The sequence below is a fragment of the Natrinema saccharevitans genome, assembly GCF_001953745.1.
In the GTDB taxonomy this organism is placed as follows: domain Archaea; phylum Halobacteriota; class Halobacteria; order Halobacteriales; family Natrialbaceae; genus Natrinema; species Natrinema saccharevitans.
This window is the reverse complement of record NZ_LWLN01000001.1, coordinates 1502683-1559229: the sequence shown is the minus strand read 5'-3', so window position 1 is coordinate 1559229 and position 56547 is coordinate 1502683. Positions and strand designations below refer to the sequence as shown.

The following is a 56547-nucleotide window of genomic DNA, read 5'->3' as shown; positions in this document are numbered from 1 at the left end:
TCGCCGAGACGGACAACGTCGTCGTCGTCAGCGCCTGCTCGAAGACCTACTCGATGACCGGCTGGCGGCTCGGCTGGGTCGTCGGCTCGAACCGCCGTATCGAGCGGATGCTGCGGGTCCACCAGTACGGACAGGCCTGTGCCTCCGCGCCCGCCCAGTACGCCGCCGAGGCCGCCCTGACCGGCCCCCAAGAGCCGGTCGAGGAGATGGTCGAGACCTTCGAACAGCGCCGCGACCTCGTCCTCGACGGGCTCACCGACGCCGGCCTCGAGGTACCCACCCCGGAGGGGGCCTTCTACGCGATGCCGAAGGTCCCCGAGGGCTGGTGTGAGGAGGTGCTGGATCGGGGCGTCGTCGTCGTTCCCGGCGACGCATTCGGCGCGAACGGCGAGGGCTACGCGCGACTGTCCTACGCGACCGGGACCGAGGAGTTGAAGGAGGCGCTCGAGATCATCGACGACGCGACGCGAGCCGTCCAGTAGCTCGCTCAAGCCGTTTCCGGTTTGTCCGGTCTTCCCTGCAGCTTTCTCTGTCGCCGAGAAAGTCGCCGTCTCCTCTGCCGTCACGTGTATCGTTTTACCGTCCCGATCCGTGTGTCCGAACGAGATGAGAGCTGTACGCCTTCGGGAACACGGCGACGCGGACGTACTGCAGGTCGAGGAGATCGATCGGCCCGAGCCGGCCGCCGACGAGTTGCTCGTCGAGGTCGCCTCTGCGGGGGTCAACCCCGTCGACACCTACTTCCGGGACGGATCGTACGAACCGGTCGACGTGCCCTTTACGCCCGGCGTCGACGTCGCGGGGACCGTCGCGGCGACCGGCGATAGCGTCACGGGCTTCGACGAGGGCGATCGCGTCTACGGCACCGGCATCGGCAACGGCGACTCACAGGGCGCGTACGCGGAGTACGTGACGATCCCGACGAATCGGGTGGTTCACCTCCCCGACGGTGCAGATCTGATCGAGGCCGGCGGAGCCGGCGTCGCCGCCGTCACCGCCTGGCGCGCGCTGATCGACCACGCCGACCTCGAGCCCGCGGAGTACTGTTTGGTCCACGGCGGCTCCGGCGGCGTCGGCCACGCGGCCGTCCAGATCGCGGCCGCCGTCAGCGCGCGAGTGATCACGACCGCGTCCGAGGAGTACCACGACGACCTGACCGAGTACGGAGCCGAGACGGTGCTTGAATACGGCCGCGACGACTTGGCCGACGCCGTCCGCGAGGCGGCCGACGGCGGGGTCGACGCGGTACTCGACCACCGACTCGACGACTACCTGCAGTTCGACGCCGACGTCGCCGCGACGGGCGCTCGCGTCGTCGGTATCGGCGAGAACAGCCCCGATCCGGGCTTCACGAACGACGGCGCGGCCCGGTCGAAAGACGTCTCCTACCAGTTCATGAGCATGTTCAACACGCCGGATCTGCGTGTTCCGCTGCGCGGGGCCGCCCATCTCATGGACGCCGGTGACCTCTCGATCGACGTCGCCCGGACCTACGACCTCGAGGAGGCGGCCGAGGCCCAGCGCGCGGTCATGACGGACAGCTTCCTCGGGAAACTCGTGATCGAGCCCTAACGGACCGCGGCTCACAGCGAAAACAGCACTGTCGGTCGGTCAGACCGGGCTCCGAACCGCGTCCGCCCGCTCGAGGCGGGTGGGTCGCGAGGCCCAAAGGACCCGCCGATCAGGAGAGGTCGGCGACCGCTTCCATCGTCGTCCGCTTGTCGTCCTCGCTCATCCCGTCGACGAACCCGACGCGGACGGCGTCGACGCCCTCGATGGCGGCGTACTCTTCGAGCCACTCGCGGACCTCGTCGGGTGTGCCCGCGAAGGCCAGTTCGTCGAGGACCTCGTCGGGCAGGGCCGCGGCCATCGCGTCGGTGTCGCGGTCGTCCCAGGCGGCGCGGATCTCCTCGACGACGTCGGGGTAGCCCTGTTCGGCGACCGAGTTGCCGTAGTAGGGGCCGTAGGCCCCGAGCATGAACGCGACCGTCCCGCGGGCCTTCTCGCGAGCCGCCTCGCGATCCTCGCTGGCGATCCCGCGGACGATCGGCGCGACCCGCAGGTCCGAAAGATCCTTGCCGCCGAGTTCGGCACCTCGTTCGAGGTCCTCGAGGCGGTCGCGCAGGCCGTCTTTCGTGAACATCTGCGGGGCCCAGCCGTCACCGAAGCGGCCGGCCATCTCCGTGGCCTTGGGGCCGAGGGTGCCGACGTCGATCGGCGGCGGGTTCTCCGAGGGGCCGCGCTCGTAGCCCAGCCCGGCGATGTCGAAGATCTCGCCGTCGTAGGCGGGATTGCCCTCCTCGTAGACGTTGCGCATGACCTCGATCACTTCGCGGGTGCGCCGGAGCGGCCGGTCGAACTCCTGGCCGTGCCAGCGCTCGGTGATCGCGGGCGAACTCGGGCCGATCCCGAACCGGAAGCGGCCGTCGGCGGCCGCCTGCATCGTCAGCGCGGTCTGGGCGAGCATCGACGGCGTCCGGCCGTACGGCGAGATGACGTCGTTGGAGATGCCGAGTTCGTCGGTCCGGTCGGCCGCCAGCGTCAGCGGCGGGACGATGTTCCAGCCGGTCGTCTCGCCGACCGTGATCCGGTCGAAGCCCAGTTCCTCGGCCTGGACGGCGCGCTCGGCGACGCCCTGCGGGCGGTCGTAATCGCCGAGTCGTACCAGCAAGTCGAGTTCGGCGTTCATCGGGCGTCCCTCCGCGTCGGCCGTCGGGTCGTGTCTCGGTCTGTCATCATCGTACACCGCGTCACGGATTCACATAAAACTGTAGCGTTTCCGTTCATTCACGGGGGCCGACCGGCGTCGACTTCGTCGCTGACTCGTTTCTCGCACATCCCGGTCCGGTGGGTGTCGTAGGTGGCGGCGCAGAGAGGACGAGGATCGTGACCGCGAGGACGACGGTGCGTTTCGCCGTCGCGACGCGGGCCTCGTCCTGCTGGAACCAATCGTCCGGTCGGTACCCTTTGTACCAGAGGACGGCGAGGCTGGTGATGTTGATCGTGACCATGTTGACGAGGACGAGGACGCTCGCGGCGACGGCCACCGCCGGGAGCCCCCACGCGATGCCGATGCCGACGACGCCCAGCGCCGGCTAAACCCTTGGCACGGCATTGCGGTAGGTCAGCGGGATTCGTGGGATCGATCGGGATTCGGCCGGGCCGTCGGAGAGACGATATCCCGAAGCATTAGCCGTCTGTGAGTGCTGTATAGCGGTGGAGTTCGTCCACGGCCTCGGCGACGAGGGCGTCCGATAGTTCGCCCTGCTGGGAATCGAGATCGCGGTGTTTGATCGTCGTTACGTACCAGGGAGAGACGTACGCGTCTTTGTCCGAGCCGCCTCGGATCCACGCGTCGTCGGGAACTGGGACTCCCGACGGGTGGTATTGGGTCGTCATTCCGACGGCGATGCACTCCTCGTCGGCGAACGGGTGCGAGCGGCCACTGACGAGTAGCCACGACCGATACGCCGGCGCGGACTTGTGCGGTGCCGGGCCCCACCAGACCTCTCCTTGCGCGCCCCTCATTCCTCGTCCGCACCGTCGGAGTCCACGCCGTGACCCCACTCGTCGGGATCTTCCGGACCGAACCGATCGGTCGCCGCTCGAGCGGTTCGCATCGAGTCGAGGGTCGTCACGACGTCTTCGTCGTCGGCGACGGCCCAGTAGTCCCCTCGATGGCGGACGAGATCGCGCTCCGCCAACCGCGAGAGGACCACGCCGACACTCCCGCGCGCGACGCCGGTCTCGTCGTGGATCTCCTTCGGCGTGTACGCTCGGTCGGGGGACGAGGCGAGAAACGAGAGGATCACTTCCGCGTTCGTTCGCCCGCCCGCCCTGAGATCTTCCGGGGGGCCGTTTTCGAAGCGATCGATGTCGATGGGCACACTCGAAGGTATGTAATCGAATGTAATAGCTGTAATGGAGATCGGTCGTCGAGTCGCGTCCGGTCGGCGATCCGCCCTCGAGCCGTGCTATTTTCGCCCCGGTAACAGTAGATATAAGGCACAACAGGTAAAAGTACCAACTGGAAATCGGTCTCCGAAAGCAGGGGGCTGCGTCGAAACGCCCCGGGTGTAGGCGCACCCGAGACTGGCTTCCAACCACACGGCTCGAAGCCATGATTACGTTACTTCTACCGGGATATAAACGTCCCGCACGACCGCGGAATCGCCCGCCACGAAGAGCCTCGCGGCCCCATCGACGGAGGTGCGGCCGGCATGGGTAGCGAGTCCAGCGACCGCGCCGGCGAGGCCGACTCGTCGCGGCCCGACTGCCCGCGCTGTGACGAGCCGGTCGGCTTCGTCGCCGTCTCCGGGCCGACGACGGCGTCGGTCAGCCCCTGTGGCTGTACGGTGCCGGCAGCGGCCGTCCAGCGCGAGTAGGGGCTCGCCTCGAGCCCCGTCGGATAGTCGGCCGCTCGGCGGGCCGTTCGGAAGTACGTGGGCCTGTGGGCCTGCTGTAGTACAGTCCAAGAAATACGGACGGCGCTGTATCCCCTCCCTGCTCGCTTCGCTCGCTGAGGAAGGGGGCTTAGCGCCTCGATTCAGCTAAACTGCCGAGGCTAACGTGCAAAGCTGAGTCACTTATCTATGAGTATTCAATTCTCTGGACCCGGCAACACAACGATCTCTTGGTTGGTTTCAGGCCAAAACTGGATCTGCGCTTCTGATGCGGACACTCCGCCACCATGTTGGACAGGCCACGGGAATACTAGGTCGTCCCACTGATCGCCCGCATCAACAGTAATAGTTAAACCACCAGGGACGCCGTCAAATGGGATCGTTTCGTCAGCGGAATTCGCTTCGAGTTCGACCTCTTCAGTATGAAAAGATTCGCCGGGTTGGTTCCCGATATGGATGCGAAACGTCCTGAAAGTATCTGAACGATTATATACTGCGATCGAATACTCTCGTTTATCATCCGAACCGAATTCAAGCGACGTACACCCAGCGATTGCACCGCCAAGAGCTATCACGCTCCCGAAAAGAATCTTTCTTCGTGACTCCATATTACACCCTGACTCGTTTCGAATATTTAAACTCGATGAGAGTCCGTTACGAGGTGCAACTGAATACTGGGGCGTAGGTGTGGAACGTGGTTATTCCACGCTTCGCTTTCTATAGTAGCTCTTGAAAGTCAATGCACACCCGATCGCAGGACAGCGTTGTGAGCGGTGTGTAAATCGTTTCAAGAGCTACTATAACTAACGGCTTTGTGAAGGGCTGATCGTGGCAACACCGAAAAGCCACACCTTCCCCAGCCGATTTCTGCTCACGGGCGCTGCGGGACGGCTTCGCCGTCCCGACGGTCGCGGCGCGTAGCGCCGCGCTCTGCCCGTTCGCATGGTTTGCGGAACCGGAGGTTCCGGGCTAACGTTCGGTCACTCCGTTTCCTCCCTCATGTACTGTCAGAGCAAGCTCTGACAAGCCTTCGCTCGTGGAACTTGCGAAGACCTCGCACGGAGTCAGGCCGCGGTTCGTCGATGACTCACCGCGCCCCAGCGCGCGCCACCGCATGAGTGGGTGATCAACGGCGCTCGAGCCCGCGGGTCCGGTCGCCGGATTCAGCCGCCGAACGAGTGGGAAACGTTGATACCTTCGGTGGATAACGTGAGCGTATGACACACGACTGCTCGTTCCTCGAGGACCTCGACCTCGAGGACGACCAGCTGTCGTTTGCGGACGGTCGACGCGAATCGCACGCGACGGACTGGGGGACCGAGGAATCGGACGGAGTCATGCCCGACGCCGTCGTCTGGCCCGAGCGTACCGCGGAGGTCTCGGCGGTGTTGGCGGCGGCGACCGAACGCGGGGTCCCGGTCACGCCCTACGCGGCCGGGACGGGCCTCGAGGGCAACGCCGTCCCGGCCCACGGCGGGATCAGCCTCGATCTGACGCGGATGGACGCGGTGGTCGACTACCGGCCCGACGACGTCCAGATCGACGTGGGGCCGGGGATCATCGGCTCCGACGTCGACGAACACGTCGCGTCCGACGGCCTCTTTTTCCCGCCGCTGCCCTCGTCGGGCGAGATTTCGACGATCGGCGGGATGATCGCGACCGACGCCAGCGGGATGGGGACGGTCCGCTACGGCGAGATCGCCGACTGGGTCCTCGGGCTCGAGGCCGTGCTTGCCGACGGCACCGTCGTCCGGACGGGATCGCGGGCGATCAAGACCTCGAGCGGCTACAACCTGACCGACCTGCTGGTCGGCAGCGAGGGGACGCTGGCGGTGGTCACCGAGGCCACCCTCGAACTGGCCGGCCGGCCCGAGCAGATCCGGGGCGGGCGGGCGATCTTCGAGACGCTGGCCGACGCCGCCGAGGCGGTCTTCGACGCGGTCCGGACGGAGGTCGACGTCGCCAAGATCGAACTCGTCGACGGGCTGAGCGCCCGGATGGCCAACGACCACCTCGACACCGGCCTGCCCGACGCGCCGATGGTCTTTCTGGAGTTCCACGCCAACCACGGGATCGAGGAAGAGATCGACCTCTGTCGCGCCATCTTTGAGGACCACGACGTCGCCCGCTTCGAGATGAGCGAGAACGACGACGAGATGGCCGCGCTCTGGGAGGCCCGGCGGGAACTGGCCTTCGCCGTCAGGAGCTACGATCCCGACCTCGAGTCGCTCCATCCGGGCGACGTGACGGTGCCGATCAGCGCCTACCCCGAGGTCGTCCGCGAGACGAAGCGACTCGCCGAGGAGTACGGCCTGCTGGTCCCCTGCTTCGGCCACGCCGGCGACGGCAACCTCCACTACAGCGTCCTCGCCGACCCGAGCGACCCCGACCAACTCGAGCGCGGCGAGGCCCTCTACCGGGAGATCGTCGAACTCGCGATCGAGTTCGGCGGGACGGCGACCGGCGAACACGGCATCGGCGAGGGGAAACAGAAGTACCTCGAGCCGGAACACGGCGCGGGCGCGGTCGAGGCCATGCGATCGATCAAGCGGGCGCTGGACCCGACGGACACGCTCAATCCGGGGAAGGTCTTCCCGGAGACGGCCGACGGCGAGCGGGTTCGAGAGCCGGACTGCTGACGCGGCGAGACGGCGGCCGTCACCGACGAACTGCTCGTCGGCCGGAAGGACGATATGGCCGCTCGCTCATCGTTCCCTAGACGCAACCCATGCCGACTCGCCGCCGCGTTCTCGCGTGTGCCTGTACCGTCGCCGGAACGGCCGTCGCTTCGGGAATCGGCGCTGCGACCGGCGGCGACGGCGACCTGACCCTCGAGATCGTTCGCCACGCCTCGGCCGAACCCGACGACGACGTGCTGGCAGCGGTCCGTGAGGGCGTCGACCTGTTCGCAGAGACGTGGACCGAGGCGACGCCGGGCACTGCCGAAGTGACCCTCGAGACGGACGCCGTCGCCGACTTCGAGATCGAACCCGCACACGGCGAGACGTTAGACGCCCTGGAGACCGACGACGCCCTGCGCGGGGACCGGACGGCGGAGACGGTGACGCTGGTCGTCGTCGCCGACGGCGCGACGACTGCCGGAGCGATGCGGGGGTACGCGGGCCGCGGCGGCGGTCGCTCCCGCGAACCCGGTGCGTACGGCTACGTCAATACCGAACTCGCCGCGCTCTTCGGCACGGGGATCGGGACCCCCCGCGAGCTGCTGCGGAACTTCGCGGCCCACGAGTGCGGCCACGCGGTCGTCGGCTGGACTGACTTTCCCCACTACCCCGTCGACGCGACCGAATCCGAACCCTCCCCGGAGCGGCGGGCCCACAGCTGCGGCGCGCAGGACCACCCCGACGCGCGGGGCCGGTTCGTCCGCCACGGTATCACCCCGATGGCGACGGGCTACTCGGCGATCGAGAGCCGGAACACGCCGCGCGATCACCCGTTCGCGACCGAACGGGGCCCGATCGACGACTACGCCGAGCCGGTCACCGAGTCCCCGTTCTACCTCACCATGGACTACGTCCCCGCGTTCTCCGACACCGCTCGAGCGGCGATGGCCCACCACTACGAGCGGGTCTTCGCGTAGTCGGGCCCCGGGACGCGATCCGGTTCCGAGACGGTGTCTTTATTATACTCTCTCGAATCACTCGAACTAGTTACCGTTCGGTACCGGACCGCAGTTTCGCGGATCGTTACGAGCCATGACACGCAGGATTCACGTCGACGTCCGCTCGAGTTTCAGTCTCCTCGGTACCGTCCTGAAGTATCTCTCCCCGACGCTACTGGTACCGACCGCGGTCGCGCTACTGTACCGGGAGAGCCCGCTGCCGTTTCTGGTCGCGCTGGTCGTCGCGATCACCGTCGGAACGGGCCTCGAGCGTCTCGAGCCCGAACCGGATCTCGAACATCGCGAAGCGTTCCTGATGGTATCGCTGACGTGGCTGGTTGTCCCGCTAATCGGGACGATCCCGTATCTCGTCGCCGAGACGGGGACGATCGCCGACCCGGTCAATGCCCTCTTCGAGAGCATGAGCGGCTTCACGACGACCGGCGCGACGGTCATGGGCGAAATCTCCGTCGAGAAGCACTCACACTCGATCATGCTGTGGCGACAGCTCACTCAGTGGCTCGGCGGGATGGGGATCATCGTCCTCATGGTCGCGATCCTATCGGAGCTCTCCGTCGGTGGCACCCAGCTCATCCGGGAGGAAGCGCCCGGGATTCAGGTCGAGAAGCTGACGCCGCGGATCAGAGAGACGGCGCGGGCGCTCTGGCTGCTCTACGCCTGGTTCACGCTCGCCGCCGTGGTCGTCTACTACGGGCTCCACCTCGCGGGGATGGCTCCGAACATGACCTTCTACAACGCCGTCTCGCACGCGCTCACGACGCTGCCGACCGGCGGCTTCTCGCCGGAGGGACGCAGCGTCGAGGCCTTCGAGCCGATCGTCCAGTGGGCGGTCATGCCCTTCATGATCGTCGCCGGGACGAACTTCGCGCTCTACTGGCACGTTTGGCGCGGCAAGCCCGATCGGCTGACCGGGAACGCCGAGTTCCGGTCCTATCTCCTGTCGATGGGCGTCGTCGGTGCCCTCCTCTCGGCCCTGCTCTTTCTCGGGGTCGGTCTCGCGACGGTCCCCGACGGCGTCGCCGCGATCCCGGGCAGCCTCGAGCGCTCGCTGCGCCACGGACTCTTTCAGACGCTGGCGATCGTGACGACGACCGGCTACGCCAGCATGGACTTCAACACCTGGAGCGAGTCGACGCAGGTAATCTTGCTGTTTGCGATGTTTCTGGGCGGGTCGGCGGGATCGGCGGCCGGTTCGATCAAGATCATTCGCTGGTACGTCGTCGGGAAGTCCATGGGGCGTGAGTTGTTCACCACCGTCCACCCGCAGGCGATCCGGCCGGTTCGGATGGGCGACACGGGTGACATCATCGACGAGGACGCGATCCACAGCATCTTCGTCTTCATGTTCCTGTTCCTGACGCTGTTTGCCGCCTCGACGGTCCTGCTCTTTCTCGACGCCTACCGCACGCCCGGCCTCGAGCTGACGGCCCTCGAGGCGATCAGCGCGACCATCGCGACGCTCGGCAACGTCGGCCCGGGCGTCGGCGTCGTCGGGCCGATGAACAGCTACGAGCCGTTTTCCGGGGCCGCGAAACTGTACATGACCTTCCTGATGTGGATCGGCCGGCTCGAGATCCTCTCCGTGCTGGTAATCCTGACGCCGGCCTACTGGCGCTCCTGACTACGCGGGGGTCGTCACTCGGTCGCTTCGGTCCCGGCGACCCGATCGTCAGTTACGGTTTCGTGCCGCTCGACGCCGGTGATCTCGAGTCGTGCGCCCCCGTCAGCGCCCTCGGTCGCAGTCACCGTCCATCCGTGTCTCTCGCAGATATCGGCCACGATCGAGAGTCCAAGCCCCGTCCCGCGTTCGCTCGTCGTGTAGCCCGACTCGAAGACCGCCTCCGGTTCGCCCTCGAACCCCGTCCCCGAGTCGGCAACGAAGAACCCGTCCTCGAGCGCGCCGACGGTGACGGTGAGTTCGCGGTCGTCGGTCCCGGACCTCGAGCGCCCTCCGTGATCGACCGCGTTTCGAAACAGGTTCTCGAGTAACTGCCGGAGCTGGGTTCGGTCCGCGTCGATCGTCGGCTCGTCGTCGACCGACAGCGTCGCTCCCGCGGTATCGACCGTCGACCACGCCTCGCTCGCGACGTCCTCGAGCGCGACCGGCTCGGGATCCAGTCCGCGTTGGCCCTGTCGAGCGAGCATCAGGACGTCGTCGATCAGTTGTTCCATCCGTTCGTGGGACTCGATAGCAATCCGAACGTACTCGGGGTCGTACTCCTCTTCGAGCAGTTCGAGATAGCCTTTCGAGACCGTCAACGGATTCCGCAAGTCGTGGCTGACCACGCTCGCGAACTCGTCGAGCTTTCGGTTCTTGCGTTCGAGTTCGCATTCGCGACGGACCCGCTCGGTCACGTCGTGGACGACGATGGTCCAGCCGGCCGGGTTCCCGCGCCCGTCGTCGATCGGCGCGATCGAAAAGTCGTAGTAGGATTGCCCGTCGTCGAGCGAGAACTGCGTCGGCTCGGCGTCGCCCGCCGTTGACGCACCGTCCCCGCGGTCTCGGTCGTGGGAGCCGGCGATCACCGAGTCGATATCGATCGGTATCACGTCGTCGATCGACGCCCCGACGAGGTTGTCTCGATTGTGAGTGAAAACCTCTCGTGCGACCGGATTGCTGTCGACGATCCGGCGATCGGCGTCGGCGACCAGTACGCCGTCCTCGAGGTTCGTCACGACCTCGCTGCGGGCGATGGGAGCGATCTCGAGGAGTCGATACCGATAGAGGCCGAAGGTGATCGCGAGACCGGTGACGGTAAAGCCGATCGGCGTCGTGCCGATAATCTCGAGCGACGACGCCGAGAGGATGGCCGTCCCCCAGGGGACCGTGATCGCGACGAACACGGCGGCTCCCTGCCACCGGTAGAGTCGCTCGGTCCGCGCGATCAACCGGAAGACGATGACCGACGTGATCGCGAGACAGAACGTCGCGTACCCCAGGTGAACGAACAGCCCGATCCTCGGTTCCGCGGTCGCGACCGTCACGGACGACGCCCACCAACTGCCGAGCGAGATCGGCTCCTCGACCGGCGGCCCCCACAGCACGAACGTGCGGTCGTTGACTGCCAACGCGCCGATCATGGCGAGGGGCTCGATCGACAACAGCCCCAGTCGGGGCCGGGTGAGCCAGCGGTCCGCACCCGTATACCGGAGCGCGAAGACGAGAAACAGCGTCGGAATCACGGCGGCGCACACCCACTGGAGATCGGCCCACAACAGTTTCGCGGCCAACGTCGTCGATTCGATCTCGAGGACGTGCGCACCGAGCCAGACGGCGACGGTCGTCATGAGCGCGGCGAGGGCGCTCGAGCCGGCGGCCGGTCGCGTCCGCCACGCCGCGGCTGCGGTCCCGACGGCGACGACGAGCGAGAGCAACAACACGGCGCTGTACGGAGAGACAGCCCAAACCACGGATAATACTCCGTCACGAGACGCAAGTGTCTACCGGCCGACCCCCGGGAGACGGCGGTCCTGCCTCGACGCGTTCGCGGACCGCCGTCTCAGTCCTGTACCAACACGTCCAGCACGTCCGGCCCCTCGCGGTCGAGCGCCGCCTCGAGTGCGCCCTCGATTCCATCGGGCGTCTCGACGAGTTCGGCGCGCGCGCCGTGGCTCTCGGCGTTCTTCACGAGGTCGACGTTGGGCTCGAAGTCCATGCCGACGAAGTCGTAGTCGTCTTCTTCACCGCCCATGATCGCGAGCGTGTTGTCCTTGAGGATGCGGTAGTTGCGGTTGTCCGAGATCACGACGGTCAGATCGAGGTCGTAGCGGGCGGCGCTGTAGATCGAGTGGGGGTAGTACTGGTAGGAGCCGTCGCCGATGAACCCGACCACGTCGCGGGGCTCGTCGCGCTGTTTCTCGGCGACCGCGGCACCGACCGCGGCGGGCAGCCCGTAGCCGAGCCCGCCGCCCTTGTTCGAGATGTACTGCTCGGGGCCGAGATCCCACCGGGTCAGCATGGCGTACTTCGAGGTGACGCCCTCGTCGACGATCGCAGCGTCGCCGGCGGCCCGCTCCATCGCGTCGACCAGTTGGGCCTTCGAGGCCCGCGGGTCGTCGCCCTCGGCCTCGCCGTAGCCGGCCATCTGGGACTCGACCATCTCCTTGACCTCGGCGACAGTCTCGAGGCGATCGGCGACGACGTCGTCCGAGAGTTTGTCCCGGACGCGCTCGATGAGGCCCTGCATGACCAGCCCCGGATCGCCGATCACGGCCGCGTCGGCGGGCTGGTTCTTCCCGACCTGCCAGGCGTCGTCACTCAGGTGAATGCAGGTCGTGTCGGGATCGACCAGCGCCTCCTCGTGGCGGGTCAGCGTCGTGTTGGTCGAACAGCCCGCGAAGACGATCGTATCGGTGTCCATCAGCATCGCGGCCAGGTCCTCGTTGGTCGGCAGGTACGAGACCCACTGCTCGTGGTCGGTCGGGAAGTCCACCTCGCAGGCCAGTATTTCGCCGTGGACGCGGGCACCCGTCGCCTCCGCGAGGTCGACCGCGGCGGCGACGGCGTCGGCACCCGACCGGGCGACGTGGTCGCCGACGACGATCACCGGATCGTCGGCCTCGGCCAGCAGTTCCGCCGCGCGCTCGAGTTGCCCGGGATCGCCGCCGCCGGCGTTGGGAATCGGACCCAGCCGTTCCGGCTCGGCGTCGGTTTCGGCCAACATCACGTCGAGCGGCAGTCCGAGAAAGACCGGCCCCGTCGGCGGGGTCATCGCGACGCGGAACGCCCGCCGGAGCATCGTCGGCAGCGCCGCGACGTCCAGCACTTCGTCGGACCACTTGCAGAACTGCCGGGCCATGTCCGCGAGCCGGCCCGAGAGGATCGGCTCCTCGTGTCGGAAGTCGGTGCTGTGATTGCCCGCGGTCACGACCAGCGGCGCGCCGGTGATCTTGGCCGCGTAGAGGTTCCCCAGCCCGTGGGCCAGCCCCGGCGCGATGTGGAGGTTCGCGACGCCGACCGGCGTGATCGAGTCGTCGTGGTGGGCGTGATACCGCCGGCGCTGTGCGTAGCCCCCGGCCATCCCCACCGCGATGTCCTCGTGGAGGCCGAGCCGGTACTCGAGGTCGCTGTCGCCGATCGCGTCCATGATCGGGAGTTCGGTCGTCCCCGGGTTGCCGAAGACGTAGTCGACGCCGTAGGACTCGAGAGCGTCAGTGAAGAGATCCGCGCCGGTATACTCGTCCGTCATACTCGCTCGTGGTACGGGACACCACATCAAATTGTGTGTTTCGGAACCGCGGTGGCCGCCCGAGGTATTATCCGTCAGTTCGTTGTCGTCCGGGTATGACTCTCGCGAGAGACGGGACGGGTCCGGGCGCGGTCGCTCGAGCGTACTGGTCACAGGTCCATCCCGTCTTCATGACGCCGCCGATCGCCGCGTCGCTGTTCGGCGCGATCCTCGCGGGAAGCGTCGACCCGGTCCTCGCGGCGCTTCACGTCGTCGCGATGTTCGCGGCGGTCTACACGGCTCACGTGAAAGACGGCTACGTCGACTTCCACGTCCGCGGGGAAGACGACGATCACCCGCTGACGGTACGGGGCTGTCGGCTCGGGCTCGCGGCCTCGACGGTGGTGTTCGCGGGCTGTTGTCTCCTGCTCGCGGCGCTGGTCGACGCCCTCGTACTGGCGATCGTGGTCCCGACGTGGCTGATCGCCTATCATCACGCACCCCAACTCGACACCAACCCCGTGACGGCGACGACCGGCTACCCGCTGGGCATCGCCCTCTCGATTCTCGGCGGGTTCTACGTTCAGGCCCGGACGATCACCGGCGTCTCGTTCGGCTTCGCCGTCGTCTTCCTGATCCTGCTGTCGGGCGTCAAGGTGATCGACGACGCACAGGACTACGCGTACGACCGCTCGATCCGGAAGCGAACGGTCGCGGTCGCCGTCGGCCCCGACCGCGCCTACGCCGTCGCCTACGGCCTGATGACCGCGGCGCTGGTCGCCGTCGCCGCGTTCGCCGTCCTCCGGATCTTCCCGCTGACCGCGCTGCTGGCGGCGCTGGCCTTCGCCGCGGTCGCCGGCGTCGCGCGCCGGGCCGACCCCGAACTCGCGACCATGCTGCTCGTTCGGGGCTCGTACGTCTTTCTGGCGGTCCTCGTGGCCGCCGTCCGGTTCGATCCGCTCGGCCGACTCCTCTGAGGGCTCGATCGGCGGGACCGTCCGCGACTCGAGTGCCCTACAGCGACTCCCGGAAGCCACAGCGAGGACAGTACATGCAGCCGTCCCTGACCAGCGTGTAGCTCTCGTCACAGCGGCTGCACTGACAGCCCAGCGCGCTTCCGGCCTCGCGGGCCAGCCCGCTGACCGTGGTCCGAAGCAAGCGCTGCTGGCGTTCGGCCGCCTCGAGTCGCTCCTCGAGAGCAGCTAACTGTGCCGCCATCGCTCGGTCGCGTCGGGACTCGGAAACGCCCGTGTGCCGTGGGGTCATGTGGGGCGTAGGTCGCCGTCGGAGAAAAGCACGACCCTACCCGACAGCGGCCGCGATAGTCCGCGTCGTCGTCGATATCGCTCGACCGGAGAAACGGGTCCGGCGAGGTCGCTACTCCGCGTCGGCCGCTTCGGTACCCTCCGTGGTCTTCGGCGGCTTCCAGTCGAGTTTGACGGTGACCGTCTCGCGCTGGCCTCGCAGGATCGAGGACCGCTCGCGGACGCCGACCTCGTAGGCGATCGACTCCGGCGGGGAGAGATCGACCGTTTTGTTCCCCGTTCGGACCGATGCCGCTTCGGTCCCATCGATCTCGTCGGCGAGCGCTCGCAGCCGTTCGGCGGCCTCTTCGCGGGTGACCTCGTCGGCGGAAAGGGTCTTGTCCACCATATCGGACCCATCCACGTTTCGCGGTATAAATAGCACACCCAATGACGTATCGTCCATACATGTGTAAGGATATATAATAAAAATGCTTTCACACCTACGCGATTAATTCACTACTGACTATCAGTTCCCGTCGGACTGACTCCGAACCGACCCGACGATACCCGGCCCGACCCGACTCGATCCGGTTCGCTACAGCGGTAGCGAGGCGAAAGCCGACGGCGTTCGCCGCGGAAGAGCAATACCGTTCTATTGGTGGCTGACGGACAGTGCCAGCTCTCACCGGTACTACCGACACGTATCAGACGACAACTGTTTCTCGGTCCGCGAGAAGCAACACGTCATGGAGTATCGCGACGTACTGCGCCATCTGCTGCTTTTTTCCGCGATCTGTCTCGGAACCTCCGTACTCGAGGTGGTGGTCTCCTCCGTCCGGATGGAACCGCCGGTATCGAATCTCCGCGAGCTGTGGACCGACCCGGTCTGGTGGTTCGGACTTCTGTTCACGTATTATGTCGTCACTCGAACGGCTACAAAGAGAGCCGAGCTATCGCACAGTACAACTGAGTGAACGCAGCTTCGCGACCGCGTTTTGACGGACGTGAACGGCATCTGTCCCGGCTACCGTGTCTAACTACGCCGGTTTCGTATCTCCGTCAGTTGGTACTCACGATCTTGATTACCATATCTGAGTACACACAGTGTACACAACGTATAAACTCGATCTTGATTTGCTTTGACCTTCGCGGTCACTACAGGTGCTTACTGATCGATCCGAATTGTGCCACTATCTACAGTTATCTTGTATCCAATATATTCGAATTGAATTTTGCTTGATTTAGAAAGTCGATCTAGCGCATCAAGGTCAACGCTATCATATAGAGGCGGCAAGTCCAACGGATCTTGTTCCTCCATTTCAGCCACTCTATCTACAATTTCAAGGGATGGACTGGACTGTGTACTTATTGTGTGGCTCTCCATGGGACTCAGTTTGACTACCCAGCCTATAACTGATTCGTGAATTAAAGTTGGCCATTATCGACCATGATGGTTGGTTGCTCTCGGCAAATGAACCACCTGTACTTACCGCTCAGTCACAGTCTACTCTCTCACCTCCTAAGCAGACTCGACAACACTCGTTATCAAGATCCCACCTCCACCTACTCTGAAGTACCACTGTTGTACCGTCTGGTACCGGCAGTTCGTCTTTCTCTCGGCGCGGCGCGCGCTCTGCGCGCCGCGCAATTGCCCCGCCTCATTAGGGGCACAGATAGAGGGACCCGTCGGACTCCGGAAGACTGTCTCTCGAGCCACGAACACCTCTCGACCACTTCCCTCCAACCACAACACCGAAGCACCCGCCGGCCCTCGAGCCACGCGTGCAATCGATCGGCGGCTACACGGTCCGCGGCGTCGACGTCGGTCCGGAAACGCGGTGTGCCCACTACGACACCGACCGCGACGTGGTCGCGTTCAAATTCGCCTGCTGCGAGGACTTCTTTCCCTGTTTCCGTTGCCACGAGGAAACGACCGACCACGAGGCCGTGCCGTGGCCGCGCGACCGGTTCGACGAGCAGTCGGTTCTCTGTGGGGGCTGCGGGACCGCGCTCACCGTCCCCGACTACCTCGAGGCCGACTACCGCTGTCCGGCCTGTGACGCGGCCTTCAACCCCGGCTGTGCGACCCACGCCGAACTGTACTTCGAGACGGCGTCGACGGACTTCTGAAGCGTTGCCCGACCCGGTCGGCGAACCGCCCTCGAGCCGGCGGCGGGACGGCCGATCCAGCAAGGTATTTCAGCGTCGGGCGGCCGATTCCGGGTATGGATCCGGCGCTTGGCCCGCCCGAGGCGATGGCCGAGAAACGCGACGAGCTGACGCCGATGATGCGGCAGTATCACGATCTCTGTGCGCGCTACGACGACGCGATCGTGCTCTTTCAGGTGGGGGACTTCTACGAGACCTTCTGTGGCGCGGCCGAACGCAGTGCGCGACTGCTCGAGGTCGCGCTGACCAGCCGCGAGGACTCCACCGGGGAGTACCCGATGGCCGGCATCCCGATCGACAACGCCGAGTCGTACATCGAGGAGTTGCTCGAGGCCGGCTACCGGGTGGCGGTGGCCGATCAGGTCGAGGAACCCGGCGAGTCGTCGGGCGTCGTCGAGCGGGCGGTCACCCGGGTGATCACGCCCGGGACGCTCACCGAGGACGAACTGCTTGCCGGCGACGACAACAACTTCGTGGCCGCCGTCGCCCGCGGCGAGGGCGATAGCGACGAAATCGCGCTGGCCTTACTCGACGTCTCGACGGGCGACTTTCTCGCGACCAGCTCGAGTTCGCGGGCGGCGATCGCCGACGAGGTGAGCCGGTTCGACCCCGCCGAGGCCGTCGTCGGGCCGGACGCGCCCGCCGACCTCCTCCCCGAGGACTGCATGGTCACGCCCCGCGACGAGGGTGTCTTCGCCCGCGAGCGCGCCGGCGAGAAACTCTCGACGTACTTCCGAAATCCCGACGCCTTACTCGCGAGCGACGCGGAGGTTCGCGCCTGCGGCGCGCTCCTCTCCTACGCGGAGTACGTCCGCGGCGGCACACACGAGGGCGAACGCGGCGAGACGGACGGCGAGACGGGGACCGAGGGCGACGCCGCACCCGACGACGAGGACGTCCGCCTCGAGTATCTCACCCAGCTCACGCGGTACGATCCCCGCGAGTACCTGCTGCTCGACGCCGTGGCCCTGCGGAGCCTCGAGCTGTTCGAACCCCGCGCGGTCCACGGCCGCGACGACGCGACGCTGGTCGGCGTCTTAGACGAGACTGCGAGCGCGCTGGGCGGCCGGAAACTCCGGGACTGGCTCCGGCGACCGCTGCTCGAGCCCGAGCGGATCGAGGCCCGCCTCGACGCCGTCGAGGAACTGACTGGGGCGGTCCGGACCCGGGAGCGCCTGCACGACCTGCTGCGGGACGTCTACGATCTCGAGCGGCTGATCGGGCGGATCTCCCGCGAGCGGGCGAACGCGCGAGACCTGCGGTCGCTGCGGGACACGCTGGCCGTCGTCCCCGAGGTGCGCGACGAACTCGCCGACACCGACTGCGACCGACTTCGGCGGCTTCATGACGACCTCGATCCGCTGGCCGACGTCCGCGAGCTGATCGACGATGCGATCGTGTCGGATCCGCCAATCGAGATCACCGAGGGCGGGGTCATCGCCGAGGGCTACGACGCGGATCTGGACGAGCTCCGAGGGACCGCCCGCGACGGAAAACGGTGGATCGACGACCTGGAGGTGCGTGAACGCGAGCGGACCGGGATCGACTCGCTGAAGGTCGGCTACAACTCGGTCCACGGCTACTACATCGAGGTGACGAACCCGAACCTCGATTCGGTACCGGAGAACTACCAGCGCCGCCAGACGCTCAAGAACTCCGAGCGGTTCGTCACGCCCGAACTCAAAGAGCGAGAGGACGAGATCGTCGGCGCGGAGGAGCGGGCCGACGAACGCGAGTACGAACTCTTCTGCGAGGTACGCCGCGAGGTCGCCGCCGAGGTCGAGCGCGTCCAGGGGCTGGCCGAGGCCCTCGCAACGCTGGACGCGCTCGTCTCGCTGGCGACGGCCGCGGCGCAGTACGACTACTGTCGGCCCGAGATCGTAGAGCGCGGGGACGATGCGGACGGCGACGGCCGGATCCTCGAGATCGAGGGCGGCCGTCACCCCGTCGTCGAGCGGACCCAGGAGTCGTTCGTCCCGAACGACGCCCGCTTTGCGGACGATCGCCGGCTGGCGGTGATCACGGGACCCAACATGTCGGGGAAGTCGACGTACATGCGACAGGTCGCCCAGATCGTCCTGCTGGCACAGGTCGGTAGCTTCGTGCCCGCAAGCGCTGCCCGACTCACGCCGGTCGACCGGATCTTTACCCGGGTCGGGGCCAGCGACGACATCGCGGGCGGGCGCTCGACCTTCATGGTCGAGATGGACGAACTCGCGACGATCCTGCGGGAGGCCGACGAGAACGCGCTGGTCCTGCTGGACGAGGTCGGTCGAGGCACCTCGACGGCCGACGGGATGGCCATCGCGCAGGCGATCACCGAACACCTCCACGATCGGGTCGGCGCGACGACCCTGTTCGCGACCCACCACCACCCGCTGACCGAACTCGCCGAGGACCTCCCGGCCGCCTTCACGCTGCACTTCGAGGTCGAACAGGTCGACGGCGAGGTCGTCTTCCACCACGAGATCGCCCCCGGCGCGGCGACGGGCTCCTACGGCGTCGAGGTCGCGACTGCCGCCGGCGTCCCCGATTCGGTCGTCGACCGCGCGCGGGACCTGGTCACGGCGGCCGACGAGAGCGGCGAGGTGCCGGCCGCCGACACCGACGCGAACGGTGATCCGACGCCCGAACGAGACGCGGCCGATCCGTCGGCGGCCACTGCGGACGGCGGCGACGTGCCGACGGACGTGGCCGCCGAACTCCGCGCGCTCGATCTGGCTCACCTCACCCCCGTCGAGGCGCTGACGGAACTCGACCGGCTGAAGCGACTGCTCGAGGAGTGATCCCCGGGGGACCGCGAGCGGCCGATCGATCGACGGGGTGGAGAGCGAAAGAAACGTCTTGCAGCCTCCGGCACAACGCCCAACCCGCTCCCCCACCGATGGACGGCATGACATATCGAACGACCGTCGGCTGGTCGCTCATCACCTCGGGGATCGTGACGCTATTGCTCGCCTTTCTGCCGGGCGACTCGCTGTGGTGGGGGGTCGGCCTCCTCGTCGTCGGCGTCGCCATCTTCGTGGGCCGTCGGTAGCCGTCGCGCTCTCGGGTATGCGAGTCGGTCTGCAGCGGCGACCGCTGCCGTGATCGTCGGCCGGCCTGCAAGCTTCTTCCGTCCGGACGGTGACTCTCGAACCGGACTACAGAGGTGACAGCCATGTCAGGTCTGACGCTCGAGAGCCCCGCGTTCGACGACGGCGAGCGCATCCCCGAGGAGTACGGCTACACGGACAGGAACGTCAACCCGCCCCTCGAGATCGACGGCGTCCCGGACGAGGCCGACTCGCTGGCCCTGATCGTGGACGATCCCGACGCGAAGGAGCCGGCCGGGAAGGTGTGGGACCACTGGGTCGTCTGGAACGTCCCACCGGAGACCGAGACGGTCCCGGAGGGCTGGGATCCCGACGAGGCGGTCGAGGGAATCAACGACTACGGCGAGCGCGGCTACGGCGGGCCGAACCCGCCGGACCGGGAACACACTTACCGGTTCGAACTCCTCGCGCTCGAGGCGGCCCCCGAGGTCGGGACCGACGCCGGCGCGGACGCCCTCGAGTCGGCGATCGCGGGCACCGTCATCGAACGGACGACGCTGACGGGGACGTATCCGGCCTGACGGTCGCGGAAGACGCGATCCCGAGGAGGAGGCCGGGTCACTCGGCCGGCGGCTCGAGCGAGACGAACTCGAGGCCGTGTTCGGTCAGCAGCCGGCCGGCGCGGTCAGTCACCGAGGGGGCGACCAGGATGCCCCGGACCGCCGCGTCGGCGTGGAGGTCGCGCTCGAGGGCGTCGACGTACCGGCGGAGCTGGCTCACCGCGTCCGGCCCGACCCGCCGGCGCTTCAGTTCGACGACGACCGCACGGCCCGCCGCGTCCTCGCCGTAGATGTCGACGGCTCCCGCCGGCGTGTCGCGTTCGGTCGCCAGCGGCGTGAAGCCGTTCTCGAGCAGGGTGGGCTCCTCGAGGATGCGCTGGCGGAGGTCCTCCTCGGTCCCGGTCAGCGCGAGGTCGTTCTCGTCGGTCCCGGAGAAGGCCGAGACCTGCAGGACCTCGCTGAACCGGACGGCGAGCCGTTCGTCGGGTGTCGACCGCAGGCTCTCGACGACGAGTTCGCCGTCCGCACAGCCGACGGCGTGGTCACAGCCCGGCGGCTGCCAGTTGACCGGCTGTTGGCCCTCGTCGGTGTGGACCAGCGCCGCCCCGTCGGGTTTGAGCATGAGGTGGCGGTCCCCCGCCTCGAGGTAACTCGTCGCGCGCCCGTCGTAGTCGACGGTACAGCGGCCGTAGACGGTCACGATCGCCCCGCGGTCGATCCCGCGGGCAACGGCGTCGCGGGCGACCGGCGGCGTTGGCTCCTGGAGGGTTTCCGTTCGCTGGCCGTACTCTGAATCCGTCACTGGCCGACCTTGGGCGAGGACGAACAAAAGGGGCCCGCTATCGGGTGGATACCGATGACCGCGCTGCGCTCGAGGCGAGCCCAACGCAGAAAGTATATCTCCGTTCGTCCCTGGGCATCAGAGACGATGACCGATCTCTCGACTCGCCGTAGCTTCCTCGCACTGGCCGGTACCGGCGCGGCCGCGTCGCTCGCCGGCTGCTCGCAACTCGACTCGATGACGCAGTCGGACAATTCGGAGGGCGATGCGGTCACGGTGACCGTCGCTCCGAATCAAGAGGACATCGCGAGCCTCAACGAGGAGTACCAGAGCGGGAACCTCACCCGACAGGAAGCGGTGGCGAAACAGCGCGAGTTGATCGAACAGGCAGGGAGCGAGTTCGAGGACTCGGCGTCCGACCGCGATTTCACGATCGAGGACTCCGAGACCCAGTACGGCCTCTTCCGCGTCACCGGGTCCGACGGAGCGATCATGGAGTCGCTTCGAGACGGTCCCGTCGACGGCATCTATCCCGGCGATCAGTACGAGGTATTCATCCAGCAACGGCGACAACAGCAGGCGATGCGCGAACAACAGCAGGAGGCGGGCAACGAGACTACCAGCTCCGATGGCGGAAACGAGACGGACTCCGGGAACGAAACGGAGGGGTAACTCACACTCGGCGTGCCCGGCGGCTCACCGCTTTCGTTGGCGAGAGCGCGGAAGCTCAGCGCCCGAGGGCGAACGGGCTCTCCCGCTCGGTCCAGTTCCAGCCGGGCAACCGCTCCTGAAAGCCGGCGGCCAGCGCCGCCTCGCAGTCGTCGACGCCCGCGTTCTCGCTCGCGTCGCCGTGAACCTGCAGGTCGGCGTAGTGGAACGTCGCCTCACCCAGCGTGCGAAGCGGCTGGCGTCCGGCGATCGTCGCGGCCAGTTCCCGGCCGAGCAGCTCGTCGACGACGAACCCGGGGTAGTCGCCCGCGACGTCTAACTCGCGCAGGATCGCGACCATCGCGGCGACGTTGACGGCCAGATCGCCGTCGGCGAAGACGGTATCGACTTCCTCGCGGTACGCCCCGACCGTGACCGCGTCGACCTCGGTGTCGAAAATCTCGCCGAGGTCGTCGCGGACGGCGTTGATGACCGGGACGACCGTCTCGGCCCGGTCACGGACCCAGTCTCGCTCCTCGACGACCCGTGTCGGTGTGATGTGCATGGATCGTCAACTACCGTCCCCATCTCCCTGGGTTTTGCGAAGGCTTTTATACTACGCAAAGAATAGCCTCGAGTAAGCGGGTTCTCCCTGGAATTTCCCGCACGAACCAGGATAACCGATCCGGGAGCGTGTTCGTCAGGCGTGGTGTCGAAACGATGATTCGGGAGACGAAACAGCACGCGAATCGTCGTCCGCCGCGGGCGCTCGGTTCCGACACCCCGATCCCGATCACCCCCACCCATCTGACGTCACACTCGGTTCTGGACGGCGAGTTCACGCAATCCACATTCGGCGACCTATGAGTACTGTAGAGCAGCAACTCGACGATCTCAAAGCACAGATCACGAGCGAGTTACCGAGCGATATCTCGGTCTCCTCGGTGAAATACGAAGGCCCCGAACTGGTGGTCTACACGCGAGACCCGAAGAAGTTCGCCCAGCAGGGCGATCTCATTCGACAGCTCGCGAGCAAGCTTCGCAAGCGAATCACCGTTCGCCCCGACCCGAGCGTCCTCTCGCGGCCCGAACAGGCCCGCGAGGAGATCATGAACGTGATTCCCGACGACGCCGGGGTCACGGACCTCGACTTCCACGCCGACACCGGCGAGGTCGTCATCGAGGCCGAAAAGCCCGGCATGGTCATCGGCCGTCACGGGTCGACGCTCCGGGAAATCACGAAAAACGTCGGCTGGACCCCCGAAGTCGTCCGCACGCCGCCGATCGAGTCTTCGACCGTCTCGAACGTTCGGAGCTTCCTCAAGCAGGAACGTGACGAGCGCCGGGACATCTTGGAGAAGGTCGGCCGCCAGATCCACCGCGAGGAGATGTCCGACGACGAGTACGTCCGCATCTCCACGCTCGGCTGCTGTCGCGAGGTCGGACGCGCGTCGTTCATCCTCTCGACCCCCGAAACCCGGATCCTCATCGACTGTGGGGACAAGCCCGGTGCGGAAGGCGAGGTCCCCTACCTCCACGCCCCGGAGGCGCTCGGCGCGGGCCCACAGACCATCGACGCGGTCGTCCTGACCCACGCCCACCTCGACCACTCCGCGCTGATCCCGCTCCTGTTCAAGTACGGCTACGACGGCCCGATCTACTGCACCGAACCCACGCGGGACCTGATGGGGCTGCTGACGCTCGACTACCTCGACGTCGCGGCCAAGGAAGGCCGCAGCCCGCCCTACGAGAGCGAACAGGTCCGCGAGGCGATCAAACACACCATCCCGCTCGAGTACGGCGACGTCACCGACATCGCGCCCGACGTCAAACTCACGTTCCACAACGCGGGTCACATTCTCGGCTCGGCCGTCTCGCACTTCCACATCGGGGACGGTCTCTACAACGTCGCGTTCTCCGGCGACATCCACTACGAGGATACCCGCCTGTTCAACGGCGCGGTCAACGACTTCCCGCGCGTCGAGACGCTCGTCCTCGAGTCGACCTACGGCGGTCGCAACGACTACCAGACCGACCAGGAAGACTCCGAGCGAAACCTCAAGGAAGTCATCAACGAGACCTACGAGAAAGGCGGCAAGGTCGTCATCCCCGCCTTCGCCGTGGGTCGGTCACAGGAGATCATGCTCGTCCTCGAGGAGGCGATGCGCAGCGGCGACATCCCGGAGATGCCGGTCCACTTGGACGGGATGATCTGGGAGGCGACCGCGATCCACACGACCTATCCCGAGTACCTCCGGGACGACCTTCGCGACCGGATCTTCCACGAAGACGAGAACCCGTTCCTCGCCGAGGAGTTCAACCACATCGACGGCGGCGAGGAGGAGCGACAGGACGTCGCCGACGGCGAGCCCTGTATCATCCTCTCGACCTCCGGGATGGTCACCGGCGGCCCGATCATGTCCTGGCTCTCTCATATCGGCCCCGATCCGGACTCGGCGCTGGTCTTCGTCGGCTACCAGGCTCAGGGGACGCTGGGTCGGCGCATCCAGAACGGCTGGGACGAGATTCCCACCAGCGAGGTCGGTGCCATGGGCAACGGCGGCGGCCGCGGCACCCTCTCGCTGAACATGGACGTCGAGACCGTCGACGGCTTCTCCGGCCACGCCGACCGTGCCGGCCTCGAGAACTTCGTCAAGACGATGAACCCCCGTCCCGAGAAGGTGCTGTGTGTCCACGGCGACGAACGCTCCACGCAGGACCTCTCCTCGGCGCTGTACCACGACTACGACATGCGAACCTTCGCGCCGAAGAATTTGGAGACGTTCCGCTTCCTCTGATCGGCTCCGAAAACCGCGTCGCGATTTTCGAGGCCCCGCGCGTCGCTCCGTGACTGTGGCCGGCTTCTCGCGGGCGTTGCCGGCTCGAGCGTCCGTGACGCGACCGTCGCCGATCACTCCCGGAGCGCCGCTGGCCGCTCCTGTCGAGCCCCGACTTTCGGAAGTTCGACGACGAACGCCGCGCCACCTTCCTCGGCGGTTTCGACCCACACGTCGCCACCGTAGCCCTCGACGAGGGTATCGACCAGGTAGAGCCCGATACCGGTGCCCTCGCTCTCGAGGCCTTTCTGCCCGCGTCCGAAGATTTCGTCCCGCTGCTCCTCGGGCACACCGGGGCCGTTGTCGGCGACGCGGATCGAGACGGTCTCGTCTCGTTCCGCGATCGAAAGCACCACGCGCGGGACGTCCGCGTCGTTGTGTAGCACAGCGTTGTTGAGGAGGTTCGTGAACACGGACGACAACATCTCGTTGGCCCGGATCGTCACGTCGGTCGGCGGCTCACCGTCGACGCGGAACGCCGCATCGGGGTAGCTGGTCCGCGCTTTCTCGAGTTGATTCCGGACGACGGGCAGCAGGTGAACGGGTTTGAGGTCCAGGTCGCCGTCGGTCGTCAGCGTCTCCACGAGGTCGCCGATGACCTGGGTGAGGTCGACGACGTGATCGCTGCTCTCGAGCATCAGTTCGAGGTGTTCCTCGCCGTCGGGGTCGACGTGGTCCGCGAGGAGTTCGCCGCGACCGATGACGACGTTCATCTCGTTTCGAATGTCGTGGCGAACGATCCGATTGAGGACGGTCAGTTCCCGTTCCCGGTTTTTCAGTTCCGTAATGTCCCGGAGGACCATCAACTGGCCGGTCTGTCTCCCGCGGGAGTCCGTGAGCGGCGACAGCTGGATGGCGAAGTGTCGGGTCTCGTCGCCGGTTTCGAACGTCCATTCCGTTCGGGCGTCGGTGGTATCGTCGAGTTCGGGAAGCGGGGACGAGGGAAACGCGGCTTCGAGGGGGTCTCCGATCGAAATGTCGTTGCCGGCGAGTCGTTTGGCCGAGGGGTTCGCGTCGACGATCCGGTTCGCCGCGTTGACGACGAAGACGGCGTCTCGCATGTTGTCGATCACTTTCGTCCGCGCGACGGGGACGATATCGAGGAGTTGCAGTCGGTCCACTGCGACGTAGAAGCCGACGACCTTCACCGTACTCGTCAGGGCGAGCGTATCGACGGGGACGACCCCGAGCCACCAGACGATGAGTCCGACCGTGACGAACAGGATCGTCGCAATGAGGACGCCCGCTTGCTTTTCGAACCCGGGAAGCGAGCGGAGCAACCGGATCAGGAGGTAGACTGCGAGCCCGAGATACGCCAACATCGTCACGGCGTAGATCCAGTACAGCGGTTCGAACGTGGGGACGAGGAGTCCCGTCGCCGGATCGATCGACGCGGTGTACACCCACTCGTGACGGTCGTTCGTCCACGCCGCAAACTGGATCAGGACCGGAACGACGGCGAGTGCAGCCCCGTTTCGATACGTTATGTACTCCTCGTTGTTGGTGTACTCGACCGCCATGAGCAGATAGCCGATCCCCATGAACGAGCCCGCGACGAACCGCCAGTTCCACCAGAAGAGCGTCGTCGATTCCGCCGTCGCGAACAACTGAAGCGACACCGTCACCGAGAGGATAATCACGCCGGCGATGTCCAGCAGGAATCCCTTCGCACCCCGCCGGTCGCGGCGTTGCCAGATCGTACTCAACAGCACGGTACAGACGACTGCCGCGGCGATGTACGGGAGCGCTATCGGCGTGAACTCGTACGTCATATTCGGATCGAGTCCCTGTGGCGATCAGTTCAGCCCCCTCGAGGAGCCGCCTGCTGTCGCGCGGTGCCGCTGACCGGTCGGCAGTGCCGCTCGTCCACACACGGACGCGTTCGCAGTGAACCGGCCCAAATAGGTGACATAGAACACGGCGTGTTTTGTTTGACACCGAGTATCACCCTTCGACTCTCATTAACGTTGTGGCAGTGATGGAGCGATGCCGGGCGCTCGTGACGGATCGGTTCCGACCGTCGTCCACACCGGCGGCGTCCAGTCGGGCTCTCTCGACAGTCACCCACTGCTAGACGGCGACTACCGCGGCTGCGATTCGGATCGGGAACGCGGCTCGTGGCTGCGATCGCCGTCAGTGCCACGCTCGCGAGCGGCGTCGGTTGTCCGTTCCAGATTCCACCCACCTTCGTGGACGAGCGTCTCCACGTCGAGTCGTTCGCGCCACCCTTCCCGCTGAAGCACGGGTTCGTCGGGGAATCCGTCCTCCGGATAGCCCAGACAGAGATACGCGACCGGCTTGACGTGTGCGGGAATATCGAGTACGTCCCGGACCTCGTGGGGGTAGAGGACGCTCACCCAGCCGACGCCGATCCCCTCCGCACGGGCGGCCAGCCAGAGGTTCTGCACGGCGAGACAGGTCGAGTACACGTCGGTCCGCCGCATCGAACTCCGCCCCAACACGTGGGGCGCGCCCCGCGTCGGATCGCAAGTCACGCAGACGTTGACCGGCGACTCGCGGATCCCCTCGAGTTTCAGGTCGGCGAACTCGCTTCGCCGTGGTTCCTCGTAGCCCTCGCGGGCGGCCGCGATAGCGCGGTCGGCGATCTCGGCGATCTCGGCTTTCGTCCCCGTCTCGCGGACGACGACGAGATCCCACGGCTGGGAAAAGCCGACGCTCGGGGCATGATGGGCGGCCTCGAAGAGGCGCTCGAGGGCGCCGTCGGGGATCGGCTCCTCGCGGAACCGCCGGATGTCCCGCCGCGCGAAGATCGCCCTGTACACTGCGTCCCGTTCCGCATCGCTGAATACAACCACTGATTCACGAATACAACCTCACTTGTATAAATGCCCTGGCTGCCCGTCGCACCACCGTCCCGAGAGGACGCTCGGGACGTCCCCCATCACTCCGCTTCGGGGGCCTCGGCCGGGTCGACGACCTCGCCCGTTTCGGGGAAGACGCCGACCTGATCGCAGCGGTCCGCCACGGGACAGGCATCGGGGCCCTCGAGGCAGGCCGGCTTGCGCGCCCGGCAGTACTCGCGGCCGAACTGGATCGTCGCCGTGTGTCCGAAGCCGCACTTGGCTGTGGGCACGTCGCGTTCGAGGACCTCGCGGACGGCCTCGTGGTCGGCGTCGGGGGCTGCGATCCCCATGCGCCGGTAGATCCGGTGGACGTGGGTGTCGACGGGGAAGACGCCGCCGCGACCGCCGGCGAACAGCAGGACACAATCGGCGGTCTTCGGGCCGACGCCGCGGACCTCGAGCAGCGTCTCGCGGACCGCGTCGGGCGCTTCGTTCGTGACGAATGTGTCGAAGGCCGCGGCGGAGCCAAAGGCCTCGAGGACCCACTCGGCGGTGTCGATGATGACCTCGGACTTCTGGTTGTACAGGCCCGCGCCGCTGATGGTCTCCGCGAGCGTCGACTGCTCGGCGGCCGCGAGCGACTCGGCGAGGTCGGTGTCGTCGGAGCCGTATCGCTCGATCAACGCGTCGTGGGCCGGCTGGCTGGCCGTGTCGCTCGTGTTCTGACTCAGGATCGTCCGGACGAGACAGGTGAAGGCGTCCCGCCCGCCGTATTCTTTCTGCCAGAACAGTTCGCCCAGTCGGTCGACGACTTCTTCGGCGCGGGTATCGGCCGTCGCCGGATCGAACTCGGCGGCCCGTCCGCCGCCGGCCGTCCCGCCGCTGATGTTGACCGCCGGCTCCGAATCGTCGCTCATACCGTCCCGTTGGGACTTCGACCCCAAAACCGCGACGGACGGTCGCCGAGAGGGCGACCGGGCCCGGACCGCCGGCTACTCGACGGTGATCGTCACCGTCGCCTCGGCACCGTCGGCAAGCGCCGCCACGAGGTCGCGGTCGAACCCCTCGGCCGCGAACGCGGCGTCGGTGACGATCGTTCGGTCGTCGACGTAGTCGCTCGTGCGCCCGACCGCGCTGCGCTCGTTCGTGAACTCGAGGTCGGGATCGCCCCGCCCGGTCACGGATTCCGCGTGGCCGTCGGCTTCGATCGCGACGGTAATGGTCGCGTCGGCGTCTCGACAGGCCGCGACGAAGTCAGGATCGAAGTCGGCCGGCGCGCGGTCGGCCTCGATCGCGAGGATGCAATCGCCTGCGGGAGTGAGGTAGTCGTCGGTCGTCACTTCGAACGTGCTGGCGTGGTCGGCGCTGACGTTCTCGTGGCCGCGAGCGTGGATGACCTCCTTCATGCACGGCGGTTCGTGGCCGGCGGGAAAACGGGATCGAATCGCGGCCGTGAACGGGGGTCTCACTCGCCGGCCGCCGACCGATAACCGTCGCGGAACGCGCGGATGTCCGCCCCGATGGAGGTCCCGAGGACGACGACGAACAGGATCCCGACGAGCCCGATGTCCCACGCGGCGTTCGGGGACCCCGTCGCGACGCCAGCGATCAAAACGAACGCCGCACCAGCGGCCGTGAGACTGGCCAGGCCGAGTCGCAGCGCCGAACCGCGACGACGGGATAGCAGATACTGGGGGAGCGCGACGCCGACGGTCAAGTAGATCGCGATCCCGATCGGCGTACCACCGAGTAGGGCCGGACTCCCGGTGACGACAGTGACGATCCCGGCGAGCAAGAACGCACAGAGAACGCTCCCGCCGACGAGGCGAGCGTCGTTCATACCAATTCGGTGAATACGGGCGAGCATATGCCTTCCCCCCGATCCGATCGAGGGCGGCGAATCGCCAGTTAAACGAGGCTCACGCCGTCGAACTCGCCGCGGCTGTAGTCCAGTTCGAGCAAGTCGAGGATCGTCGGCGTGATGTCGAAGAGGTCGGCGTCCTCGATCGTCGCGTCCGGCGAGTCGATGTACAGCGACGTATCGTCGAAGCTGTGCATCCCGTTGCGCGGGCCGGTGTCGAAGACCTCGCCCTCGCCTTTGAAGCCGGACTTGAGGTCGAAGCCCTTGTTCGGGATCGCGACCAGGTCCGGCGCGATGTCGGCGTGATCGCCGCGGAATGCCTCCTCTTTCTCGACGACGCGTTCGACGACCGGGTTCCCGTCTGGGCCCTCGAGCGCCTCGAGGTCGGCCTTGAGCTGATCGCGGACCTCGTCGTACTCGTCTTCGGGGACGGCACCGCGGGGCTCGCGACCCTCGAGGTTGATGTAGAACCGGCCCGGGATGAACGAGTAGGCCCTGGTGTCGTCGGCGATGTCGCCGAGTTCCTCGGGCTCGTCCGTCTCGAAGGAGAGCCAGCCTTCCTCCCGGAGCCACTCGTTGAAGTGGACCTCGTAGTCGAGGCTGGTGAAGCCGTGGTCGGAGGCGACGATCAGCGTGACATCCTCGGGCAGCGACTCCCGCAGGCGGCCGACGTAGTCGTCGACCTTCTGATAGAACTCGATGAACTCGTCTTTGTACTCCCCGTCGCGCTCGTAGTCCTTGAACAGGAAGTGGTTGACCCGGTCGGTCGTCATGAAGACGCCAAAGAAGAGATCCCAGTCGTCCTCCTCGATGTAGTGTTGGAAGGCCTCGTACTGGGCGTCGACGGTCGCGTGGGCGTCCTCGACGAACTCGGATTTATCGTCCTGATGGCCGAGTTTCGGATTGACGTCGATCCGGTAATCGAGCGTCTCGAGGTAGTCGCGGACGTCGTCGGGGTAGGCGGCCTTGTCGAGGCCGGGCGAGAGAAAGCCCGAGACCATCCGCTGGACGTCCCGCTGGGGCGGGAAGGTAACTGGGACGTTCATCACGGTCGCTTTGCGGCCGTTTTCCTGCACGCGGTCCCAGACGCGGTCGGCCTGCACGTCACGACCCATCGGGACGTAGGTGTCGTAGGTACCGATCTCGCGGTCCTGGAAGCCGTAGACACCTGTTTCTCCGGGATTCATCCCGGTCGTCAGCGACGGCCAGCAGGCGCTGGACTCCGGCGGGACGATGCTGGAGATCTCGCCGGCAGTTCCGTCCTCGGCGATCGCAGCGAAGTTGGGAAACAGTTCCTCGTTCTCCGAGAGGAGACTATACGGCACGCCGTCGACCCCGATAAACGCGACCCGGGGATCACCGTCGCCCCGTAATCGGTCGAACAGACCCATGGACGGACGTAGTTCGACCGCATACAAGAAGGTTCGTTTCGAGACACTGTTTTCCGAACGGCTGGGGCGCGAGCCGACGGTACCCGTCGGGCGAGGACACAGTGGGGTGATACACGCGGTGTCTCCGGGGTGCTAGACGCGGTGTACCGACCGGTCGCGGACCGCAATCCTACTCGTCGGTCACGCTCGAGTCGTCGGGATCGAAGTTGGCCGGAACGACCGTGAGATGGGCCATCCCGGCGGCGGACTCGGCCGCGTCGTCGGCCGGCGATGACGTTCTCGGGGTGGAGTCGGATGCTGCCATACGGGAACGACTACGGCGGGAACGGGGATAAAATTACCCATGCTCATAACGAATCCCCCGGTCGGCCGCGGATAACTCTCGGGTATCCGTTCGCGGCGGCGATAGAAAACGAGTGGTGCCGCAAGTGCGGCCTGTCCCGCCTAGAAGTTCTCGTCGTAGAGGTCCTGGGCGTGTTCGATCGCGTCGTAGGCGGCCTGCTTGTCCTCCCAGCCCTGCGTCTCGACTTCCTTGCCCTCCTCGAGGTTCTTGTAGGTCGCGAAGAACTCGTCGATCTCGTCGAGTTGCTGCTGTGGGATGTCGTCGAGATCCTCGATATGATCGTAGCGCGGGTCCTCGGAGGGGACGGCGATGACCTTGTCGTCCTGTTCGCCGTCGTCGTCCATCTTCATCAGGGCGACCGGACGGGCTTCGATGACACAGCCGGGGAACGTCTGGTCCTCGACGAGGACGAGAACGTCGAAGGGGTCCTCGTCGTCGTAGTACGACTGCGGGATGAAGCCGTAGTCGCTCGGGTAGTGGACGTTGCTGTGGAGGACGCGGTCCAGCACGACGCCGGGAACGTCCTTGTCGTACTCGTACTTGTTTCGCTCGCCCTTGAGACACTCGACGACGGCGTAGATCTCTTCCGGCGGATTCGGTCCAGTCTCGAGGTCTTCCCAGAGGTTGACCATGTATCGGAGGATCGACGGTCGATCAAAAAGTACTTTCGTAATCGAGTGTCACTAGTCGCTTGACGGTTGCCAGCTATGGAACAGACGACGAACGGGCCCGTTCCACCGGCGTCCGGCCGCGTTGCGGCCGGTACGGCCCATCTAACCCGCTGACACGACAGAAAGGTTGACAAGTCTTAAATAGTCTGGTGACATTTACACAGCCATGTCAGAGGCACAATCAATCACCGACGAGCAGAGTGTTGCACGCGAACTCACAGCCTTCCAGAACAACATCCTCGTGATCCTCGCCAAGGAGCCGATGTACGGTCTGGCGATCAAACGCGAACTCGAGGACTACTACGGGACGGAGGTCAACCACGGCCGACTCTACCCCAACCTCGACGAACTGGTCGATCTGGGGCTGGTCGAGAAGAGCGAACTCGACAAGCGAACCAACCAGTACTCGCTGACCGACGACGGCTACGACGCCGTCCTCGACGGCATCCAGTGGACGCTCTCGAAGGTCGTTACGGGCGACGACCGCGCCGACGAGATCCGAGAGATCGTCGACGAGAGCTACTGAGAGTCGACGGTCGGGGCCGATTCACCGGCGGCCTCGAAGACGAGTTCGATCGACTCCGCGATCGCTTCCCGTTGTTTTTCGGACGGCCAGGCGTTCCTGACGAGGTACTCCTCCCGGAACTCCGCGAGTTCGTCGGCGGTCAGCGACGCGATCGGCTTCGCGTAGTGGTTGCCCGCGAAGTCCGCCAGTAGCGCCGCGTTGTCCCCGTGAACGTCGCCGTGAGCCTCCCTGACTGCGGCGACGAGGTCCCGGTTTCGATCGTCGACGGCCGCCCAGTCGTCGGGGTCTTCGGTCCCCTCGAGCGGAATCTCGACCGCCCGCGAGAGGTCGTCGATCCGATCGGTTCTGATGACGCCCGCGTCCTCGTCGTGCCACTCCTCGGGGTGTAACACGAGGACGTCGTCTCCCTCGTCGTCCCGGATTCGCGACGTGAACGCGTGGTCGGCGAGCAGGTCCTCGCGGCGCTCCCTGTGGGCCTGCGCTTCGTTTTCGTCGGGCGTCTCACGCGCGGTGCGCGTGAGCCGTTCGGCCTCCTCGACGACCTCGGCGGGGAGTTCGTCGGTGTCGATGTCGGCAGTGAGTCGATCTGGATCGCTCATCGATATACCCTCGTCTCGAACGTCTCCGGATCGGTGTTCATCACCGCATCGAATCAGTCTATCGACCGACGACGACGGATCGACCGGTCCACATCTCCGGGAAAACACTGATTCGACAGCGATCGGCTCCAACACGACAGTCAGGTCGCTACGCGACAGGCAGATGGGGACGGCCCCCTGAGTTCGAGAGGAAACGCTCGAATCACCGTAACCGAGACACCACCACCGACGAGACGATGATACCACGTATCCCAGTTGCTCGTGAATTCGAATCCCCTCTCTTCTCCCCGACACCTCCTACAAGAATGCTTCTAATTTAGTCCACATGGTTAGTTTTATTCTTATCTGGTATATTGATTTGAGATGCATGTCGGGATCAAAACAAGAAAATCCCACCGTGGTTGAACAGGCGAACAAAGCGATCCCCACGGATCGAGAAGAAAGCGGCGTCTCCAATACTCCACAGGCATGCAAGAAGGTTTGCGCATATGTCGCCTATGCTGCCGCAGGATACGCCGCGACGACCCTGGCTAACGACGGAAACGAAGGCGGCCGGGTCAAGGACGAAGTCGATTCGATGCCGGACGTGGAACTCTCCAGTGAGACTCCCTCAATCGAGGAACTAAAAGAAACCCGAACGTCGGTTTCCGAAAGCGGTGAGGAAGCGGACGTCGCGTCTGATGCCGAACGAGACGCCCAAGAAGCAGTTCCCGCCGAGGCCGAATACGAACTCGCCCAAGAGCCCACGCTGTGTCCGCCCGGATGCAAAGCCGCCTTCGCGCTGGCACTCGCCGTCGCAGAATACACGACGGGGTCGGACAAACCGAGCGAAGCGCTCTCCACGGTCGACGAGGAGGACTTCGATTCGCTCTCGTCGAATCCCTCCCTCGAGGAACTGATGGAAGTGAAGAACTGAGCGGGGAGTAGTGTAACATCGGACTGATACGGAAATCAGTCTCGATTCACTGAGAAACGGCACATTTTTCGCGTACCAATATCCCAACTGATTCGTCTCTTTCTATCGACGCGTGCTTGACTCGCGACCGCGGGCGCTTTCGATTCACCGTAACGGTTGGTACGGGCGATTTCTAGTTTGATCCGGATCGCTTTGTGCGATTTTCGCCACTCGTTATTTCCACCACCGGAGAAGTTAAGACAACCAGATAAAAACAATGTATACCGGCGTTTATGACAGGTTTAAACCTCTGGGAAAGCGACGAGTTAACGGACGAACAGCTCCGCGATATCGTAACGAAATTAGAACAGGATTTTCCGGAAATCGCGGACGGACTCCGGCATGTACTGAGACACGGCGGAAAACCAGCAGCATTGGCGGCCACAATTCCAGCGTTATTCTCCGAGGACGCGTACGATTTTTGGCGGAATATGGGTGTACACATAGAAGAAACTGGCGACTATTACTCGCCAATTCCGCAGATTGATACGCTCGACACTGATCTCTGGGATGGTCCGTCGGAAATTTTTGCTGATATGGAGATCGACGCGTCGTCACAATTAACGCGGTTTTCCGAGTTCGAATCCCAGTACAAAGAAGAGTACGATCAGTTCCCGATCGTTCCTCCGAGCGAGGAATACGATGGATACTACAGTAGGAATCTGTTTTTCGAGACGATTGACGCAGAGATCGCATACTCGATTGTACGCGATCGATCACCGAATCGAATCATCGAAATCGGAGGCGGATATTCGACCAAAGTAATCGAAGCGGCTCGAGAACAAAACGAAACTGACAGTGAACACATCGTCATAGATCCGTTCCCTAGTCGACGTTTAGAGGGAATCTCGTCTGTTTCGATCCTGGAAATGAAAGTCCAGGACATTCCGCTCGACTTTTTCAAATCACTGAGGGAGGATGATATTCTTTTTATTGACAGCACTCACGTTGTCAAGATCGGAAGCGACGTCGTCTACGAATACCTTGAAGTGCTTCCTCGTCTCGAAGACGGAGTACTCGTTCACCTTCACGACGTGTTTCTCCCGTACGAGTATCCCGAAACGTGGATAAAAGACTGGAGATTGTTCTTCAACGAACAATACTTACTCTACGGATTGATGCTCGGAAATTCTCGCTACGAGGTGCTCTGGACGAGCTATTTCATGCACAGGGACTATTCCGACCGCCTCGCGAAAGCTATCGAGAACTACGGCGAACTTCGACACGCGTACGACCTGAATCCGCATGGATTGCCGTCGAGTTTCTGGCTTCAGGTACGGCGACGAAGCGCCGAATGACCGCCCCGGGATCGTACCCGTGGGTTGCTCCGTTCGGGCAACTGCGTTGCGCTTGCTCGTTGTATACGCAGTCGAATTGGCCCTCGATCCGAAACCTACAGTATGTGGTTTTCTACGGGTCCGATACGTTTCGATCTTCGACGAGTCCGATACGCTTACCGGACCAGTCCGGCGTGATCTCAACCGCTTCGAACTCGAGACCTTCGGGAGTTGGGTCGTCTCTCGCCGGAACGCTTCGAGGATGCGATCGAACACGGGAGTACGCTCCATATACGACCGACAGGACCGCCGTCGAACGGAATATACTACAGTTCCAAACCGAAATAATAAAATAAGGGATGGGCAGACATATAATATGGCCAATTCCGCTGTGAAAATCCATAAACGTGGAGAAAAGACTGATCAGGCGGAAGATTCATTTGTCACAGTACGGAACTTGTTGAAACAGTATGGTGACGAGGGCGTCGAAGCGATCAAAGGAATAAACTTTGATCTCGAAAGGGGGACAGCCGTCGGAATTCTCGGACCGAACGGAGCGGGTAAGACGACGACTATCAAGTGTATCCTCGGACTCATCGTCCCGACCGAGGGTACGGTCCGTATCGGTGACATCGACGTTCTAGAAGATCCGAAAACGGCGTATCAACATATCGGGGGAACATTCGAGGGTGCGAGAAACATGTACTGGCGGTTAACTGTCGAGGAGAACCTCGACTTCTTCGCTGCGCTCGCCGGAAACAATCCTCGAGAACGCCAGGCGCGTCACGAAGAGTTGCTCGAACAGTTCGATATTAGCGACAAAGCCGACACCGTCGTTCGAGAATTATCACGCGGACAGAAACAAAAGGTCACTCTCGCATGTGCTCTCGCTCGAAACGCAGACTTTCTATTTCTCGACGAACCGACTCTCGGACTCGACATCGAAAGTAAACTCGAACTTCAAGACGTACTCAAGAAACTCGTTGAGCGGGAGAATACGACGGTCCTCGTGTCCAGTCACGATATGGACGTTATCGAGGAGGTCTGCGATCGGGCCATTATTATGAACGACGGTGAGATCATCGCCGACGACACAGTCGACAATCTCGTTCACCTTTTCGAAAAGACGCGGTACGAGATTACCGTCGATGGCGAGTGTTCTGACATACGTACCGATCTCGAGGGAAAGTTCGATGCCGACGGGTTCAAACCTCACGGGTCGAAAGGAATGCAGTTCCGGGTGACAGTCGCCAGCAACGAGTTCTACGATCTGATCGACTTGCTCCGGAACGCGGACCTTTCGATCGAAACTATCGAAACCGTCGACACGAATCTGGAAGAGGTTTTTCTATCATTGACTGAGAATAGCGACGATCGACGATCGGCGACCGAAACGGATCAATCGATCGCTTCCTCCGGGAGGAGGTCCCACGAATGAGTTCACCGAATCGATCCAGTAATCGAGACGGCGGACCTCTGAATAGAGCGAGCAGTAACGACGAGGTGTCGGTTGCGGGGTCGTACTTATTGTTCAGGGAGATAGTTCGAAAGGAACTACTGTTGATGCTCCGATATCCGATCGATTTCGCGTTTCAGATCGTGGCAATGTACCTGTTTTTCGTCGGCGTCTTTTTTGGCGGACAGGCGATCGTAGATCAGGTCGCCAACGGTGTTGAAGGGTTCGGAGAGACCTTTGAAGGGATTATCGTCGGCTGGTTCTTGTGGACGATGGCCCAGACGGCGTACATGGGCCTCCAACAGGACGTCACCGCGGAGTCGCGGTGGGGAACGCTCGAACAGTTGTTCATGTCCCCGTACGGATTCAATACCGTTATGAGCCTCAAGACAATCGTGAACGTCTTGTTTGCGTTCCTGTGGGGATTCGTCGTGCTACTGTTGATGATGGTAACGACTCAGCGATGGCTCGTTGTAGATTTCTGGACGGTAATCCCGATCACAATCCTGACGCTCATGCCGGCGATCGGAATCGGTTTCGGCATCGGCGGGCTCGCGCTCGTCTACAAAAAAATCAGCAGCATCAATAGCATCATGCAGTTCGTTCTCATCGGGTTGATCGCTGCACCGGTCACCGACGCACCGCTCGTCGGAGTTCTTCCGCTCGCACAGGGTTCGACGATGCTCCAAACCGCCATGCGTGATGGAACGGCGCTTTGGGAGTTCAGCCTCGTCGATCTATCGATACTTCTTGGAACGGGGCTGGCGTACTTTTTGGTCGGATTCGTCGTGTTCTACTACGCCAGTCGGGTCGCTCGTAAACGTGGTGTGATGAGCCACTACTAGCGGCCCGATACAGTATATTTCCAAGCGCAGTTCTGACGTTTGAGGAGTTCAACTGGCCAGTATGACGACTGATTCTACGTCTATTGTGAGTTCTTCCGCACCTCTCGGAACGATGGTGATATCCTCGAATCCCGCTCGTTTACACATGTGACCGAATTCCGAGGGCGAATAGAGGTGATGTTTCATAACCATTCGATCCCGATACTCGAATCCGTCCTCCCGTTTCCAGAACACATCATTCGTAACGGTTTCGATACCTGATTCGACATCGAAATCGACGCGGATTACGTAGATGCTATCGTCGTATTCGCTAACGTAATTCCGTTTAAAATCGTGAATGAGGTTGGACTTGTTGGTCATTTCGACCGCGAACACGCCGTCGTCGGAGAGGAGGTCGAAGATGTCCGACAGAATTACCTGGTCCGTCTCTCGACCGTAATAATTGAACGTCTCGAAAAAGTTCACGATGAGGTCGTAGGAGTCGTCCCACTCCTCGAGATTGCGCATGTCGTGTTGGTGGATCGAGACGCGATCGTCGAGGTCGCGGTCACTGGCGCGCTGGCGGGCCTCTCGGACGTATTCCCGCGAGAAATCGAATCCGTCAACCTCGTACCCCCGTTTACCGAACGCCAGCACGTGCCGTCCCAGTCCGCAGCCGACGTCCAGGACCGACTCCGGCTCTACCCCGTATTCCTCTTTCATTCGGTCGAGAATGATCTCCACTTCGTCGCCAGCTAGGTCGTCATACCGTTCGAGAACTTCGGCGAACAGATCCGATTTTTCCAGGTATACGTCCTCTACCCAGTTTCCCATACGATTGTATTATCGTTTTTTAATATAAAAGTTATCTTCATCGACGGTTTCGATACGGTCACGGGGACGCTGGATGTGGTTTTGATCGGAATTTGATCCTGCACGGCTGCTATGTGGATATCCCGACACTGTTTGGTTCGTCGATCGATAGGAATCCAGGCGCAGCGACTCACTGCCGAGAGGTCGGTAGTGGACGCACTCGTGACGGCGTACCGGGAAGCGGGCCTTGGAGCTCTTGCCGGTTCGTCGTGCCCGTTCTGCGTCGGAAGATTCTCTCCGGGTCCGATCAGCGAGTAGCAGCGACGCGGACGAGAATTCGATGCGGAGCCACACTGGCGAATTTCAACGTGTCATAGACGATGGTACTGGGGAGACGTCACATCCACGGTTCCCGACGTGGAACGGAACGGGGTCGTTCACCGAGAAAGAACCGTTTCGATACCGGACGCTGCCTTGTTCTTCGTCTGTGTCGCGAGCTGGCGTGCACGACGTAGTCCGTATTCCAGTTCGGTCCGTATCGGATACGTCAACCGTACCGGGATCGATCGAACGTGACCCTCGTTCCAGAATACGTAGTAACTGATCGATTGGTAGGGGAGGATGGATTCTACGTTCTCCGCTCGATTCCGGACGTACTCATTGATGTAGTCTGCTATGGCGGGATAGTCGTCAGCGGGACCGTGAAGGATCTTGACTTCTCCAGTCAACGTTTGCTCGTGAGAGATGCGGTGGTTGTATTCGGGGGGGAGCACGGTGTGAATGACGTCGTTGTAGTACAGCGCTTCACAAAAGGCTGCCTGATCGTTGATGCCTTCGATCCGTGTACTTTGTACGTGATATATCCATCTCCACTTATGGAATAAATCTAAGACCGAATCTGACTTCCGATAGGCAACCACACCGGTGTTAAGCCACGGGAACGCGTCCGGAGATGTCTCGAGCGTGTCCGGAACTGTCCCATACTCGTGTTCGAGTTTTCGGACCGTGTCGTGTGCCGCAGCTAGTTCGTACTCGTCGAGAAGAGCAAACAGGTCGTCGATCGCATCGCCGTCGACAACGTAGGTGTCAGTATCGAGGTAGAGCGTTCGTTCGAACGGCGATTCTCCGAAGAACTCGGGTTTTATACCGCCGCCGTACCGGTGCTTTCTCCAGACAGATTCCGGCTGTACTATCTTGATGTGTTTAAAGAGCTCGTCTCGGATGTGTGTCTTCGAATTTGTAATGAGACAAATAGGCCAATCACCCAGTTCGGATATCCGTTCAGCGGACTGGACGGCCAGTTGTCTATAAACGTCTCCAAACGCGATATATGTTATTCCGCGATCCATGAACCTGACTCTCCGATAATATTCCATACTTGCTCTATTTATTAAATACCTTCTATTCCCAGTCAAAAGGGACTAACTGGACGAGATAACGATACACGCGGCGGGGATAACTCACGAGCTAAGGGCTCCGACGTGTTCGAACGATTCGATCTGTTCGCACGTCTTGGTCCCCCGAAGAGGCCTCGAGCATCGCACCATCAGCTAGCGAACAGCATTATTTCTACACCACTCCCAGAATTTACCCGGCCGATTAACCTAAGTGCAAACACATTATCGTAAGAATTTACTGTTGTAATGACTATAAACGGAGTGATGATCGAAGAGGTACTAACCGGACTAATCGGCTGTACCGCCACATTATTCGTTATAGTCACGATCTGGAAATGTGCGTGGGAATCGCGCGAGGAGACGATGAAAGTGGAACGACTCAATCCGGCGCGGTACTTCGCACCGATCTATCGATTAGTACCGGACTGGAATCTCTTCTCTCCGCATCCCGTACAACACGATTACAAACTGCTCTATCGATTGCAGCGAGAAGACGGTGGCGTAGAAGACTGGAACTTTCTTTCTGAGATAACTGAGGTCCGAAATGACGGTCACCGACCAATCTGGAATCCGGACATGTACACAGCAAAATTACTCTACGACACGACGGATAAATTAACGGAAGGTATCTCGGAGCAATACGACTGGGACGAGGAAGAATGGGGAGAACTCGAAGAAATCGAGGAGGATCGCTACTTATTGACGACACCCTACATCTCACTGTTGAACTACGTCACGCATAGCGTGAGGGAAAGTCGCGACATACAGTTGAACGATACAGTCCAGTTCCTCGTTATGCGAGTGCGTGAAAATACTGACGAATATAAGCCGCTTTTCATTTCGCAGTATCATTCAGTATTTCCGAGAGTTGAACGGCACTCGAGTTCGTTCGTAGAGACATCCGAATCGACCCGTCACGTTTCGCCATAAATCGAGTCGACAAACCGATCTGAAGCCCTCTATCCCGGTCAGAACGCCCCGGGTGCCTATTCCTCGACGGTTTTGTCTATAACCTGTTTTTATAAAATCCATACATAATTCGATATATTTATATATTCACACAGTACGAAACAATTATGGTGGTGTGAACGACAACAATAACTGAGCAAATATGGAGAATGAGCAACAAATGCGCTCACCTCAGCGGGATTCAGATCACGCGATAACTGCTTACGGGGTCACAAAGCGCTACGACGACGAAGTTGCCGTCGAAGACCTCTCACTATCTATCCCGGCCGGCAGTGTGTACGGTTTCCTCGGACCGAATGGTGCGGGGAAAACTACGACGATGGAAATATTGACGACTCTCACCCAACCGACCGCAGGTAGCGCAACCGTTGCTGGTGTCTCGATCACGGATCGAGCAAAACTCTCTAAGCGTATCGGATATCTCCCCACCACACCGCCGATTTTCGACGAGTTAAACGCATGGGAGCAACTCCGCCACTTCGCCAGACTTCACGAAATCCCCGACGATCGCGCCGACGACCGGATCGAGGAACTGCTGACCGAATTTAACTTGCGAAGCGACGCACACCGTCGAATCGGCGAGTATTCGACCGGAATGAAAAAGAAGGTAGGTGTTATCAGCACGATCATTCACGATCCCGACGTCGTCTTCCTCGACGAACCGACGAGTGGTCTCGATCCGATCGCCGCTAGAACGGTGCGTGAGACTATCGACGAGTTAGCGTCCGACGATACGACGGTGTTCCTGTCGTCACATATTCTCCCAATCGTCGACAAGGTCGCCGACGAAATCGGCGTCATCCGCGACGGACGGCTCATCGCAGAAGGACCTGTCGACGAGTTGAAAGCGCAAGCTGAGCGTGGTACGGCTACTGATCTCGAGACTGTATTTCTGGAAATAACCTCCGACGAAGACGCGATTTAAACTAGCACCGAGCAACTCCGATCACCTTCGATAAACTATGGTAGGAGAAAATACGCCCGTCCAAGAATGTACCGAAGCGACTAACGATCCACGTGAGCGGATCAACCAGTCGATTCCCTCCGTGAGGGCGAGTTTAGAGCTCTCACAGGTCGATATCCGTCGTGGATACCGATGGATGCTCAGACAGGACTACTGGTTGCTCTTTTCCGTGCTCCTCTCTATCTTTTACGTTCTGCTGATCAGGGTCGCGTACACGTCTTCGGAAACAATCGGGACGGATTACCTACTGACTGGTTCTATTACGTCCATGTTCTGGGCAGGGTTCGGCGGATTATTCCTCTTCATACTGATTTTGAACGTATGGAGCGGTGTAAACGAGGAGAGTAACGTCACGAACAACAGCCATTACCTGACGATTAGAACGGTCCCGGACCTCGTTCTCGCTCACGTGATCTCATCTAGCGTGAAGTTTCTCGCAGTGGTGACACCGATCACCGTTGCAGCCGGTATCGGGTTCTCCGTCGGCTCCGAGTCGTACCAAAACGTGATAGGTTTCGTTGTACTGACTCCAGTACTGGTAGTGAGTGCAGTCGCCGCGGGATATCCGCTCGGGTTGATCATCAAAGGGATCGTCCGTCGCTCCCAGACCTTGCTTCGATACAAATCGTTGATCGGTCTTCTGCTCACCGGTCTCTATTTCGGCACGGCGGTGACCGGTTACTGGGACGCGATAATCGAAACCGGCGAACCGGCGTTGACTGCTCCCCCGCTTACGTGGTTCGGTGATTTAGCGCTGGTGACGGTCGCGGGTGAGGGAGCTACGCCGATTACGGCGCCCCTTCTGACCGGTTTTTTCGGGCTCTTGACAGCCATTGCGATCGGTTGTGCGATCCCTGCTGCCCGGTTCGCGTGGAGCGGCGACCTAGTGATCACCGCTGACGATTCTGAATCCGACGACGATAGCCTGCCCCCGGATCACCAGTTCGAAACAGCCCTCGCGAGAATATGTACTTCGCAGGGAACGTTTGCAATCGCGAGTACTACGCTCATTCGGCTGGTTCGTTCACCGAAACAAATCGTTTTCGTCGCCTTACCGCTTCTCGGCGTGATCCCAGCCGCTGAACAGTTCCTTACGACCGGCAGTCTTCCCTGGTATGCACCCTGGGCCGTCGTCTGGTACGGTGCGTGGACTGCTGGAACTGCAATCTCGTTGAATCCGTTGGGTAATCAGGGTGCAACACTACCCGCCGTGTTGTCTTCGCCGATCTCCGGGAGACAGATTGTCCACGGATATATCGTCGCTGTGTTGACTGCCGCACCGATAACGGTACTCTTCGCGATCGGGACCGGAATCGTAGCAGACCGACCACAGTCCGAACTAGCCGTCCTTGCCGTTGCTTCGGTCGTCGCTATCGCAATTGGAGCAGTTGTGTCGATCGGAATCGGAACGCTCTTTCCCCGGTTCCAAGAGTCCGAAATCGGCCAGTCGACGGTCGCAGTCCCACCAAGCAAGACCGCTTACCTCTTCTACTCACTCTTCTCCATGGCGATCGTGATCGCAGTCGCAACCATCAATTCCGAGATGGTCCTCGAGATCACTACTTCGCTGATCACGAGACTACTGCCGTTAGCTATCACCGTTTCAAACGATATTGTCGAGATAACAAGTTGGGCAATGATTGTTGCAATCGTGCTTTCAGTTCCGATCTGGTACCGAATCGCCGTCGATCGGCTTCACACCTACGAATTAGAGTAGGCCAAATCACGTCTTCGGTCGCGTACAGCGGCCGAATTCGTGACGAAGGCGATTCGATATCAACGCGGCTATACGACTATCAGGGACCGGACAGAAAGACACCATCCGGATCGCTCACCCGATAGTACGTTCTCGGGACGACTCGTGGGACGAGTGCCCGAACACGTCCCGTGGGAGTTTCCGGACCGATTCGACGGGCCGGCCGTTCGATGACGGTTTCTCGATGCTAGAACCACCACGAAAAGCGATAACTGGTCTCCGGTGACTACCGCAATTCTTTACGAGTGATATCACCGGGCCAGAGTACCGGTGAGACCGGACTTGAGATAGGTCTGTACTTCGGTAGTACGGATGCTGACAACTATATTACTGGGACAGGGCGCCCTCTGAGTCGTTTGCCGAGTAACACGTCCGGACCAGTTTTCGTCATCGGACGTCGAACTACACTAAGCAAGTCGTATTACAGAATAGAAACCAATATGTGAGTGCTAGTATCGATATCACACTATGAGCCTGCCGTCGGTGAACGTTATAATACCCACATATAAAAGAAATAATTCATTGGATCGGACTATCGATAGTGTGGTGAGTCAAAAAAGTGTTAGTATCGACATCCACATCGTAGATATGACACGAAATGAGAACGCTCGCCCCGTCGCAGATGAGTACGGCGTGAATTATACGTGCATCAATTCATACGAAACTGATAATAAAATCGAACAGGTTGCGATTGCCCGCGACAGAGGTATTCAGAAAACGAACGGTAGGTACGTGCTGTTTCTCGATGATGACGACGAGATACAGGCAAACGGTATTCGAATGCTCCTGGAAGCTATCGAATCGGGAGATTGTTCCGTCGCCTTTGCTCGCAAGCGGGATCTTCTCGATCCAGAAGCGATTCGCGAGTTCTACACGGGCGAGAATCCGATCGATCCCGACACAGTCCTCGAGTTCTGTCTTTCAGCACTGGCGGCTCCGTACGGTATCAGTGGAATGCTTGCGGAACGGTCCGCGATCGAATCGTTACTCCCGATGGCTGATTTTCCTCACGACGATATCGTCCCGGTTATAGAGCTCGTTCGATCGAACAAAGTGTGTACGATCGATAGAGAACTTATTACTAGTCGATCTGGCTACGGATTAAGCAGATCCGTAGATTGCAAAGCGGCGAGAATGGCCATTGTCGAGTATTACGATGAGCTCTACGACGCGTACCCCGACACGGTCAGGAAACGGGGTCTCGCACTCAAACACGCAATTGGTGCCCTCAAGTGCCTACAACAGAGCCGATGGTCGGCACACGCAGTTCGACACTTTTGGAAAGCTGTGCGCACGAATCCCGACGGATCGCCGTACGGACTCGTTTTCGCTTCCCTTTTCGGGAGATACGGTTTACGGAGCTACAAGAGCCGGTTTCCGAGCCCCTCCGGCTTCAACTGGCCAGTATAACGATCGATTCCACGTCCAGTGTGAGTTCTTCCGCACCTCTCGGAACGATAGTGACGTCCTCGAATCCCGCTCGTTTACACATGTACCTGAGTTCCGAAGGTGAATAAAGGTAATACTTAAGGGTCATACGATTTCGGTATCCGAATTCCTCCTCTTCTCTCGAGAATACGTCGATATTACTGTGCAGAACACCGTTTCCGATATCGTATCTAAGGTGCTGAACATTGAGAGCATCACGGTAATCTATAACGTATGTTCGTTCGAAGTCGTGGATCTGATTCGCCTTATTGATCATTTCGACCGCGAACACGCCGTCGTCGGAGAGGAGGTCGAAGACGTTCGAGAGAATCTCCTGATCCGTCTCTCGACCGTAATGACCGAACGTTACTCCTAAGTTCACGATGAGGTCATAGGAGTCGTCCCACTCCTCGAGATTGCGCATGTCGTGTTGGTGGATCGAGACGCGATCGTCGAGGTCGCGATCACTGGCGCGCTGGCGGGCCTCTCGAACGTATTCCCGCGAGAAATCGAGTCCGTCGACCTCGTACCCCCGTTCACCGAACGCCAGCACGTGCCGTCCCAGTCCGCAGCCGATGTCCAGGACCGACTCCGGCTCTACCCCGTATTCCTCTTTCACCCGGTTGAGAATGATATCCATCTCGTCCTCGGCTACCCCTTCTAATCGTTCGAGTCCTTCAGCAAAGAGGCTCGATTTGTCTTTGTAAAGCCTTTCCGTCCAATTTTTCATATTTGAAAATTGTATTCCAACATACAAAATTTTACTGGTTTGGGGCTCTGATTCTCCAAAGTAGTGTTCTGGATAGCGGTCGCAGGCAGACCGCGACGAGGGCAACGAACTGGCTAATAGCTGCGCAGATGTGATTACTTCAGTAAAGAGGGTTAGTTTTCATCTAGCTCCATCTCGGAATCATCCTCTTCAGGAAACTCGGTTATCGACTCACGGTGGTTGGCATCGAAGTCCGTCATATCTACGTTCTCCGATTCGAGTAATCGGTTGAGTTTGTCTTCGAACTCTTCTTCGGAGAGTTCGCCCTCAGCATACCGGCGTTTGAGCGTTTCGAGTGGGTCGTCTTGTGAGGTGTCAGTATCTAGTTGTTGGGCCTTCTCTCCACCCCACCATTCCTCGACCGTGTCTCGATCACCAAATAGGAGTGCTACTATCGGAGTCAAAAATAGCATCCCGACAAGGCCCAGAACGAACAACCACGGCTCCACGACGATTCCCAATACCATTAGAAACGCGAAGAGAAATCCGACGACTTCCGTTATACTCTCGCGAAGACGACCGAGGGAACCACTCTGGCTCATAACTCAGTGTACGATCCACGTAAAAAATTCGTTGTGGTTGAGCTACATAACTGTTGTTGTTGTGACCGGGTACTACGGGTTGGAGACGATGTCCGTGACGGTTTCCGAACGGACCGGATAGTCTCGATCAACAGTCAGTGTACCCGTCGGTATCCGATGCTGGTAACGCGGTTACCGCGTACGGACCTGACTCGGTTTTCCTTCCGATCTCCCACGAACTCCAGTGCGAGTCGGAAGCGTGACAAAATCCCTTCGACACCGGCGTTATAGTCCCTTTACGTCCTGCCGGTGAGGACGACACTGCCGATCGGTCGACGAGCCGGGAAGAGGGCCGATCCGCAGCCGTGTACGATTCGGAGCGAAATCGCTCACTCTCCAATCGAGACTTATATGGGACAAGTAACCTCAACTAGCAAGCAGCAGATACGAAGTTACATCGAGGGTGAGTTCCTCTCCATCGAGAGGAACGATATGAAACGATTCGAAACCGGCTAATTCGCACATATGCTTGAATTCTGCAGTCCAGTATAGCTGATGTTTCATAACTATCCGATCCTTGTACTGATACTCGTCTTCGATCTTCGCAAATAGATCAGTGATATTGTGCAACACCCCTTTCTCGATGTCGTACTCGAGGCGTTGAACGCTGAGTTCGTCGTCGAATTCAGTTACGTGACTTCGCTGGAAATTGTTCACGATGCCCGCGGCGTTAATCATTTCGACCGCGAACACGCCGTCGTCGGAGAGGAGGTCGAAGACGTTCGAGAGAATCTCCTGATCCGTTTCTCGACCGTAATATCCGAACGTCAACCCCAGGTTCACGGTGAGGTCGTAGGAGTCGTCCCACTCCTCGAGATTGCGCATGTCGTGTTGGTGGATCGAGACGCGATCGTCGAGGTCGCGATCACTGGCGCGCTGGCGGGCCTCTCGAACGTATTCCCGCGAGAAATCGAGTCCGTCGACCTCGTACCCCCGTTCACCGAACGCCAGCACGTGCCGTCCCAGTCCGCAGCCGACGTCCAGGACCGACTCCGGCTCTACCCCGTATTCCTCTCGAACCGTGGAAAGTATTCTATCGACCTCATCTTCCGTGTGAGGGTCGTGCCGTTCTAACACTCCCGCGAAGAGGCTCGATTTGTCTTTGAAGACGTCTTCCGTCCAATCGGCCATATTGCGTTAAAATAATTGAAGGGTTATAAAAATTAATATTTTAACAGAGGGGTTTGACGAGCATTTCGTCTCGCCTGCGCTACGAATCCACCCGCGGAAGCGTCCGGTTCGAGAACGAACAACGGTCGTCGTTCTCTACACGACCGGTCGGAAAAGACCGTAGCCAGTCGAATACGCAGTAGTCTTTTGCAGACGTCGTCCGGATCGGCAGATAGACCGCGTGAGCCGGTTGTGAGTATTTCAACGTCGTTCTTTCGGTTTAGAAATATCGAAATGTTAATAAAACTCCAATAATATAATAAGAGCAGGGATGTATCGGCAATCATCACTTCCGCATCGTCTATCGAGAGCGGCTGACGAAAGCAGAGCAAGCGGGCCCCGGTATCAGTGAGCACCATGATCGCTCGATCAACTCGACTGATTAGCAACGAGTATAGAAAATGAATAGAGTCTGTATTACCGGCGGTGCGGGCTTTATCGGTTCCCACCTCTGTCAAAGATTTCTCGATGAGGGACACGAACTGCTCGTCTTCGATAATTTTGTCACGGGCCGTCAGGAAAATATATCCAGATTTCGATCCCACGACCGGTTCTCGTTCCACAAGGAGGACATAACGGAGTCGATCACCGTGGCCGGTGATTTGGACTGGGTCATCCACCTCGCGAGTCTCGCGTCTCCGGCGTTCTACCAGGAGAATCCGATCGAGACGCTTCAGGTGGGAGCGATCGGAACCCAAAAGACACTGGAACTGGCGCTGGAGAAAGACGCGACCTACCTGTTTGCATCTACAAGCGAAGTCTATGGTGATCCCGATGTCAATCCGCAGCCCGAAGACTATCGAGGACGCGTTGATCCGTTCGGACCACGAGCGTGTTACGACGAATCCAAACGCTACGGTGAATCGTTAGTATGGAGCTTCAAAGAGCAGTACGGCCTCGATGTTCGCATTGCGAGAATATTTAACACATACGGGCCACGGATGCGTATCGATGACGGTCGCGTGCTCCCAACGTTCGTCCGGCAGGCGCTCACGGGCGAAGATTTGACGGTCTATGGCGACGGGAAACAGACGAGAAGCTTTTGCTTCATTTCAGATCTCGTCGAAGGCTTGCGTCGACTCCTCGCTAGTGACCTCCAGACCCCGGTCAACGTCGGGAACCCGGACGAGCGAACGATTCTCGAATTGGCAGAAATGTTACTCGAAATGACGGATAGCGAGAGTAGCCTCGTTTACGAACCCCTACCACCCCACGACCCACGGAAGCGCTGTCCCGATATTTCGAAAGTGCGATCGGAACTGAACTGGGAGCCGACGGTCGAACTCGAAGACGGGCTCGAACGAATGATCGACCACTTCAAATCGGTCATCAATTCACCGGTCTCCGATCCACCCACCGATGGACCGTCCCAGTAGCCAATCCGAGATCTAAACTGTCGGATACTGAACTACTCCCTCGTCAGAAATGTTTGGATCTAGTAACGTCTCTGTCGGCTTTTAGGATCGTCCGCTGCGTTCCGATACCCGAACCGTTGTGGGCTCGGTTCGACTCTGATCGATCTCGCTGGATCAGCGGAAGCCGGTCGATTGCTACCTCACCGCTTCGCCGATACGCGTTCAGGTCGCTATCGACTCGAGTTCATCGAGCCACGAGTCATATGCCTCGATAGCGAGTTCGATTGTCTCGGAACGGTGCATGTCGATGTCTACAGCGTCAAGTACGTCGAGCGGGTAACCGCGTCCACCCCGACGAAGCATCGACCGATAATCTGTCGCGGCTTCGGTCCCGTTCTCGAGAATGTCCTCGACGATGGCGAGAGCGGCCGAGATTCCTGTTGCGTACTGATAGACGGAGAAGGAGTTGAAAAAGTGGGAGATACGCATCCACTGTCGGGTGGCGTGGTCGTCGACCACGGCAGGTGAGAAGTACCGCGTCTTCAGATCCCGATAGAGTTCGTCGATTCGATCCGCAGTGAGCGGTTCCCCGGCTTCTCGAAGTTCGTGCACGCGGTGTTCGAACTCGGCGTGCATCGTTTGGCTATAGAGCATCGACCGGACGCGTTCTAGATATGCATCGAGGATCGAGGCGCAGAGCGTGACGTCGTCGACGGTCTCCAACAGATAGTGGACGAGCAGCGCCTCGTTGACGTTACTCGCTACTTCGGCAATGAATGTACTGTAGTGAGTGTAGATGTACGGTTGTGATTCTTGACTATACACGGAATGCATCGCATGGCCGAGTTCGTGTGCAAACGTATACATCGACTTGACGTCGCCCTTATAGTTCAGACGGACGAACGGTTTCGTGTCGTAGCTACCGATGTGGGCTGCACCCCACTGTTTGCCGGCAGTCTCGTAGACGTCGATCCACCCGTCGTTCAGCCCGTCCGCGAGACGATCACGATAGGTTTCCCCGAGCGGTTCAACTGCATTAACGATGTGTTCGCACGCCTGTTCGTAGGGTATCTCTGGTACGTCTTCCTCCATCAACGGAGCGTGGAGGTCCCACATGTGGAGTTTGTCGACCTTGAGCGCGCCTCGTTTGAGGCGAAGGTGGCGGTGAAATGGCTCGAGGGAGTCTGTAATAGTCTGAACGAGCGTATCGTAAACCTCGGTTGGGACGTTGGGACCGTCGAGGGCCGCTTTTCGAGCAGTGTCGTAGTTTCGTGCGTGTGCGTTTTTGACGTTAGTTGTGACTTGTTTCGAGTAGGCGGAAGCGATCGTATGGCGAAGTTCGTCCCACTCTCCACAGTACGTCTCGTAGACCCGACGACGGAATCCTCGGTCCGACCGCTTCAGTAGCGTCGAAAAGTTGTTCTGAGTTATCCCGATCGACTCGTTCTGTTCGTCTTCTACCGTCGGAAACGTGATATCTGCGCTCGTGAGCGTAGAGTAAATGGCACTCGGTGCAGACATCACGTCGGAGAGGTCGGCTAAGAGGGATTCGACCTCCGTTGACCGAGTGTGTGGTTTCATTCGTAGTATATCGTCGATCAGGACTTCGTACCGCTCAAGAGACGGTTCTTCCGCTGCGAACTCCGCAAATTCCTGTTCCGTCAGTTCTTGGATTTCCCGCCTGAGAAACGAGACCTTCGACCGGGCGGTGGTGGCGAACGCCTGCGCACGGGCGGACATCGCCTGCGCTGTTTGGTCTCGAGTGTCCTCGGAGTGGCGCATTTCTGCGTACACGGTGACGGTCTCGACGTCTCGAAATATCGTCTCGTACAGTTCGAATGCCTCGAGCAACGTCGACGCGTCTGTAGTAACGCTGCCCTCGTAGTTCGACAGTTCTTCGACACGTTCGGACAATTCGTCGACGGTTCGTCGCCACTCCTCGTCGCTCTCGTATACGCTATCGCGATCCCACGTGAATTCCGCCGTAATTTCCGAACGGTCTGGTATTATTTCCATACTAGCCATTTTTAAATTCACCATCGAAAAAGGTAGGGTATTCTCTGCTTCGACCGTCATCGAAAAAATCGCTCACACAGTTGTTATACACCGATACCGATGAGGGAATTCGCGTAATATAGAGCGGGATACGTGGCCGGGAAAATGAACACGAAGCTGTTTATCCCCATGAATAACGCGTTACTGAAGTGGAACAGTACGCCGAGTGCGAAGAAAACGAATATCGCCGGTTCAGGGACGACCAGACTGAGAGCGAACAATATTTCGAAGATAATAACGGCCCACCCGCAGACGAACGTTATCTTCGGGTATTCGGCAAGCGCGTTCCCATACTTTGTGGCCCACGTTTCCGTCGAAAGAACCCCGACTAGCGCGGAGCCGTCCCACCACGTTTTCTCCGTTAATTTTTGGACGCCCGGGATTAGATACCCGAGGATTCCTTGCGCTGCGATCCACAGTAGGCCGATCGCCTCAAGAGTACTCGAGGACGGTGCAGCCAGGGAAACGAACAGGCCGCTGGTGACGACTAACGCCATGTGGAATCCGCCGCTCAGCCCCGCATTGTGACGGAACAATATCGCCAACTCGGCGAAGAAGAGATATCCTACGAAGGGGGTGAGCAGCCACAATTCGCCCAGTGCCGCCAGAATCGTGACGCCGATACCGACGAGTATCCGGCCGAACAGTATCAACCGGAACCTGGCGAGGATCGGGTCCGAAATCCAGGAAAATCGCCTATCAGATTTGGTCATCTCGCGGATCGACCAGTCCATCATTCCACCGTCCGCATACCGCTCGGGTCTACTCAATAACTCGAGGGTCGTATACACGACGTGACATCCTGTGAGTACCGCCATGACGCGGAGAAGCGTGTCTACTTCAGGCATGGGACTTCACTTTGTGGTATTTGGAAATGAATAACGGTTTGAACTTCTCTTCGCGGTTGGATCCTCGCATAATTATCAGCTGTACCTGATCTTCCGGACCGACGTCTCGTTTGTCACGGACCCATTTCACTGTATAATTGAGGACCATCAGATACGGCGTCGTCAACTGGACCCGTTCGTCCTCAATTTGTGTCGGATTTCCGTACTCTTCTTCGTCAAAATCCAACTCCTCAGCGATGGACGCTGTCAACTTCGTCGCGATATCGAACAGCGCTTTCGTCGTGTACGTATTCGGGTTCCAAACGGATCGAAACCGGCCGGGAAGGTCCGTAACTTCTTGAATTTCCGTCCAATTTTCTACTTCCTGATTTCCGCGGCGTAAGCGGTAGAGAAGTTTATAATCGTACTGGACCGGTCTCGGTCCGAACATGTTCCAGTTCGGTGTTATCCTGTAAAGAATAGTTGGTTCTCGTATCAGGTTGAACAGTTCCGAATCCACGTTCTGTCGATGTGCGTCCCACGCGGATTTCCAGATGGTCGTAATTACTAACAGGGTTGTAATTCCTGCTGCCAGTACTGTTGGGGTACTTAATATCATCAGTATATTGGTTTCAGCAACAGATAAATATCTTTTCGATTTTCCTCAAAACTTAAGTCAATAAATACGTCCCGGCTTGCGTTTGCGTTATCGACGAAACGCCACATCGTCGACTCGGTGCGAGTTCGTGAATCGAGGGTTCCGTTTCAGGTCAGACTGGTCGTCGCGTGACTCCGGTTGGGCGACTCGACCGCGTGGTCTTCGGGCTCTTCGTATCCACGCGTTCGGCAGGAGGGCGACCGAGGAAATTCGCGTCCCAACCCATTATTCCGCCCAAAACGGGTTCGTTCGCGGCTTCTAGCGCTGCGGCTGCACGCGGATGTACTAAGGAACTCCTACTCAGTTCTCCTCCAGCGCTTCGTTTGCAAGCCCGTCCGCGCGATCGTTGACCTCCCGCGGGACGTACTCGAGGGTCCACTCGTCGAACTCGCGAAGCAGTTCGTGGACGGTCACGCGTTTCTCGCGGAGGTCGGGGTCGTTGGTGTCGTACTCGCCGCGGACCTGTTTGACGATGAGTTCGGAGTCGCCCCGGACGTGGACCTCGTCGTAGCCGTAGTCCCGGGCGGCTTCCAGTCCCGCGATCAGCGCTTCGTACTCGGCCTGGTTGTTCGTGGTCGTGCCGATAGTTTCGCCGTCCTCGGCGACGATGCCGTCGCCGGTGACGATCACCCAGCCGATCGCGGCCGGGCCGGGATTGCCCCGCGAGCCGCCGTCGAAGTAGACGTGGGCACGACCCCCGCCCTCGCGGAGCAGCGCCTCGATTTCGCGGGGTTCCGACCCCTGAATCACGACTTTGTCGTCGTAGGCAACGGCGGTCGCGGACCCGCGGCTCGCCCGCCAGCGCTCGTGGTCGGTGTTGCCCGACTCGACGGTCACGCCCGCGTCCTCGAGCCGTTCGCGAGCCGTCTCGACATCGCACTCGATGACCGGCATTCGTCTCCGAGGTGGGGCAGAGCCGGATAAAGAGTTTCCGGTTCCGAATCGTAAACTTCGACTCTCGACGCCCGTATCGCCTGTTATCGTGGGTTTCGGATGGAGGTCCGAAACGCGCTACCAAATATTTATATACCGTCGTGATACTACTATAAAAGTGCGATGACACGGTCCACCCGCCAGCGGGAGCGAACGCGCGAGACGGACGAGACCGAGGATCAAGAGGAGGTACGTGCCTGCCCCGAGTGTGAATCGGATAATCTCGTCAAGGACTCCGACCGGGGTGAGCTCATCTGTGAAGACTGTGGGCTCGTCGTGGAGGAAGAACAGATCGATCCTGGCCCGGAGTGGCGGGCGTTCAACCACCAGGAACGACAGGAGAAGTCCCGCGTCGGTGCGCCGACGACTCAGACGATGCACGACAAGGGGCTGACGACGACGATCGACTGGAAGGACAAGGACGCCTACGGCCGCTCTATTTCCTCGAAGAAACGCAGTCAGATGCACCGCCTGCGAAAGTGGCAGGAACGCATCCGCACCAAAGACGCCGGCGAGCGTAATCTGCAGTTCGCGCTCAGCGAGATCGACCGGATGGCCTCGGCGCTCGGTGTCCCGCGATCGGTTCGGGAAGTCGCGTCGGTGATCTATCGACGCGCGCTCAAGGAAGACCTCATTCGCGGACGCTCGATCGAGGGCGTCGCGACCTCGGCGCTGTATGCCGCCTGTCGAAAGGAAGGCATCCCACGTTCCCTCGAGGAAATTTCGGAAGTCTCCCGGGTCGAACGCAAAGAGATCGGTCGGACGTATCGATACATCTCCCAGGAACTCGGCCTCGAGATGCGTCCCGTCGACCCGAAGAAGTACGTCCCGCGTTTCTGTTCCGAACTCGAACTCTCCGAGGAAGTCCAGACCAAGGCCAACGAGATCATCGAGAAGACGGCCGAGGAAGGACTGCTCTCGGGCAAGTCGCCCACGGGGTACGCCGCGGCCGCGATCTACGCCGCCTCGCTGCTCTGTAACGAGAAGAAGACCCAGCGGGAGGTCGCCGACGTCGCTCAGGTGACCGAGGTGACGATCCGCAACCGGTATCAGGAACAGATCGAAGCGATGGGCATTCACGGCTAGGGGTCGCCGTCTCCGACTCGCCTTTTTTGCGTCACCGGATCGACAGCGACCGGTCAGCCGACCCGCCGTCCCGACGCTCGAGAGCGGGCGGACACGGACCCGCGGACCGAGTCGTCGCTCGAGTCCGTTCGGGCGGTGAAAACGAATGCGTCGGTGAGTGCGGCGGCCGTCGGTGTCAGGCGCTCTCTTAGAGCGAGCCGTCTCAGTCGTCCTTGCCGACGCTGATGACCTGCAACAGCGAGTAGACGGGGACGCCCTCGAGTTCTTCGAGGCCCTGTTTGTCCGCGAGGACGATACAGGCCAGCGGTGTGCCGCCCTCGGCGCGGATCGCCTCGATGGTCTCGCGCATGGTGGTCCCGCTGGTGATGGTGTCGTCGACGACGTAACACTCGCGGTCGCGGATCCCGGCGAAGTTCCGGGAGAAGGTCCCGCCGAGGTCGTCGATGTCGCCTTCCTCCCACTGGTGTTTCGCGGGGGTGTAGGTCCCGAGGTCGGTCTCGAGTTCCCGGGCGACCAGCGTCGCGATGGGGCCGCCGGCCTTCTCGATGCCGATCGTGAGATCGACGTCCTCGCCGTGCTTGGCGAGCATGTCGGCCATCGCTTCCGCGATGGCGCTCATTCGTTTGCTGTCCCGGCCGATCGCCGACCAGTCGACGTGGATGTCCTGTGGCCCGCCCGTCCCGTTGTCGGGCTGGGCCGTCGGCTGGTCGGCCGGCTGGGGCGTCGTCCCGCTGCGCTCGACGAGCCAGCTCGCGGTCTCCCGCGAGACGTTCAGCTCGTCGGCGATCTCGCCCTTCGAGAGGCCGCGGGCCGCGAGTTCGGCCGCGCTCTCGATCAGGTCGTCGACGTTTTTCATATGCTCGTGAATTCGACCGCCGTTTTTATAGTCGTATCGTCATCCGGACCCGCGCCCGGACCGCCGTCGGTCGCCGCGACGAGGGTCGTTGCCGACGGGAACGCTCGCTCGATCTCCTCGAGCCCGTAGATCCCGGTCACGATCGACTCGAGGAGCCAGTCGGGCAGCGCCGCGAGGGTGTCGACGGCGGCCTCGAAGTGGCCGCGGTTGGAGTTGACGCTGCCGACGAGGGCCTTGTTCGAGAGGACGAGATCGCGGTGGAGTCGGCCGCCGTCGACCTCGAACGACCAGTCGGTGGGGACGCCGAGCAGGGCGGCGACGCCGTTGGGTGCCAGCGCGTCGATCGACTCGAAGGCGTGTTTGGCGTGACCGGTCGCCTCGTAGACGACGTCCATCGGCTCGTGGGAGGCGGCGACCTCGTCGACCGGCGTCTCGCGGGAGTCGACGTAGGTCGCACCGAGCCGTTCGACGATCTCGATCGTCGGGTGCGGGCGGTCCTTGCGGCCGAGACAGTACACCCGCTCGTAACCGAGCGTCTCGGTGAACATCGCGGCGGTCAACAGCCCCAGCGAGCCGGTGCCAAGTACGAGTGCCGACTCTGGCCGCCAGTCGAACGCCGAGCGGGAGGCTCGAGCGTGTTCGTTCGCTTTCTCGGTAATGCTGATCGGCTCGACGAGGAATCCCCACGGCGCGAGGTCGTCGGGGATCGGGACGAGATCGTCCGCCGGGCTCGTGACGTACTCGGCCATGAACCCGTGGGCCCCGACGATGCCGCGTTCGACGTACTCGCCCTCGGGAGCCATGTCCGGATCGCCGCGCTCGAAGTAGTCGTTGGTCTCGACGCCCGCGGGCGGCCGGCGGACGGTCGGGACCACGTACTGACCCGCCTCGAGGCCGGTGCCGTTCGGGTCCTCGACGACGCCGACGGCCTCGTGACCGAGAACGAGCCGATCGTCGCCGGCCGGAACGCCGCCGTGGGCCCCCTCGATGACCTCGTAATCGGTGCCGTCGACGCCCACGCGGTGGATTCGGACGAGGGCCTCGCCGGGTGCCGGTTCGGGAACGGGCCGGGAAACGACCTCGGGGACGCCCGCTCCGGGCTGGACTGCGATGGCTTTCATATAGTCCCGGTATGGTCCGCGAGGATAAATATTTATTCCCATTCGAGTTAATAGCTAGATCGACGGATGATCAAACACTCACGCTCACGCGAACGGATCCGAATCGCGTCTCGAGTCGACCGATACCGGAAACGGTTATCCGCCTGCCCATGCCTGTAAGCCACATGGAACGGTACGATCTCGTCTACCGGCTCTACGACGAGTACGACACGAAGACCTTCCGCGAGTATCAGGAGTTCGTCGACGTCTTCCCCGCCGTCGACTCCCGGGTTGCCCTCGAACACTGGCAGGGTGCGACCGAGGAACTCGAGGCCCGGAAAGACGAGATTCGGTCGGACTTCGCGGCCGGGGAGACCTTCGCCGAAATCGCCGCGCGGGCGACCCGCGATCAGGCCTTCACCGCGCTGGACCTCGAGGCGAAGTACGGCCGGGCGGTCAACGTCCTCGTGTTGGACGTCGATGAGACGCTGCGGTCGGCCGGCGGCACGGACAACGAGATCCCCCGGGAGACGCTGCACCTCCTGACCGAGTTTCACGACGCCGGCGTCCCGATCGTCATCTGTACCGGCCAGACCCTGGAGAACGTCAAGGGCTTTGCGATTCAGGGGCTGGGC

Annotated in this window: 58 protein-coding genes (2 of these 58 cut by a window edge); 26 read left to right on the top strand and 32 right to left on the bottom strand. The window is 61.5% G+C overall.

Going from position 1 to position 56547, the window contains the following annotated elements; all coding sequences use genetic code 11:
* Both A6E15_RS07900 and A6E15_RS07895 read left to right on the top strand, forming a co-directional pair.
* On the top strand, positions 1–482 hold the end of the coding sequence (locus A6E15_RS07900; RefSeq protein WP_076145292.1) for a pyridoxal phosphate-dependent aminotransferase. It extends 640 nt beyond the left edge of the window; the window shows 482 of its 1122 coding nt (coding positions 641–1122); the start codon falls outside the window, past its left edge; it ends in the stop codon at positions 480–482.
* A gap of 124 nt (positions 483–606) precedes the next feature.
* Positions 607–1572, top strand: a complete 966-nt coding sequence (locus A6E15_RS07895; protein WP_076148256.1) for an NADPH:quinone reductase — start codon at positions 607–609, stop codon at positions 1570–1572.
* A 109-nt stretch (positions 1573–1681) separates the two neighbouring features.
* On the opposite strand, the gene A6E15_RS07890 is transcribed toward A6E15_RS07895, so the two are convergent.
* The 4 genes from A6E15_RS07890 to A6E15_RS07875 form a co-directional block, all read right to left on the bottom strand.
* Positions 1682–2689 carry a TIGR04024 family LLM class F420-dependent oxidoreductase gene (locus tag A6E15_RS07890; protein WP_076145290.1) on the bottom strand — a complete coding sequence of 336 codons (1008 nt, stop codon included), beginning with the start codon at positions 2687–2689 and terminating at the stop codon, positions 1682–1684.
* 94 nt (positions 2690–2783) lie between these two features.
* Positions 2784–3047, bottom strand: a complete 264-nt coding sequence (locus A6E15_RS07885; protein ID WP_245800546.1) for a hypothetical protein — start codon at positions 3045–3047, stop codon at positions 2784–2786.
* Positions 3048–3189: 142 nt separating this feature from the next.
* Entirely contained in the window at positions 3190–3528 is a 339-nt protein-coding gene (locus A6E15_RS07880; RefSeq protein WP_076145288.1) for a hypothetical protein, read from the bottom strand.
* Positions 3525–3887, bottom strand: a complete 363-nt coding sequence (locus A6E15_RS07875; protein ID WP_076145286.1) for a MarR family transcriptional regulator — start codon at positions 3885–3887, stop codon at positions 3525–3527. The genes A6E15_RS07880 and A6E15_RS07875 overlap by 4 nt, the downstream gene beginning before the upstream one ends.
* A gap of 333 nt (positions 3888–4220) precedes the next feature.
* On the opposite strand from A6E15_RS07875, the gene A6E15_RS20875 reads away from it, so the two are divergent.
* Positions 4221–4385 (top strand): hypothetical protein, encoded by a 165-nt coding sequence (locus A6E15_RS20875; RefSeq protein WP_175607226.1) that lies wholly within the window; start codon positions 4221–4223, stop codon positions 4383–4385.
* A 215-nt stretch (positions 4386–4600) separates the two neighbouring features.
* Here A6E15_RS20875 and A6E15_RS20300 read toward each other — a convergent pair whose 3' ends face one another.
* The gene (locus tag A6E15_RS20300) at positions 4601–5011 is read right to left on the bottom strand and encodes a hypothetical protein (RefSeq protein ID WP_139326576.1); all 411 of its coding nucleotides are present in this window, start codon (positions 5009–5011) and stop codon (positions 4601–4603) included.
* Positions 5012–5620: 609 nt separating this feature from the next.
* Between A6E15_RS20300 and A6E15_RS07870 the strand changes: the two genes are divergently transcribed.
* From A6E15_RS07870 to A6E15_RS07860, 3 genes are all read left to right on the top strand, one after another.
* Positions 5621–7042, top strand: a complete 1422-nt coding sequence (locus A6E15_RS07870; protein WP_076145284.1) for an FAD-binding oxidoreductase — start codon at positions 5621–5623, stop codon at positions 7040–7042.
* 89 nt (positions 7043–7131) lie between these two features.
* Positions 7132–8001, top strand: coding sequence for a hypothetical protein (locus A6E15_RS07865; RefSeq protein ID WP_076145281.1), 870 nt, complete (start codon positions 7132–7134; stop codon positions 7999–8001).
* Between the two features lie 115 nt (positions 8002–8116).
* A complete protein-coding gene (locus tag A6E15_RS07860; protein ID WP_076145278.1) occupies positions 8117–9664 on the top strand; it encodes a TrkH family potassium uptake protein in 1548 nt (515 codons plus the stop codon).
* A 14-nt stretch (positions 9665–9678) separates the two neighbouring features.
* Here A6E15_RS07860 and A6E15_RS07855 read toward each other — a convergent pair whose 3' ends face one another.
* Positions 9679–11454, bottom strand: a complete 1776-nt coding sequence (locus A6E15_RS07855) for a sensor histidine kinase (RefSeq protein WP_076145276.1) — start codon at positions 11452–11454, stop codon at positions 9679–9681.
* An 89-nt stretch (positions 11455–11543) separates the two neighbouring features.
* Positions 11544–13232, bottom strand: a complete 1689-nt coding sequence (locus A6E15_RS07850; protein WP_076145274.1) for a thiamine pyrophosphate-binding protein — start codon at positions 13230–13232, stop codon at positions 11544–11546.
* Between the two features lie 95 nt (positions 13233–13327).
* Here A6E15_RS07850 and A6E15_RS07845 point away from each other — a divergent pair, with 95 nt between their 5' ends.
* Positions 13328–14188: a UbiA family prenyltransferase gene (locus tag A6E15_RS07845; protein ID WP_076145272.1), complete on the top strand. Its 861-nt coding sequence runs from the start codon at positions 13328–13330 to the stop codon at positions 14186–14188.
* Between the two features lie 37 nt (positions 14189–14225).
* On the opposite strand, the gene A6E15_RS07840 is transcribed toward A6E15_RS07845, so the two are convergent.
* Both A6E15_RS07840 and A6E15_RS07835 read right to left on the bottom strand, forming a co-directional pair.
* Positions 14226–14429, bottom strand: a complete 204-nt coding sequence (locus tag A6E15_RS07840; RefSeq protein ID WP_076145270.1) for a hypothetical protein — start codon at positions 14427–14429, stop codon at positions 14226–14228.
* Between the two features lie 159 nt (positions 14430–14588).
* Positions 14589–14864, bottom strand: a complete 276-nt coding sequence (locus tag A6E15_RS07835; protein ID WP_076145268.1) for an amphi-Trp domain-containing protein — start codon at positions 14862–14864, stop codon at positions 14589–14591.
* A 340-nt stretch (positions 14865–15204) separates the two neighbouring features.
* Between A6E15_RS07835 and A6E15_RS07830 the strand changes: the two genes are divergently transcribed.
* A complete protein-coding gene (locus A6E15_RS07830; protein WP_076145266.1) occupies positions 15205–15432 on the top strand; it encodes a hypothetical protein in 228 nt (75 codons plus the stop codon).
* 191 nt (positions 15433–15623) lie between these two features.
* Here A6E15_RS07830 and A6E15_RS07825 read toward each other — a convergent pair whose 3' ends face one another.
* Positions 15624–15842 carry a HalOD1 output domain-containing protein gene (locus A6E15_RS07825; RefSeq protein ID WP_076145264.1) on the bottom strand — a complete coding sequence of 73 codons (219 nt, stop codon included), beginning with the start codon at positions 15840–15842 and terminating at the stop codon, positions 15624–15626.
* A 398-nt stretch (positions 15843–16240) separates the two neighbouring features.
* Between A6E15_RS07825 and A6E15_RS07820 the strand changes: the two genes are divergently transcribed.
* From A6E15_RS07820 to A6E15_RS07810, 4 genes are all read left to right on the top strand, one after another.
* Positions 16241–16588 carry a CHY zinc finger protein gene (locus A6E15_RS07820; RefSeq protein WP_076145262.1) on the top strand — a complete coding sequence of 116 codons (348 nt, stop codon included), beginning with the start codon at positions 16241–16243 and terminating at the stop codon, positions 16586–16588.
* A gap of 95 nt (positions 16589–16683) precedes the next feature.
* On the top strand, positions 16684–19413 hold the full coding sequence (gene mutS, locus A6E15_RS07815; protein WP_076145260.1) for a DNA mismatch repair protein MutS: 2730 nt from the start codon (positions 16684–16686) through the stop codon (positions 19411–19413).
* A gap of 107 nt (positions 19414–19520) precedes the next feature.
* The gene (locus A6E15_RS20870; protein WP_175607225.1) at positions 19521–19664 is read left to right on the top strand and encodes a hypothetical protein; all 144 of its coding nucleotides are present in this window, start codon (positions 19521–19523) and stop codon (positions 19662–19664) included.
* 123 nt (positions 19665–19787) lie between these two features.
* Positions 19788–20243 (top strand): YbhB/YbcL family Raf kinase inhibitor-like protein, encoded by a 456-nt coding sequence (locus A6E15_RS07810; protein WP_076145258.1) that lies wholly within the window; start codon positions 19788–19790, stop codon positions 20241–20243.
* Positions 20244–20280: 37 nt separating this feature from the next.
* Here the strand turns inward: A6E15_RS07810 and nucS are convergent, their stop codons facing one another.
* On the bottom strand, positions 20281–21024 hold the full coding sequence (gene nucS / locus A6E15_RS07805) for an endonuclease NucS (protein ID WP_076145256.1): 744 nt from the start codon (positions 21022–21024) through the stop codon (positions 20281–20283).
* Positions 21025–21150: 126 nt separating this feature from the next.
* Between nucS and A6E15_RS07800 the strand changes: the two genes are divergently transcribed.
* Positions 21151–21675, top strand: a complete 525-nt coding sequence (locus tag A6E15_RS07800; protein ID WP_076145253.1) for a hypothetical protein — start codon at positions 21151–21153, stop codon at positions 21673–21675.
* 55 nt (positions 21676–21730) lie between these two features.
* On the opposite strand, the gene A6E15_RS07795 is transcribed toward A6E15_RS07800, so the two are convergent.
* On the bottom strand, positions 21731–22216 hold the full coding sequence (locus A6E15_RS07795) for a hypothetical protein (RefSeq protein WP_076145252.1): 486 nt from the start codon (positions 22214–22216) through the stop codon (positions 21731–21733).
* Positions 22217–22514: 298 nt separating this feature from the next.
* On the opposite strand from A6E15_RS07795, the gene A6E15_RS07790 reads away from it, so the two are divergent.
* The gene (locus tag A6E15_RS07790; protein ID WP_076145250.1) at positions 22515–24449 is read left to right on the top strand and encodes a beta-CASP ribonuclease aCPSF1; all 1935 of its coding nucleotides are present in this window, start codon (positions 22515–22517) and stop codon (positions 24447–24449) included.
* Positions 24450–24562: 113 nt separating this feature from the next.
* On the opposite strand, the gene A6E15_RS07785 is transcribed toward A6E15_RS07790, so the two are convergent.
* The 8 genes from A6E15_RS07785 to A6E15_RS07755 all read right to left on the bottom strand — a co-directional run bounded on the left by A6E15_RS07785 (position 24563) and on the right by A6E15_RS07755 (position 31519).
* On the bottom strand, positions 24563–26260 hold the full coding sequence (locus A6E15_RS07785) for a sensor histidine kinase (protein WP_076145248.1): 1698 nt from the start codon (positions 26258–26260) through the stop codon (positions 24563–24565).
* 309 nt (positions 26261–26569) lie between these two features.
* A complete protein-coding gene (bluB, locus tag A6E15_RS07780; RefSeq protein ID WP_076145246.1) occupies positions 26570–27304 on the bottom strand; it encodes a 5,6-dimethylbenzimidazole synthase in 735 nt (244 codons plus the stop codon).
* Between the two features lie 86 nt (positions 27305–27390).
* A complete protein-coding gene (locus A6E15_RS07775) occupies positions 27391–28209 on the bottom strand; it encodes an endonuclease III domain-containing protein (protein WP_076145244.1) in 819 nt (272 codons plus the stop codon).
* A gap of 75 nt (positions 28210–28284) precedes the next feature.
* Complete coding sequence (locus tag A6E15_RS07770) at positions 28285–28698, bottom strand: DUF371 domain-containing protein (protein WP_076145242.1); 414 nt, start codon at positions 28696–28698, stop codon at positions 28285–28287.
* A 59-nt stretch (positions 28699–28757) separates the two neighbouring features.
* Positions 28758–29132: a hypothetical protein gene (locus A6E15_RS07765; RefSeq protein ID WP_076145239.1), complete on the bottom strand. Its 375-nt coding sequence runs from the start codon at positions 29130–29132 to the stop codon at positions 28758–28760.
* Between the two features lie 68 nt (positions 29133–29200).
* Complete coding sequence (locus A6E15_RS07760) at positions 29201–30544, bottom strand: alkaline phosphatase family protein (protein ID WP_076145238.1); 1344 nt, start codon at positions 30542–30544, stop codon at positions 29201–29203.
* 169 nt (positions 30545–30713) lie between these two features.
* Positions 30714–30848 (bottom strand): hypothetical protein, encoded by a 135-nt coding sequence (locus A6E15_RS21665; protein ID WP_277612900.1) that lies wholly within the window; start codon positions 30846–30848, stop codon positions 30714–30716.
* 140 nt (positions 30849–30988) lie between these two features.
* Positions 30989–31519 (bottom strand): inorganic diphosphatase, encoded by a 531-nt coding sequence (locus A6E15_RS07755; RefSeq protein WP_006182111.1) that lies wholly within the window; start codon positions 31517–31519, stop codon positions 30989–30991.
* A gap of 205 nt (positions 31520–31724) precedes the next feature.
* Between A6E15_RS07755 and A6E15_RS07750 the strand changes: the two genes are divergently transcribed.
* The gene (locus A6E15_RS07750; protein ID WP_006650670.1) at positions 31725–32084 is read left to right on the top strand and encodes a PadR family transcriptional regulator; all 360 of its coding nucleotides are present in this window, start codon (positions 31725–31727) and stop codon (positions 32082–32084) included.
* On the opposite strand, the gene A6E15_RS07745 is transcribed toward A6E15_RS07750, so the two are convergent.
* Positions 32078–32683, bottom strand: a complete 606-nt coding sequence (locus tag A6E15_RS07745; protein WP_076145235.1) for a DUF7108 family protein — start codon at positions 32681–32683, stop codon at positions 32078–32080. The two genes, A6E15_RS07750 and A6E15_RS07745, sit on opposite strands and share 7 nt — an antisense overlap.
* Positions 32684–33050: 367 nt before the next feature.
* On the opposite strand from A6E15_RS07745, the gene A6E15_RS20295 reads away from it, so the two are divergent.
* From A6E15_RS20295 to A6E15_RS07725, 4 genes are all read left to right on the top strand, one after another.
* Complete coding sequence (locus tag A6E15_RS20295) at positions 33051–33599, top strand: hypothetical protein (protein ID WP_139326575.1); 549 nt, start codon at positions 33051–33053, stop codon at positions 33597–33599.
* Between the two features lie 272 nt (positions 33600–33871).
* Positions 33872–34936 carry a class I SAM-dependent methyltransferase gene (locus A6E15_RS07735; protein WP_084177348.1) on the top strand — a complete coding sequence of 355 codons (1065 nt, stop codon included), beginning with the start codon at positions 33872–33874 and terminating at the stop codon, positions 34934–34936.
* A 355-nt stretch (positions 34937–35291) separates the two neighbouring features.
* Positions 35292–36353, top strand: a complete 1062-nt coding sequence (locus A6E15_RS07730; RefSeq protein WP_076145231.1) for an ABC transporter ATP-binding protein — start codon at positions 35292–35294, stop codon at positions 36351–36353.
* Positions 36350–37216 carry an ABC transporter gene (locus tag A6E15_RS07725; protein ID WP_076145229.1) on the top strand — a complete coding sequence of 289 codons (867 nt, stop codon included), beginning with the start codon at positions 36350–36352 and terminating at the stop codon, positions 37214–37216. Before A6E15_RS07730 ends, A6E15_RS07725 begins: the two co-directional genes overlap by 4 nt.
* Positions 37217–37264: 48 nt before the next feature.
* Here the strand turns inward: A6E15_RS07725 and A6E15_RS07720 are convergent, their stop codons facing one another.
* Positions 37265–38029 (bottom strand): SAM-dependent methyltransferase, encoded by a 765-nt coding sequence (locus tag A6E15_RS07720; protein ID WP_076145226.1) that lies wholly within the window; start codon positions 38027–38029, stop codon positions 37265–37267.
* A gap of 416 nt (positions 38030–38445) precedes the next feature.
* Positions 38446–39357: a hypothetical protein gene (locus tag A6E15_RS07715; RefSeq protein WP_076145224.1), complete on the bottom strand. Its 912-nt coding sequence runs from the start codon at positions 39355–39357 to the stop codon at positions 38446–38448.
* A gap of 312 nt (positions 39358–39669) precedes the next feature.
* On the opposite strand from A6E15_RS07715, the gene A6E15_RS20290 reads away from it, so the two are divergent.
* From A6E15_RS20290 to A6E15_RS07695, 4 genes are all read left to right on the top strand, one after another.
* Positions 39670–40335: a hypothetical protein gene (locus tag A6E15_RS20290; RefSeq protein WP_139326574.1), complete on the top strand. Its 666-nt coding sequence runs from the start codon at positions 39670–39672 to the stop codon at positions 40333–40335.
* A gap of 181 nt (positions 40336–40516) precedes the next feature.
* Positions 40517–41299, top strand: a complete 783-nt coding sequence (locus A6E15_RS07705; RefSeq protein ID WP_084177347.1) for an ABC transporter ATP-binding protein — start codon at positions 40517–40519, stop codon at positions 41297–41299.
* 175 nt (positions 41300–41474) lie between these two features.
* The gene (locus A6E15_RS07700) at positions 41475–43055 is read left to right on the top strand and encodes a hypothetical protein (protein ID WP_076145220.1); all 1581 of its coding nucleotides are present in this window, start codon (positions 41475–41477) and stop codon (positions 43053–43055) included.
* Between the two features lie 507 nt (positions 43056–43562).
* Complete coding sequence (locus tag A6E15_RS07695; RefSeq protein WP_076145218.1) at positions 43563–44504, top strand: glycosyltransferase family 2 protein; 942 nt, start codon at positions 43563–43565, stop codon at positions 44502–44504.
* On the opposite strand, the gene A6E15_RS07690 is transcribed toward A6E15_RS07695, so the two are convergent.
* The 3 genes from A6E15_RS07690 to A6E15_RS07680 all read right to left on the bottom strand — a co-directional run bounded on the left by A6E15_RS07690 (position 44488) and on the right by A6E15_RS07680 (position 47003).
* Positions 44488–45252, bottom strand: coding sequence for an SAM-dependent methyltransferase (locus tag A6E15_RS07690; RefSeq protein ID WP_076145216.1), 765 nt, complete (start codon positions 45250–45252; stop codon positions 44488–44490). The genes A6E15_RS07695 and A6E15_RS07690 overlap by 17 nt on opposite strands.
* A 152-nt stretch (positions 45253–45404) precedes the next feature.
* Entirely contained in the window at positions 45405–45833 is a 429-nt protein-coding gene (locus tag A6E15_RS07685) for an SHOCT domain-containing protein (RefSeq protein WP_076145214.1), read from the bottom strand.
* Between the two features lie 405 nt (positions 45834–46238).
* Entirely contained in the window at positions 46239–47003 is a 765-nt protein-coding gene (locus A6E15_RS07680) for a class I SAM-dependent methyltransferase (protein WP_076145212.1), read from the bottom strand.
* A 440-nt stretch (positions 47004–47443) separates the two neighbouring features.
* Here A6E15_RS07680 and A6E15_RS07675 point away from each other — a divergent pair, with 440 nt between their 5' ends.
* Entirely contained in the window at positions 47444–48418 is a 975-nt protein-coding gene (locus A6E15_RS07675) for a UDP-glucuronic acid decarboxylase family protein (RefSeq protein ID WP_076145210.1), read from the top strand.
* Positions 48419–48619: 201 nt separating this feature from the next.
* On the opposite strand, the gene pepF is transcribed toward A6E15_RS07675, so the two are convergent.
* The 4 genes from pepF to rnhA form a co-directional block, all read right to left on the bottom strand.
* Positions 48620–50413 carry an oligoendopeptidase F gene (pepF, locus tag A6E15_RS07670; RefSeq protein ID WP_076145208.1) on the bottom strand — a complete coding sequence of 598 codons (1794 nt, stop codon included), beginning with the start codon at positions 50411–50413 and terminating at the stop codon, positions 48620–48622.
* 83 nt (positions 50414–50496) lie between these two features.
* Positions 50497–51300, bottom strand: a complete 804-nt coding sequence (locus A6E15_RS07665) for a hypothetical protein (RefSeq protein WP_076145206.1) — start codon at positions 51298–51300, stop codon at positions 50497–50499.
* Positions 51293–51898, bottom strand: coding sequence for a hypothetical protein (locus A6E15_RS07660; protein WP_139326573.1), 606 nt, complete (start codon positions 51896–51898; stop codon positions 51293–51295). Before A6E15_RS07660 ends, A6E15_RS07665 begins: the two co-directional genes overlap by 8 nt.
* 339 nt (positions 51899–52237) lie before the next feature.
* Positions 52238–52831, bottom strand: coding sequence for a ribonuclease HI (gene rnhA / locus A6E15_RS07655; protein ID WP_076145201.1), 594 nt, complete (start codon positions 52829–52831; stop codon positions 52238–52240).
* A gap of 162 nt (positions 52832–52993) precedes the next feature.
* Here rnhA and A6E15_RS07650 point away from each other — a divergent pair, with 162 nt between their 5' ends.
* Positions 52994–53956: a transcription initiation factor IIB gene (locus A6E15_RS07650; RefSeq protein ID WP_076145198.1), complete on the top strand. Its 963-nt coding sequence runs from the start codon at positions 52994–52996 to the stop codon at positions 53954–53956.
* Positions 53957–54158: 202 nt separating this feature from the next.
* Here A6E15_RS07650 and gfcR read toward each other — a convergent pair whose 3' ends face one another.
* Complete coding sequence (gfcR, locus tag A6E15_RS07645; RefSeq protein WP_076145196.1) at positions 54159–54812, bottom strand: transcriptional regulator GfcR; 654 nt, start codon at positions 54810–54812, stop codon at positions 54159–54161.
* Entirely contained in the window at positions 54809–55933 is a 1125-nt protein-coding gene (locus tag A6E15_RS07640; protein WP_076145195.1) for a glucose 1-dehydrogenase, read from the bottom strand. Before A6E15_RS07640 ends, gfcR begins: the two co-directional genes overlap by 4 nt.
* A 164-nt stretch (positions 55934–56097) precedes the next feature.
* On the opposite strand from A6E15_RS07640, the gene A6E15_RS07635 reads away from it, so the two are divergent.
* On the top strand, positions 56098–56547 hold the start of the coding sequence (locus A6E15_RS07635; RefSeq protein ID WP_076145193.1) for an HAD family hydrolase. 849 nt of this gene lie beyond the right edge of the window; 450 of the gene's 1299 nt are visible here — the first part of the coding sequence; the start codon lies at positions 56098–56100; its stop codon lies off the right edge, out of view.

Coding starts and splice junctions, on each gene's coding strand:
- A6E15_RS07895 (WP_076148256.1), top strand. CDS start 607: ATGAGAGCTGTACGCCTTCGGGAACACGGCGACGCGGACGTACTGCAG.
- A6E15_RS07890 (WP_076145290.1), bottom strand. CDS start 2,689: ATGAACGCCGAACTCGACTTGCTGGTACGACTCGGCGATTACGACCGC.
- A6E15_RS07880 (WP_076145288.1), bottom strand. CDS start 3,528: ATGAGGGGCGCGCAAGGAGAGGTCTGGTGGGGCCCGGCACCGCACAAG.
- A6E15_RS20875 (WP_175607226.1), top strand. CDS start 4,221: ATGGGTAGCGAGTCCAGCGACCGCGCCGGCGAGGCCGACTCGTCGCGG.
- A6E15_RS20300 (WP_139326576.1), bottom strand. CDS start 5,011: ATGGAGTCACGAAGAAAGATTCTTTTCGGGAGCGTGATAGCTCTTGGC.
- A6E15_RS07870 (WP_076145284.1), top strand. CDS start 5,621: ATGACACACGACTGCTCGTTCCTCGAGGACCTCGACCTCGAGGACGAC.
- A6E15_RS07865 (WP_076145281.1), top strand. CDS start 7,132: ATGCCGACTCGCCGCCGCGTTCTCGCGTGTGCCTGTACCGTCGCCGGA.
- A6E15_RS07860 (WP_076145278.1), top strand. CDS start 8,117: ATGACACGCAGGATTCACGTCGACGTCCGCTCGAGTTTCAGTCTCCTC.
- A6E15_RS07850 (WP_076145274.1), bottom strand. CDS start 13,232: ATGACGGACGAGTATACCGGCGCGGATCTCTTCACTGACGCTCTCGAG.
- A6E15_RS07845 (WP_076145272.1), top strand. CDS start 13,328: ATGACTCTCGCGAGAGACGGGACGGGTCCGGGCGCGGTCGCTCGAGCG.
- A6E15_RS07840 (WP_076145270.1), bottom strand. CDS start 14,429: ATGGCGGCACAGTTAGCTGCTCTCGAGGAGCGACTCGAGGCGGCCGAA.
- A6E15_RS07835 (WP_076145268.1), bottom strand. CDS start 14,864: ATGGTGGACAAGACCCTTTCCGCCGACGAGGTCACCCGCGAAGAGGCC.
- A6E15_RS07830 (WP_076145266.1), top strand. CDS start 15,205: ATGGAGTATCGCGACGTACTGCGCCATCTGCTGCTTTTTTCCGCGATC.
- A6E15_RS07825 (WP_076145264.1), bottom strand. CDS start 15,842: ATGGAGAGCCACACAATAAGTACACAGTCCAGTCCATCCCTTGAAATT.
- mutS (WP_076145260.1), top strand. CDS start 16,684: ATGGATCCGGCGCTTGGCCCGCCCGAGGCGATGGCCGAGAAACGCGAC.
- A6E15_RS20870 (WP_175607225.1), top strand. CDS start 19,521: ATGACATATCGAACGACCGTCGGCTGGTCGCTCATCACCTCGGGGATC.
- A6E15_RS07810 (WP_076145258.1), top strand. CDS start 19,788: ATGTCAGGTCTGACGCTCGAGAGCCCCGCGTTCGACGACGGCGAGCGC.
- A6E15_RS07800 (WP_076145253.1), top strand. CDS start 21,151: ATGACCGATCTCTCGACTCGCCGTAGCTTCCTCGCACTGGCCGGTACC.
- A6E15_RS07795 (WP_076145252.1), bottom strand. CDS start 22,216: ATGCACATCACACCGACACGGGTCGTCGAGGAGCGAGACTGGGTCCGT.
- A6E15_RS07790 (WP_076145250.1), top strand. CDS start 22,515: ATGAGTACTGTAGAGCAGCAACTCGACGATCTCAAAGCACAGATCACG.
- A6E15_RS07785 (WP_076145248.1), bottom strand. CDS start 26,260: ATGACGTACGAGTTCACGCCGATAGCGCTCCCGTACATCGCCGCGGCA.
- A6E15_RS07775 (WP_076145244.1), bottom strand. CDS start 28,209: ATGAGCGACGATTCGGAGCCGGCGGTCAACATCAGCGGCGGGACGGCC.
- A6E15_RS07770 (WP_076145242.1), bottom strand. CDS start 28,698: ATGAAGGAGGTCATCCACGCTCGCGGCCACGAGAACGTCAGCGCCGAC.
- A6E15_RS07765 (WP_076145239.1), bottom strand. CDS start 29,132: ATGAACGACGCTCGCCTCGTCGGCGGGAGCGTTCTCTGTGCGTTCTTG.
- A6E15_RS07760 (WP_076145238.1), bottom strand. CDS start 30,544: ATGGGTCTGTTCGACCGATTACGGGGCGACGGTGATCCCCGGGTCGCG.
- A6E15_RS21665 (WP_277612900.1), bottom strand. CDS start 30,848: ATGGCAGCATCCGACTCCACCCCGAGAACGTCATCGCCGGCCGACGAC.
- A6E15_RS07755 (WP_006182111.1), bottom strand. CDS start 31,519: ATGGTCAACCTCTGGGAAGACCTCGAGACTGGACCGAATCCGCCGGAA.
- A6E15_RS07750 (WP_006650670.1), top strand. CDS start 31,725: ATGTCAGAGGCACAATCAATCACCGACGAGCAGAGTGTTGCACGCGAA.
- A6E15_RS07745 (WP_076145235.1), bottom strand. CDS start 32,683: ATGAGCGATCCAGATCGACTCACTGCCGACATCGACACCGACGAACTC.
- A6E15_RS20295 (WP_139326575.1), top strand. CDS start 33,051: ATGTCGGGATCAAAACAAGAAAATCCCACCGTGGTTGAACAGGCGAAC.
- A6E15_RS07735 (WP_084177348.1), top strand. CDS start 33,872: ATGACAGGTTTAAACCTCTGGGAAAGCGACGAGTTAACGGACGAACAG.
- A6E15_RS07730 (WP_076145231.1), top strand. CDS start 35,292: ATGGCCAATTCCGCTGTGAAAATCCATAAACGTGGAGAAAAGACTGAT.
- A6E15_RS07725 (WP_076145229.1), top strand. CDS start 36,350: ATGAGTTCACCGAATCGATCCAGTAATCGAGACGGCGGACCTCTGAAT.
- A6E15_RS07720 (WP_076145226.1), bottom strand. CDS start 38,029: ATGGGAAACTGGGTAGAGGACGTATACCTGGAAAAATCGGATCTGTTC.
- A6E15_RS07715 (WP_076145224.1), bottom strand. CDS start 39,357: ATGGATCGCGGAATAACATATATCGCGTTTGGAGACGTTTATAGACAA.
- A6E15_RS20290 (WP_139326574.1), top strand. CDS start 39,670: ATGATCGAAGAGGTACTAACCGGACTAATCGGCTGTACCGCCACATTA.
- A6E15_RS07705 (WP_084177347.1), top strand. CDS start 40,517: ATGGAGAATGAGCAACAAATGCGCTCACCTCAGCGGGATTCAGATCAC.
- A6E15_RS07700 (WP_076145220.1), top strand. CDS start 41,475: ATGCTCAGACAGGACTACTGGTTGCTCTTTTCCGTGCTCCTCTCTATC.
- A6E15_RS07695 (WP_076145218.1), top strand. CDS start 43,563: ATGAGCCTGCCGTCGGTGAACGTTATAATACCCACATATAAAAGAAAT.
- A6E15_RS07690 (WP_076145216.1), bottom strand. CDS start 45,252: ATGAAAAATTGGACGGAAAGGCTTTACAAAGACAAATCGAGCCTCTTT.
- A6E15_RS07685 (WP_076145214.1), bottom strand. CDS start 45,833: ATGAGCCAGAGTGGTTCCCTCGGTCGTCTTCGCGAGAGTATAACGGAA.
- A6E15_RS07680 (WP_076145212.1), bottom strand. CDS start 47,003: ATGGCCGATTGGACGGAAGACGTCTTCAAAGACAAATCGAGCCTCTTC.
- A6E15_RS07675 (WP_076145210.1), top strand. CDS start 47,444: ATGAATAGAGTCTGTATTACCGGCGGTGCGGGCTTTATCGGTTCCCAC.
- pepF (WP_076145208.1), bottom strand. CDS start 50,413: ATGGAAATAATACCAGACCGTTCGGAAATTACGGCGGAATTCACGTGG.
- A6E15_RS07665 (WP_076145206.1), bottom strand. CDS start 51,300: ATGCCTGAAGTAGACACGCTTCTCCGCGTCATGGCGGTACTCACAGGA.
- A6E15_RS07660 (WP_139326573.1), bottom strand. CDS start 51,898: ATGATATTAAGTACCCCAACAGTACTGGCAGCAGGAATTACAACCCTG.
- rnhA (WP_076145201.1), bottom strand. CDS start 52,831: ATGCCGGTCATCGAGTGCGATGTCGAGACGGCTCGCGAACGGCTCGAG.
- A6E15_RS07650 (WP_076145198.1), top strand. CDS start 52,994: ATGACACGGTCCACCCGCCAGCGGGAGCGAACGCGCGAGACGGACGAG.
- gfcR (WP_076145196.1), bottom strand. CDS start 54,812: ATGAAAAACGTCGACGACCTGATCGAGAGCGCGGCCGAACTCGCGGCC.
- A6E15_RS07640 (WP_076145195.1), bottom strand. CDS start 55,933: ATGAAAGCCATCGCAGTCCAGCCCGGAGCGGGCGTCCCCGAGGTCGTT.